This window comes from Hyalangium versicolor (assembly GCF_020103695.1).
Lineage (GTDB): Bacteria > Myxococcota > Myxococcia > Myxococcales > Myxococcaceae > Hyalangium > Hyalangium versicolor.
The window spans coordinates 1-57068 of record NZ_JAHXBF010000029.1 but is presented as its reverse complement, the minus strand read 5'-3'; the positions used below and the strand labels follow the sequence as shown (position 1 = coordinate 57068).

The 57068-nt window shown below is 67.6% G+C and carries 49 protein-coding genes (1 of these 49 running past the window's edge); 23 read left to right on the top strand and 26 right to left on the bottom strand.

The genetic code is table 11. The annotated features are described in order from the left end of the window. The 3 genes from KY501_RS42840 to KY501_RS42830 all read right to left on the bottom strand — a co-directional run. A protein-coding gene (locus tag KY501_RS42840) for a clostripain-related cysteine peptidase (protein ID WP_224370006.1) crosses the window boundary here: on the bottom strand, nt 1–241 show its beginning. 1160 nt of this gene lie to the left of the window's left edge; the window shows 241 of its 1401 coding nt (coding positions 1–241); the start codon lies at nt 239–241; its stop codon lies beyond the left edge, outside the window. Nucleotides 242–352: 111 nt separating this feature from the next. Next, nucleotides 353–1876, bottom strand: a complete 1524-nt coding sequence (locus KY501_RS42835; RefSeq protein WP_224370004.1) for an Hsp70 family protein — start codon at nt 1874–1876, stop codon at nt 353–355. 48 nt (nt 1877–1924) lie between these two features. Next, the gene (locus KY501_RS42830) at nt 1925–4528 is read right to left on the bottom strand and encodes an Ig-like domain-containing protein (RefSeq protein ID WP_224370002.1); all 2604 of its coding nucleotides are present in this window, start codon (nt 4526–4528) and stop codon (nt 1925–1927) included. Nucleotides 4529–4759: 231 nt separating this feature from the next. Here KY501_RS42830 and KY501_RS42825 point away from each other — a divergent pair, with 231 nt between their 5' ends. The 4 genes from KY501_RS42825 to msrA all read left to right on the top strand — a co-directional run bounded on the left by KY501_RS42825 (nt 4760) and on the right by msrA (nt 10107). Next, nucleotides 4760–7009: a PrkA family serine protein kinase gene (locus tag KY501_RS42825; RefSeq protein ID WP_224370000.1), complete on the top strand. Its 2250-nt coding sequence runs from the start codon at nt 4760–4762 to the stop codon at nt 7007–7009. A 117-nt stretch (nt 7010–7126) separates the two neighbouring features. Beyond that, nucleotides 7127–8002 (top strand): S1 family peptidase, encoded by an 876-nt coding sequence (locus tag KY501_RS42820; protein WP_224369998.1) that lies wholly within the window; start codon nt 7127–7129, stop codon nt 8000–8002. A 212-nt stretch (nt 8003–8214) separates the two neighbouring features. Beyond that, nucleotides 8215–9375 carry a Kelch repeat-containing protein gene (locus KY501_RS42815; RefSeq protein WP_224369996.1) on the top strand — a complete coding sequence of 387 codons (1161 nt, stop codon included), beginning with the start codon at nt 8215–8217 and terminating at the stop codon, nt 9373–9375. A gap of 78 nt (nt 9376–9453) precedes the next feature. Further along, complete coding sequence (gene msrA, locus KY501_RS42810) at nt 9454–10107, top strand: peptide-methionine (S)-S-oxide reductase MsrA (protein WP_224369994.1); 654 nt, start codon at nt 9454–9456, stop codon at nt 10105–10107. Nucleotides 10108–10226: 119 nt separating this feature from the next. Here the strand turns inward: msrA and KY501_RS42805 are convergent, their stop codons facing one another. The 3 genes from KY501_RS42805 to KY501_RS42795 all read right to left on the bottom strand — a co-directional run bounded on the left by KY501_RS42805 (nt 10227) and on the right by KY501_RS42795 (nt 12446). After that, nucleotides 10227–10820, bottom strand: a complete 594-nt coding sequence (locus tag KY501_RS42805) for a nuclear transport factor 2 family protein (protein ID WP_224369992.1) — start codon at nt 10818–10820, stop codon at nt 10227–10229. 101 nt (nt 10821–10921) lie between these two features. Continuing rightward, complete coding sequence (locus KY501_RS42800; protein ID WP_224370128.1) at nt 10922–12067, bottom strand: glycosyltransferase family 4 protein; 1146 nt, start codon at nt 12065–12067, stop codon at nt 10922–10924. 61 nt (nt 12068–12128) lie between these two features. Further along, nucleotides 12129–12446 carry a copper-binding protein gene (locus tag KY501_RS42795; protein ID WP_224369990.1) on the bottom strand — a complete coding sequence of 106 codons (318 nt, stop codon included), beginning with the start codon at nt 12444–12446 and terminating at the stop codon, nt 12129–12131. 159 nt (nt 12447–12605) lie between these two features. Here KY501_RS42795 and KY501_RS42790 point away from each other — a divergent pair, with 159 nt between their 5' ends. The 4 genes from KY501_RS42790 to KY501_RS42775 all read left to right on the top strand — a co-directional run bounded on the left by KY501_RS42790 (nt 12606) and on the right by KY501_RS42775 (nt 17751). Next, a complete protein-coding gene (locus KY501_RS42790; RefSeq protein ID WP_224369988.1) occupies nt 12606–13058 on the top strand; it encodes a deoxycytidylate deaminase in 453 nt (150 codons plus the stop codon). A gap of 250 nt (nt 13059–13308) precedes the next feature. Beyond that, entirely contained in the window at nt 13309–13986 is a 678-nt protein-coding gene (locus KY501_RS42785) for a sensor histidine kinase (RefSeq protein ID WP_224369986.1), read from the top strand. Nucleotides 13987–14067: 81 nt separating this feature from the next. Continuing rightward, nucleotides 14068–15507, top strand: coding sequence for an enhancer binding protein Nla6 (gene nla6 / locus KY501_RS42780; RefSeq protein ID WP_224369985.1), 1440 nt, complete (start codon nt 14068–14070; stop codon nt 15505–15507). Nucleotides 15508–15795: 288 nt separating this feature from the next. Next, a complete protein-coding gene (locus tag KY501_RS42775; protein ID WP_224369983.1) occupies nt 15796–17751 on the top strand; it encodes an ArsA family ATPase in 1956 nt (651 codons plus the stop codon). Nucleotides 17752–17820: 69 nt separating this feature from the next. On the opposite strand, the gene KY501_RS42770 is transcribed toward KY501_RS42775, so the two are convergent. Further along, nucleotides 17821–18558, bottom strand: a complete 738-nt coding sequence (locus KY501_RS42770; protein WP_309243040.1) for a tetratricopeptide repeat protein — start codon at nt 18556–18558, stop codon at nt 17821–17823. A gap of 83 nt (nt 18559–18641) precedes the next feature. Here KY501_RS42770 and KY501_RS42765 point away from each other — a divergent pair, with 83 nt between their 5' ends. Continuing rightward, on the top strand, nt 18642–19610 hold the full coding sequence (locus tag KY501_RS42765; protein ID WP_224369981.1) for an acetyl-CoA carboxylase carboxyltransferase subunit alpha: 969 nt from the start codon (nt 18642–18644) through the stop codon (nt 19608–19610). 14 nt (nt 19611–19624) lie between these two features. Further along, on the top strand, nt 19625–20314 hold the full coding sequence (gene cmk / locus KY501_RS42760) for a (d)CMP kinase (protein ID WP_224369979.1): 690 nt from the start codon (nt 19625–19627) through the stop codon (nt 20312–20314). A gap of 140 nt (nt 20315–20454) precedes the next feature. On the opposite strand, the gene KY501_RS42755 is transcribed toward cmk, so the two are convergent. Then, on the bottom strand, nt 20455–22590 hold the full coding sequence (locus KY501_RS42755; protein WP_224369977.1) for a lytic transglycosylase domain-containing protein: 2136 nt from the start codon (nt 22588–22590) through the stop codon (nt 20455–20457). 365 nt (nt 22591–22955) lie between these two features. Between KY501_RS42755 and KY501_RS42750 the strand changes: the two genes are divergently transcribed. After that, nucleotides 22956–23189, top strand: coding sequence for a hypothetical protein (locus tag KY501_RS42750; RefSeq protein ID WP_224369975.1), 234 nt, complete (start codon nt 22956–22958; stop codon nt 23187–23189). A gap of 90 nt (nt 23190–23279) precedes the next feature. Here KY501_RS42750 and KY501_RS42745 read toward each other — a convergent pair whose 3' ends face one another. Both KY501_RS42745 and KY501_RS42740 read right to left on the bottom strand, forming a co-directional pair. Then, nucleotides 23280–24791, bottom strand: coding sequence for a CAP domain-containing protein (locus KY501_RS42745; RefSeq protein ID WP_224369973.1), 1512 nt, complete (start codon nt 24789–24791; stop codon nt 23280–23282). After that, nucleotides 24788–25084 (bottom strand): DciA family protein, encoded by a 297-nt coding sequence (locus KY501_RS42740; RefSeq protein WP_224369972.1) that lies wholly within the window; start codon nt 25082–25084, stop codon nt 24788–24790. Before KY501_RS42740 ends, KY501_RS42745 begins: the two co-directional genes overlap by 4 nt. 156 nt (nt 25085–25240) lie before the next feature. Between KY501_RS42740 and KY501_RS42735 the strand changes: the two genes are divergently transcribed. From KY501_RS42735 to KY501_RS42720, 4 genes are all read left to right on the top strand, one after another. Next, nucleotides 25241–27847: a dickkopf-related protein gene (locus KY501_RS42735; RefSeq protein WP_224369971.1), complete on the top strand. Its 2607-nt coding sequence runs from the start codon at nt 25241–25243 to the stop codon at nt 27845–27847. Between the two features lie 106 nt (nt 27848–27953). Next, nucleotides 27954–28832 carry a GGDEF domain-containing protein gene (locus KY501_RS42730; RefSeq protein ID WP_224369969.1) on the top strand — a complete coding sequence of 293 codons (879 nt, stop codon included), beginning with the start codon at nt 27954–27956 and terminating at the stop codon, nt 28830–28832. Nucleotides 28833–28852: 20 nt separating this feature from the next. Then, entirely contained in the window at nt 28853–29380 is a 528-nt protein-coding gene (locus KY501_RS42725) for a GNAT family N-acetyltransferase (protein ID WP_224369967.1), read from the top strand. A 97-nt stretch (nt 29381–29477) separates the two neighbouring features. Then, nucleotides 29478–31421, top strand: coding sequence for a hybrid sensor histidine kinase/response regulator (locus tag KY501_RS42720; protein ID WP_224369965.1), 1944 nt, complete (start codon nt 29478–29480; stop codon nt 31419–31421). 20 nt (nt 31422–31441) lie between these two features. On the opposite strand, the gene KY501_RS42715 is transcribed toward KY501_RS42720, so the two are convergent. Then, nucleotides 31442–33274 (bottom strand): lysophospholipid acyltransferase family protein, encoded by a 1833-nt coding sequence (locus KY501_RS42715; RefSeq protein WP_224369963.1) that lies wholly within the window; start codon nt 33272–33274, stop codon nt 31442–31444. Between the two features lie 3 nt (nt 33275–33277). After that, nucleotides 33278–34240 carry an SDR family oxidoreductase gene (locus tag KY501_RS42710; protein WP_224369961.1) on the bottom strand — a complete coding sequence of 321 codons (963 nt, stop codon included), beginning with the start codon at nt 34238–34240 and terminating at the stop codon, nt 33278–33280. Between the two features lie 119 nt (nt 34241–34359). Here KY501_RS42710 and mutL point away from each other — a divergent pair, with 119 nt between their 5' ends. The 3 genes from mutL to KY501_RS42695 all read left to right on the top strand — a co-directional run bounded on the left by mutL (nt 34360) and on the right by KY501_RS42695 (nt 38142). Beyond that, on the top strand, nt 34360–36174 hold the full coding sequence (gene mutL / locus KY501_RS42705) for a DNA mismatch repair endonuclease MutL (RefSeq protein ID WP_224369959.1): 1815 nt from the start codon (nt 34360–34362) through the stop codon (nt 36172–36174). A 78-nt stretch (nt 36175–36252) separates the two neighbouring features. After that, nucleotides 36253–36930 (top strand): hypothetical protein, encoded by a 678-nt coding sequence (locus KY501_RS42700; protein ID WP_224369956.1) that lies wholly within the window; start codon nt 36253–36255, stop codon nt 36928–36930. Between the two features lie 162 nt (nt 36931–37092). Further along, on the top strand, nt 37093–38142 hold the full coding sequence (locus KY501_RS42695; RefSeq protein ID WP_224369954.1) for a tetratricopeptide repeat protein: 1050 nt from the start codon (nt 37093–37095) through the stop codon (nt 38140–38142). Nucleotides 38143–38225: 83 nt separating this feature from the next. Here KY501_RS42695 and KY501_RS42690 read toward each other — a convergent pair whose 3' ends face one another. From KY501_RS42690 to KY501_RS42680, 3 genes are all read right to left on the bottom strand, one after another. After that, on the bottom strand, nt 38226–38792 hold the full coding sequence (locus KY501_RS42690) for a hypothetical protein (RefSeq protein ID WP_224369953.1): 567 nt from the start codon (nt 38790–38792) through the stop codon (nt 38226–38228). A 76-nt stretch (nt 38793–38868) separates the two neighbouring features. After that, entirely contained in the window at nt 38869–39237 is a 369-nt protein-coding gene (locus tag KY501_RS42685) for a MazG nucleotide pyrophosphohydrolase domain-containing protein (protein WP_224369951.1), read from the bottom strand. A gap of 135 nt (nt 39238–39372) precedes the next feature. Next, nucleotides 39373–40272 (bottom strand): hypothetical protein, encoded by a 900-nt coding sequence (locus KY501_RS42680; RefSeq protein WP_224369949.1) that lies wholly within the window; start codon nt 40270–40272, stop codon nt 39373–39375. Between the two features lie 105 nt (nt 40273–40377). Here KY501_RS42680 and KY501_RS42675 point away from each other — a divergent pair, with 105 nt between their 5' ends. The 3 genes from KY501_RS42675 to KY501_RS42665 all read left to right on the top strand — a co-directional run bounded on the left by KY501_RS42675 (nt 40378) and on the right by KY501_RS42665 (nt 42061). Continuing rightward, on the top strand, nt 40378–40884 hold the full coding sequence (locus KY501_RS42675) for a hypothetical protein (RefSeq protein WP_224369947.1): 507 nt from the start codon (nt 40378–40380) through the stop codon (nt 40882–40884). Nucleotides 40885–41156: 272 nt separating this feature from the next. Continuing rightward, nucleotides 41157–41669: an ester cyclase gene (locus KY501_RS42670; RefSeq protein WP_224369945.1), complete on the top strand. Its 513-nt coding sequence runs from the start codon at nt 41157–41159 to the stop codon at nt 41667–41669. A gap of 95 nt (nt 41670–41764) precedes the next feature. Further along, entirely contained in the window at nt 41765–42061 is a 297-nt protein-coding gene (locus KY501_RS42665; protein WP_224369943.1) for a putative quinol monooxygenase, read from the top strand. Nucleotides 42062–42126: 65 nt separating this feature from the next. Here KY501_RS42665 and KY501_RS42660 read toward each other — a convergent pair whose 3' ends face one another. From KY501_RS42660 to KY501_RS42630, 7 genes are all read right to left on the bottom strand, one after another. After that, the gene (locus KY501_RS42660; protein WP_224369941.1) at nt 42127–43734 is read right to left on the bottom strand and encodes a carboxypeptidase-like regulatory domain-containing protein; all 1608 of its coding nucleotides are present in this window, start codon (nt 43732–43734) and stop codon (nt 42127–42129) included. After that, nucleotides 43731–44222, bottom strand: coding sequence for a hypothetical protein (locus KY501_RS42655; protein ID WP_224369939.1), 492 nt, complete (start codon nt 44220–44222; stop codon nt 43731–43733). The genes KY501_RS42660 and KY501_RS42655 overlap by 4 nt, the downstream gene beginning before the upstream one ends. A 176-nt stretch (nt 44223–44398) precedes the next feature. After that, entirely contained in the window at nt 44399–46285 is a 1887-nt protein-coding gene (locus KY501_RS42650) for a sigma 54-interacting transcriptional regulator (protein ID WP_224369937.1), read from the bottom strand. Between the two features lie 25 nt (nt 46286–46310). Continuing rightward, a complete protein-coding gene (locus tag KY501_RS42645; protein ID WP_224369935.1) occupies nt 46311–47300 on the bottom strand; it encodes a hypothetical protein in 990 nt (329 codons plus the stop codon). After that, nucleotides 47297–49183, bottom strand: a complete 1887-nt coding sequence (locus KY501_RS42640; protein ID WP_224370124.1) for a serine/threonine-protein kinase — start codon at nt 49181–49183, stop codon at nt 47297–47299. Before KY501_RS42640 ends, KY501_RS42645 begins: the two co-directional genes overlap by 4 nt. Nucleotides 49184–49205: 22 nt before the next feature. Beyond that, nucleotides 49206–50303: a 6-phosphofructokinase gene (locus KY501_RS42635; RefSeq protein ID WP_224369933.1), complete on the bottom strand. Its 1098-nt coding sequence runs from the start codon at nt 50301–50303 to the stop codon at nt 49206–49208. A gap of 164 nt (nt 50304–50467) precedes the next feature. Continuing rightward, on the bottom strand, nt 50468–50950 hold the full coding sequence (locus KY501_RS42630) for a tetratricopeptide repeat protein (protein WP_224369931.1): 483 nt from the start codon (nt 50948–50950) through the stop codon (nt 50468–50470). 61 nt (nt 50951–51011) lie between these two features. Between KY501_RS42630 and KY501_RS42625 the strand changes: the two genes are divergently transcribed. Further along, nucleotides 51012–51656 (top strand): hypothetical protein, encoded by a 645-nt coding sequence (locus KY501_RS42625; RefSeq protein WP_224369928.1) that lies wholly within the window; start codon nt 51012–51014, stop codon nt 51654–51656. A gap of 10 nt (nt 51657–51666) precedes the next feature. Here KY501_RS42625 and KY501_RS42620 read toward each other — a convergent pair whose 3' ends face one another. Continuing rightward, a complete protein-coding gene (locus KY501_RS42620) occupies nt 51667–52965 on the bottom strand; it encodes a hypothetical protein (protein ID WP_224369926.1) in 1299 nt (432 codons plus the stop codon). A 328-nt stretch (nt 52966–53293) separates the two neighbouring features. Continuing rightward, nucleotides 53294–53710, bottom strand: coding sequence for a hypothetical protein (locus tag KY501_RS42615; RefSeq protein WP_224369924.1), 417 nt, complete (start codon nt 53708–53710; stop codon nt 53294–53296). An 884-nt stretch (nt 53711–54594) separates the two neighbouring features. Here KY501_RS42615 and KY501_RS42610 point away from each other — a divergent pair. Continuing rightward, a complete protein-coding gene (locus tag KY501_RS42610; protein ID WP_224369922.1) occupies nt 54595–54918 on the top strand; it encodes a hypothetical protein in 324 nt (107 codons plus the stop codon). Nucleotides 54919–54930: 12 nt separating this feature from the next. Here KY501_RS42610 and KY501_RS42605 read toward each other — a convergent pair whose 3' ends face one another. Then, on the bottom strand, nt 54931–55800 hold the full coding sequence (locus tag KY501_RS42605; RefSeq protein WP_224369920.1) for an alpha/beta fold hydrolase: 870 nt from the start codon (nt 55798–55800) through the stop codon (nt 54931–54933). Between the two features lie 551 nt (nt 55801–56351). Beyond that, nucleotides 56352–56954: a DUF2381 family protein gene (locus KY501_RS42595; RefSeq protein ID WP_224370122.1), complete on the bottom strand. Its 603-nt coding sequence runs from the start codon at nt 56952–56954 to the stop codon at nt 56352–56354. Nucleotides 56955–57068 lie beyond the last annotated feature (114 nt).

Here is a 57068-nt window from a genome sequence, read left to right as displayed (position 1 = left end):
GGCTGAGCTTGTCGGTGCTCGCCGGAGTCGTCGGGGCAGGAGAGGGCGTCGTCGTCGGCCGGGCCCGCGAGGTCTGCTCACCGGTCAGCAGCGTCGGCTGGGCGAAGCGATTCTTGGACTCGAACCCATCCGCGGGGCGCTGCGAGGCCACCTGATTGCCCCGGCTGGGCGGGAGCGCCTTCGTGCTCGGGCTGGAAGAGGTGGAACGAAGAGAAGTGGTCGAAGGGTTCTGAACTTTCATGTACTCATTGTCGAGGGTGAGCACATGGAGTTGCGTGTAGGTCTATTTTCTACTCTCCACCACAGAGTGGTGAAAAGAAGGCTGGCCTGATTCCAGGAGGTTACACAGGCCTCAGCTCTGGGTGACGCGGACGGTGGTCCGCATCTCGCGGCCCGTGGCCGGATCGCGGGCGCGCATGGTGAGGATGCCTTCCACGCTCACGTCGAAGGTGATCTCCACCTGGACCATGCCCCGCTTGTCCGCGCGGATCCCCGAGAAGGTGAACTCACCCAGCAGATCGTTCTGCGCCACCATCTCGTGGTCGCCCTGGTAGATGCGCATGGCCAGCTCGGTCTGGTTGTCCATGCTCGTGGTGGCCAGGAGCTGCTTGGCGTTCGGGATGGGCGCGTTGCGCGGGAACACCGTGTGGAACATGCCCCCGGCCTTCTCCAGGCCGATCGCCATGGGGATCACGTCCAACAGTTGGATGCGCAGGTTCGTGTCGTCCTGCAGCGAGTGCGCGTAGAGCGCGGCGCCGATGGCCACCGCCTCGTCCGGGTGCACGCCCTTGCTCGGGGGCTTGCCAAAGAACTTCGTGAGCCGATCCTGGACGATGGGCATGCGCGTCTGCCCACCCACCAGCATCACCTCGTCCACTTCCTTCGTGGACAGCCCCGCGTCCACCAGCACCCGCGCCACGATCTGCAGCGACTTGTCGATCAGGTGGCTGGTCAGCATCTCCAGGATCTTCCGCGTGAACTTCATCTCGATGTTCAGCGGCTGTCCCTGCGCCGTCATCGTGATGAACGGGATGTTGAAGGGCACCTCCTCGCGCGCGGAGAGATCGATCTTCGTGCGCTCGGCCAGATCCTTGATGCGCTGCATGGCCACCGGATCCGTGGCCAGGTCGATGCCCGTCTTCGACGCGAAGTCCTTCAGCACGTGGTGGATGATCGCGTTGTCGAAGTCGATGCCGCCCAGGAAGATGTCGCCGCCGGTGGCCTTCACCTCGAAGACGCGGTCACGGATCTCGATGATGGACACGTCGAACGTGCCACCGCCCAGATCGTAGATGACCACCTTCTCGTTGAGCCCCTTGCCCACGCCGTAGGCCAGTGCCGCAGCGGTGGGCTCGTTGATGATGCGCACCACCTCGAGATCGATCAGCTTGCCCGCGTCCTTCACCGACTGGCGCTGCCGATCGTTGAAGTACGCCGGCACCGTCACCACCGCGCGCTTGATGGGCGTCTTCAGGTAGTTCGAGGCGACGTCCCGGATCTTGTTCAGCAGCTTGGCGCTGATCTCCTGGAGCGAGAACTCCTTCTTGCCCACGTCCAGGACGACTTCGTTCTTCTTGCCGGGGCGCATCTGGTACGCCACGACCTTCTTCATCGAGTCGACGATGTCGCTCTTGAATCCGCGGCCCACCAAACGCTTGGCGCCGTAGATGGTGTTGCGAGGGTTGAGCTGCCACTGGCGCTTGGCCTCGTAGCCGATGAGCTCGTTGCCCTTGTCGTCAATCGCGAAGATGGAGGGGATCGTGTAGTCACCGCCCTTGTACGGGATGAGCTTCACGTTCCCACTGTCCTCGACATACGCCGCGCACGAGTTCGTCGTGCCGAGGTCGATGCCGATGATGGGCTCCTTCTTTTGCATCGGGCGGGGACTCCAGGGTGGGCCGCGAGAGGTCTGACAGACGCTATTTCACCAGGAACGCGCCCGCGAGTAAGCATCCAGGTAGATCGTCAGGCCCAGCAGGTTCGCACCCGGCAGGTCCAGGATGTCCTCTTGGGCAGTAGGGACCGAAAGATCCATGGCTACTATCTCGCCTGTCGCAGATTCCTGATTGAACGGGTCTTCCATGGAAGGCAGGGGTGAGTCCGGGAGGCGGCGCGGCAGGTAGCCCTCGGGGATCGAGAGCAGGATCACGTGCCGGCTCCGAGCTCCCGTAACGGTGATGCGAGCCAGCTCGGCTCCAGCTCGGGAGAGCGCGGTCCAGGACTCGGCGGAGGGCGTGAGGAGCCGCTGGGCCGCGCTGTAGGTCGCGGCGGGCAGGGGCAGGAAGGCAGGGAGCACCACTCGGGTGGGGAGCGAGGAGGCGCGGACGAGCCGTGCGGTGGTGTCGCCGCGCGACTCGGCGATGCGGGTGGCGAACACCCAGATCCCGGGAGTGGCTGACTCGACACCTCCATAGGGAGCACCGCTGCGGAGGATGACGGGATCGAGGGGCCGGGTTCCATCCGGAGCGGGCGCGCCCCCCGTGCGCGAGGAGAACCCGAGCGGCACGAGCCCGGCTTCGGCGGAGAGCTCCACCGCGCTGGCTATCGCCGTGTCGAGTCCGGCTGGCAGGCGCGGAAACACCACCTCCGTTCGACGGAGCTGCTCGCGGCGTGGGCGGTGGGAGAAGCCGGGCAGGGCGAAGTAGTCCGGTACATCCTCGGAGCCCAGGGAACAGCGGGCGGAGTCCGAGCAGCGTCCGTCTCCGTCCAGGTCGGTGGTGTCGGGGATGCGCGGTTTCAGCGGGACGGGAGCGAATGCCTGGAGCGCGTAGTCCATCGCCCCGGTGTACGCCAGCAGCTCCGTCGAGCCGAGGTTGGCGGCCGTGGCGAGGTCGGTCCTTCCGGCGAAGGCCACGGCGGCGCGGCGTCCCGGCTGCCCGAGCCCAAACGAGCGTCCCTTGAGCTCCACGGGCGAGCCGAGGCCCGAGGAGGCATAGGCCACGGTGCTGCCCGGAAGGGGCACAGGCTGGGGCAGGCCGGGCACCGTGCTGAAGAACGTCTCTCCCAGCAGCGTGGAGAGGTCCAGGTCCGGCACGTCTCCCGCGGAGAGCAGCGAGAAGCCGAGCCAGGCCGAGCCTGTCGAGTGGACCTCGGCGAACTGGATGCCGGCGTTGAAGCCAGCGGCGCCGTGTACCGGGTTCTCGCTGAGGGGCAGGAGCACATCGCGAGCGCTCGTCGCCGCCACCGAGACACGGTCGTAGCGGGGGTAGCCATCCGAGCGGAGTTCGGGCGAGGCGACGGAGAAGCTGGCGGTGGCGCTCGTGAAGGTGGGGAAGAGCGCGGTGCCGCTGGCATCGGTCGTTACCGTGAAGGGAGCGGGGCAGGGCGCTGTGGTGGGCGGCGAGTCACACCCGAGCACTGAGACTCCACTCAGCGGCAGGCCCGTGGCCGCTTCGACCACGGTGACCCGGCGGCCCTCGGTCAGGGCAGGCAGTACCGTCAGGGATGCCTCCACGGGAGTCACTCCCGAGTTGGCCACGCTTGCCCGGATGCGCACCGTGCCGGGCTTCACCGCCGTCAGCTCGCCGGAGGGCGTCACCGTGGCCGCGTCGCTCGACGCCCCGTTGGCGTCCACGACCGAGTAGTTGCCAGCAATGAACGGGAAGCTGTCCCCCGTGAAGGTGAAGGCGACGAGCGAGAGCTTCAGCTTCCCTCCTACGACGAGCACCGCCGCCCGAGGGCTGAGGGCAATGCTGGAGATCTCCAGCGCTGCGGGAGCGGAGCGGCAGGCGCCATCCGTGCACGCCTGGCCCGCGGGACAATCGGCGTGGCCCCGGCATCCGCCCGGCACGCACCGCTCGGCCACGCAGAGTTGACCCGTTGGACATGGACCTCCAGAGGGACATGCAGTGGAGGGTTGGCAGTACCCCTGCTGACAGAAGGCCGGAGCCGTGCAGTTCGCATCGATCAGGCAGCGAGGCAGTTCCTGGCAGATCTTCAGCGCGCAGTCGAAGCCCGGAGGACAACTGCCCGAACCGAAGGCCTGGCAGTCCGTGTTCTCGGGGCACTCGGCGCGGGACTGGCACGTGCGGTACTCCTGGCAGCGGCCCGCAGTGGCGCTGGTGCAGTACTGGCCCTCCGGACAGTCCGAGAGCGTGGCGCAGTCCGCTCGTTCGCACAGGTTCGCCTCGCAGATAAGACCCTGGCCCCCACACGAGACATCATTGATGCACCGACGCACACAGGTGCCGCCCTGGCACACGAAGAGCAGGTTGGCCACCGTGGGATCCACATTCGGGGCGCAGCTCGCGGCACTGTCACAGGCGGGCAGACAGGCCCCTTGTGTCACCTCGCAGTGCTCACCGGTCGGGCAGGCGGCATCATCCGTGCACCGGGCGCGATCCTCACACCGGCCCTGGCGGCAGACCTGGTTGGAGGCACACGCCGCATCCGAGCCGCACAGGCACTGGCCCTCTGAGCAACTGAAGCCCTGCGCACAGTCCTCGGAGGAGGCGCACTCGGGGCGGGCGGCACATGTCCCTCCGAAGCAGGCCTGGCCTGCGGGACAATCGGGGTCATCCAGACACATCGGCCCACACCCACCAAAGCGGCAGCGGCCGTCCGGGCACTCGGAGTCCGTGACGCAGGGGGCCGAGGAGGCGGGCGGGCACCCGGAGAGCGCGGCCATCAACAGAAGTGCAAGCAGGGCCCTGGACATCTGTCGTACCGGGGGGAAAGTTCCTGTGTTCCACTGAGCAATGGCGGTGGCTCGGTGGCATGGATAGATAGGGCCACGACTCAAGCACACAGGAGAGACGACGTGGAAGCCAAGCGCTACCTGCAGGACATCGGGTCTCAGGTGTCCGCGGACTTCGTCAAGAACAGGTCCATCCTGTCCTTCGAGGAGTACGTCACCCTCTTCTTCAACGATCCGAGGGGCCAGTCACGCAACGCGGCGCAGTACGTGCACGACGTGATGGACCACTACGGCACCGAGCAGGTGCCGCACCCCACGGGCACCATCCGGCGCTTCAAGGTCTTCGATGTGCCGTCGAGCGATCGCGACGGGCGGGTGGCCGGCCAGGAGGAGATCCAGAACTCCATCTACCGGCTGCTGGGTAACTACGTGCGCGCCGGCCGGATCAACAAGCTCATCCTCCTGCACGGGCCCAACGGCAGCGCGAAGTCCACGCTCGTCAACGCGCTCAAGGCGGGCATGGAGGACTACTCGCACCAGCCGCAGGGCGCGCTGTACCGGCTGGGCTGGGTGTTCCCTTCGGAGAAGCTCATCAAGGGCTCGATTGGCTTCGGCGAGCGCGTGCCAGCGAGCACGGGGGACGTGTCCTCGTTCGCGCACCTGGATGCGGAGGCCATTGATGTCCGCATGCCGTGCGAGCTGAACGATCACCCGCTCTTCGTCGTCCCGCCGCCCGAGCGCCGGAAGATGTTGGAGTCGGCCCTGAAGAAGAAGGGCCTGGGCAGCGGGGACGGGGAGAGCGGGGACTTCATCCTCTCGGACTACATCCGGGACGGGGAGATGTGCCACAAGTGCCGGCGCATCTACACGGCGCTGCTCGCCTCGTACGGGGGCGACTACCTGAAGGTGCTGCGCCACGTGCAGATCGAGCGCTTCTATATCTCCCGGCGCTACCAGGTGGGCACGGTGACGGTGGAGCCGCAGATGAGCGTGGACGCCATCGCCCAGCAGATCACCGCGGACCGTACGCAGCTCAACCTGCCGGCCGCGCTGCACGGCGTGGTGCTCTACGAGCAGCACGGCCCGCTGGTGCACGCCAACCGCGGGATGATCGAGTACGCGGATCTGCTCAAACGTCCGCTGGAGGCCTTCAAGTACCTGCTGGGCTTCAGCGAGACGGCGCAGGTGCCGCTCGAGCCTTTCGTGCTGCAATTGGACGAGGTGCTGCTCGCCTCGGCGAACGAGAAGCACCTGGGGGCCTTCAAGGAGCTGCCGGACTTCGCCTCGTTCAAGGGCCGCATCGAGCTGGTGCGCGTGCCGTACCTGCGCCGCTACAAGCTGGAGCAGCAGGTGTACGACGCGGAGATCACCTCCACGTCGGTGGGCAAGCACGTGGCGCCGCACGCCACCGAGGTGGCCGCCATGTGGGCGGTACTCACGCGCCTGAAGAAGCCCATCCCTGAGCGCTACGCGCAAGAAGTGAAGGAGCTGGTCGACCACGTCTCTCCGGTGGAGAAGATGCACCTCTACGAGGAGGGTCGGGCCCCGGCGCGGCTGAGCCTGGCGAACACCAAGGAGCTCAAGAAGCTGCGCACGGATCTCTACGAGGAGTCGGACGCCTACCCGAACTACGAGGGGCGTTCGGGCGCCAGCGCGCGAGAGATCAAGATGGCGCTCTTCAACGCCGCGCAGAACCCGGACTTCAAGTGCCTGCACGCGCTGGCGGTGTTCGAGGAGCTCCAGGCCATCTGCCAGGACAAGAGCGTCTTCGAGTTCCTGCAGCAGGAGGTGGTGGACGGCTACCACGATCACGAGGCGTTCGTGCGCGCGGTGGAGGGCCAGTACCTGGATCTGGTGGACTCGGAGGTGCGCGACTCGATGGGGCTGGTGTCCGAGGGCCAGTACCGCGAGCTGGTGGAGCGCTACATCCAGAACGTGAGCCACTGGGTGCGCGGCGAGAAGATGCGCAACCGCGTCACCGGGGACATGGAGCGTCCGGACGAGCAGCGCATGGCGGAGCTGGAGGCCATCGTGATGCCGAAGGGCGAGGACGCGGGGGAGTACCGCCGCGGGTTGATCTCGACGATCGGCGCGCACCGATTGGATAACCCGGATGCGGGGATGGACTACTCGGTCATCTTCCCGGACATGTTCAAGCGCCTGCGCGACCACTACTTCGAGGAGCGCAAGCGGGTGCTGCGCAAGAACAAGGAGAACGTCCTCAAGTACCTCTCGGAGGAGCGCGGCACGCTCTCGACGAAGGAGCAGTCGCAGGTGGAGAGCACGCTCAAGACGATGGCGGAGAAGTACGGGTACTGCGAGCACTGCGCGAAGGACGCGATCCTGTTCCTGATGAGGAAGCGCTACGGCTGAGAGCAGCCGGGCAGGGGAGGGCCTGGAGGCCGTGGTGCTTTTGCATCACGGCGAAGCGCGGGAAGATCTGTCTCCAAGAGAGATGTACGCATTCCCGACCCTTCACCCGGAGCGTTGATGAACCGGTTTCTCCTCGGGGCCCCGGCCCTGTTCACCCTGCTGTCCTGCGCCAGTGCAGCCCCCTCGTCGCCTCCCGCCGCCCCCGTCGCCGAGTCTCCGCGCCTGTCGGTGCCGGTCGAGCGCGCGGTAGCGGTCGCCGCGGCGAGGCCGTCTCGCAAGCAGGTCGTGCAGGGGATCATCCCGCACGCGGTGCGCCTGGTGGTGGAGGAGGGCGGCAAGGCCCGTCGCACGGCCTCGGGAGTGGTGATTGGCACCGAGCGCACGGCGCAGGGGGTGGCCAGCTACGTCGTCACCAACGCGCACGCGGTGGACGTGGAGGATCTGAAGGATCCGAAGATGGTCATCACCCAGGAGCAGCAGGCGGAGCTGGTCGAGTATCCGGTGGAGGTGGTGGCCACGGGCCACGTGCCGGAGATGGATCTGGCGCTGCTGCGCGTGCCGGGGCATGAGCTGAGCGCGGCGGAGCTGGCGACGGACACGGAGCTGGAGCTGGGCGAGAACGTGGTGGTGGCGGCGTGCCCGTTCGGCAAGTCGCTGTCGCTGTCGGGCGGGATGCTCTCTCAGGTGGAGTGGGATCACGAGAGCAAGCGCCCGAAGATGGTGAAGACGGACGCGCCGATTGGCTATGGGGCCTCGGGCGGCGGCATCTTCAGCCTGGAGACGGGCAAGCTGCTGGCGATCGTCGAGGGCTACCGGACGGCGAAGGTGGGCTTCGCGGTGGCGGACAAGGACTACAGCTTCGACGTGCCGATGCCGGGCGAGACGTTCGCCGCGCCTACGTCGAAGGTGCGCCGGTTCCTCGAGTCCAAGGGCTTCGGCCGGCTGCTGGTGAGCCCCTCCGAGGGTGGCGTGGGGCAGACCGCGCAGCGGTAGCGAGCAGGGCCAGGCACCTCACTCCTCGGGCTCAACGAGCCGTAGCGGCTTCGTGGCCATGCTCCTGGAGGAGTACAGGCGTGTCTCCGCTCTCCGCGTACCTTGATCCGCGCATCGAGGGCCGCCCTACACCGCGGGGGAACCGCGGAAGATTCGAACCTGAGCTGAGCCGCACCTGTTGGGCTCTGTGAGCGGTCCTCTTCGGAGGACGCATGCGACGCTGGTGGCTCATTGGTGGGGTGTCCGGCTTCATCGCGGCTTGCGGCGCGCTCTCCCAGGAGGGAGATGAACCCTGGGATGACAGCGGGAACTCCGCGAAGCTTCGGGTCTTCGTGAGCGATGCGGATGGAACTCCGGGGGCCCTCGATCGAGTCGGGTGGTCCCTGGCGAGCGATATGAGCGTGGCCCGCCATGATCACACGGCCACCGTGCTTCCCTCGGGGCAGGTACTGGTGGCTGGCCGCTATACGGGCGACACCGTCCAGAGCGCGGAAGAGTACGGCCCCTTCACGCGGAGCTGGTCGAGGACGGGGGAGATGGGTGCGGTCCGCAGGGGCCACACGGCCAGCTTGCTGCACTCGGGCAAGGTCCTGGTCTCCGGGGGCTTCAACCTTCGAGAGGGCATCCTCGCCAGCGCCGAGGAGTACGATTCCAGCACGGATCGCTGGTCCCGGGTGGGACCCATGGCCGCACTGCGCACGGTGCACACCGCGACGGTCCTTCCCTCGGGGAAGGTGTTGATCGCGGGTGGCTTCGGAGTGGGAGGCGCGCTCTCGGAGGCCGAGCTTTATGACCCGGCTACTCGCACGTTCTCGACGACTCGCCGCATGAACCTTGCTCGCTACGGTCACTCAGCCGTGTTGCTGTCCACGGGCAAGGTCCTGGTGGTGGGGGGGCTCGGGGCCGAGGGGGAACTCAGCAGCGCGGAGGTGTACGACCCGAAAGCACAGACCTGGTCCGAGATTCCATCCATGGCCCGGCCTCGGGCCTGGCTCACGGCGACACGGCTCCTCTCGGGCGAAGTCCTCGTGGCAGGAGGAGGAGACCGTTCCGTGGAGGTCTACGAGCCCGGCGCGGATGCCTGGAAGGAGGTGGGCTCGATGAGCACGGCTCGGGCTCACCACACGGCGACGCTGTTGCCCTCAGGGCAGGTGCTGGTGGTCGGAGGAATCGACACCACCGCCCTGGCGAGCACGGAGCTGTATGACCCGCTCAAGGAACAGTGGTCGCACGCAGGGGAACTGGCCATGGCTCGCTCGCACCACACGGCCAGCTTGTTGCCCTCGGGAAGCATCCTCGTGGCAGGCGGTCACACGAGCAGTGGTCCGCTGGCTGGCACCGAGGTCTATGTCCCACCTGCTCCGGGCCCGTGAGCTGTTCCCTTCCGGGCGAGCAGGCATGTAACGGGCAGAGAGGCCCGTGCGTATTGGCAGGGGAAGGAAAGGACTGCCATGACCTCTCGTGCCATTCGCCTCGTCTTGCTCGCCGTCGCCTCCTCACTGGTGGGAATTGCCGCGCTCGCTGCCGGCCCTGCGGCTCCCGATTCCACGAAGAAGAAGGAGGAGCCGAAGCTGGCCACCGCGACCTTCGCTGGCGGCTGCTTCTGGTCCATGGAGGGCGTCTTCGATCCCCTACCAGGGGTCGTCTCGGCGACCTCGGGCTATATGGGCGGGACGAAGGCCAACCCCTCCTATGAGGAGGTCTCTGAAGGCACCACCGGCCACGCCGAGTCCGTCCGCGTCGTCTATGACCCGAGCAAGGTGAGCTATTCCCAATTGCTCGATGCCTACTGGCACAACATCGATCCCCTGACCCCCAACGCTCAGTTCTGCGATCATGGGACCCAGTACCGCTCCGTCATCTTCTTCGAGGATGCGGAGCAGCAGCGGCTCGCCGAGGAGTACAAGCGGCGACTCGAGGCTTCAGGCCGCTTCAAGAGGCCTGTCGTGACCCAGATCGTCGCGGCCTCGGCCTTCTACCCGGCCGAGGACTACCACCAGGACTACGTGCGGAAGAATCCCTTGCACTATCGCGCCTACCGCATCGGCTGCGGCCGCGACGCGCGCATCCAGGAACTCTGGGGCGAGGACGCTCCCAAGCACTGAGTGCCTGGAGGGGCCACCCCGCGGGCGGCGGCAATGAGCCGAACCTGTAGGACTAGCAGACAGGTTGGCCCAGGCCGCGCCCGGAGGGGCTCTCCTTCGCGATCGGAGTTGGGTGCGAGCTACTTCTTGCCCTCGGGGGACACGGGCTGGCCGCTGCCACCGGTGCCCTTCGGGGGCTCCATGCCACCCCAGCCGGCCGAGACCATCGTCTTCCACTTCCACTGCCCGTCACGCTTCACCAGCAGGCCCGCGTCGCGGCCGGTGACCTTCTGCTTGCCCATCGTCATCGTGTAGTCGTCGACCACGGTCGCTAGCGAGTCCGAGAGCACGGTGATCGTCGGCTTGTGCGTCGTCTTCATGTCCTTGGGCATGTTCTCGTGGAAGGGCTTCATCATCGCGACGTACTCCTCGCGGTTGTACTCCTTCGCCTCGGGCATGCCCTTCATGTCGTCGGTCGCCATGTAGACGGGGAAGTCCACCATCGCCGTCAGGGTGTCCGTGTCACCCTTCTGGGAGGCGGCCTCCATCTTCTTGAAGAAGTCATCGATCTCCTTCTTCGTCTGCTTCTCGTTGGTGGGCTTGCGCGCGGGCGGGCCCATCTTCGAAAGGTCCATCGCGGGAGCGCCTTGCGCCGGAGCTGGAGCCTTGTCCTGAGCCCACGCGGAACCAGCGAACACAACGGCGGCGGTACAGATCAGGATTGCACGATTCATCAGTGACCCCTCCTCAGTGGTCCGCGGCGGCGTATGGCAATGCGCCGCCTGGAGTCAAAACGGAGGAGTCCTATGCCAGACACTGCCCGGTGCGAGTGTTCTCAATAGCGAAGACGCTCGCCCCGCAGTCGCTCGCAGAAGAGTTCCGTGTCCTTGGCTGTCTCGTTCCACGTGCGCTGGCGGGCGCGCTCCTGGGCGCTGCGCCGGATCTCCGCCACGCGCTCGGGGTTCTGCAGGGCTTCGATCAGCAGGCGCTCCCAGCCCGCCGCATCGCCCGGCTCGCAGAAGAGGGCCTCACGGCCATTCTCGGCGAGATCCCCGAGGCCACCCTCGTCGAAGCCCACCACGCACAGCCCACACGCCATGCCTTCCAGCCATGTCTTCCCGAATCCCTCGAAGAGGGAAGGGAACAGCAGCACTTCGTGCGCGGAGTAGAACTCGCGCAGCTCGGCCCGTGGCATCCAGCGGTGCACGCGCAGCTGCTCTCCGAAGGCCGGGCGGTACAGGCGCTCCACCTCGGAGACGGCCTCGGGCTGCACCACCAGGGACAGTGCGACCCCCGGGAAGCGCTTCGCCACCCGGGGCAGCACCTCCTCCATCAGCCGGGTGCCCTTGCGCGCCAGGTAGTTGCCCACGAACAGCAACCGCGGCTGGCGCACCGTGGGCTCCACTCTGCGCCACTCCAGGAAGTCCGTGTCCAGCCCGTAGCCGATGAAGGCCACCTTGCTCTCGGGCAGATCGTACGTCTCCCGGATGAAGTTCGCGCACTTCGACGATGGAGCGATCAGCCCATGTGCCGCTCGGGCCGTCCGCCAGCACTCCATCACCGTCACCACCGAGCTGGCGCCCGACAGGACGCGGCGCCCCAAAGGCCGCGGAGGCTCGTAGCCCAGGCGCTGCTCGGCCTTCAGCAGCCGGTGCTCCCATCCGTGCGTGCGATTCAGGAACAGCGTGCGAGGGTGCAGCGCGGGCAGCAGCTCGTAGGCCAGGTACGCATACGGCTGGCTCACCACCACCACGTCGTACTGCGCGGCGCTCAGGCGTGAGGCCAGGGCCCGGAGCTGCTGCACGGGCATCTCGAAGTGGCGATGCAGCGCCGAGTGACGCAGCAGCCCCCTGTTGGGCTGGAGCCACTCGTAGTCCACGGTATGACCGCGCGCGGCCAGCGCCTGACCCACGGCCAGCACCGAGCCCGCCGAACCACTGTTCGGATCCGGAAGGAACTGGGCGGCCACCAGGAAGCGCATCACCTCCCTATCTAGGTCACTTGCGCTCTCGATGCGACCGCACTTTTTGCGCAGTGCACCTTCAGGGGCCCATCAGTTCCAGCCACTGTGCCACCGCGCCGCGCTCCCTCGGCTCGTACACTCCGCGTACGCGCTGGCCCACCTTCAGCTCGTCCAACTTCCCGGTGTGCCCTGGCAGGAAGATGGTGGTGTTGCCATCCACTCGCAGGGCGACCTGGCCGCGCTCGTGCTCCAGCGTCAGCGTGCCTGCGTCCACGTCCACTGCCTTGATGGTTCCCTGTACCTCGCGCAGGCTCCGCACCTCGGCGGCCGGCGCCTGCGCCAGCGCGGGCGCGGCTGCGAGCACGGCGCTCCACAGCCCCAGATACCCTCGATTCATGTCCGGCCCTCTCTCCGGTAGGGAAACTGGAGACGCGCTCGCATTGAACCAAGGTCCGCGGCGCCGCTCCGTCCTCCGGCCGACAGGTGCCGGGCATTGGCATCCCCCGCCCATCGCGCTACACCGCCCGCCGGTTTTCATCAGTCAGGAGGAGGCGCCTTGGCCCAGCAGCGCAGCTCGTGGGATCAGTACTTCATGGACATCGCGCGGCAGGTGGCCACGAGGGCCACGTGCGATCGCAAGCATGTGGGTGCCCTGCTCGTGCGGGATCGCACCATCCTCTCCACGGGCTACAACGGCTCCATCCGAGGCCTGCCTCACTGCGACGACGTGGGGCACATGATGGAGAACGGCCACTGCGTGGCCACCGTCCATGCCGAGGCCAACGCCATCATCCAGGCCGCCAAGAATGGAGTGGGCATCGAAGGCGCCACCATCTACACCACGGCGAGCCCGTGCTGGCCGTGCTTCAAGCTGATCGCCAACAGCGGCTGCACCCGCATCGTCTACGGCGAGTTCTACCGGGATCCGCGCATCTTCGAGTACGCCGCCAAGATCGGCCTGGAGCTCACCGGACTCGGTGAAGCAGCCCAGCCGCCCGAGCCGCGCTGATCGTTTCGGAACTTCGAATCACCCTTCGTTCACCGGTCGACACCGTTCGCGAGCGCCAGCATTGGGCGTACCTGGGAACGTTTCCCCCCGGACACTTCAGCACCCCGCCAAGCAGGCGGACTGACAGGGGAATTCTCCGACTTCGGCAAGAATTACCGGCCCAGGGGTTGCCGTTTCTTACAGCACTCCCTAAATCCTCGCACCGGTAGGCGGGGCGCGGCGGATGGTGATAAATCCTTAGGAGTTCCCGGTGGTTACGTCCACGGCAGTGACCAGTGTGCCTGCGGTTCAGGAGGGTTCGGATCCGGTGGTGGGAGCCGCGCGCTACGGCGCCGTTCCCACGCTCATGGACAGCCTCCTGCACGACGTGCGCAACCCGCTCAACGCACTCTCGATCAACCTCGAGGTGCTCTCCGAGAAGCTCAAAGGAGAGGCAGGCGCGGTGCCTCCGTCGCAGGAGAAGAACATCAAGGCCATGCGCGATCAGATCCAGCGTGTGGACGGCATCCTGCGCCAGTTCGCGGACTTTATCGTCCTGCGAGGCGGTTTGTCGGGCGAGGTCGTGCTCTCGGATCTGGCGAAGCGTTCCCTGGATGTGCTCGCGCACGAGAGCCGGCGGCGGCGGCTCAAGCTGCAGCTGGCCATCGAGCCGGACATTCGCGTCCGGTTGCAAGACACCCAGGAGCTGAACTTCTTCCTCATCCAGTCGCTGCTGCGCGCCTTCGCACGCTCGGAGGCGGGCACTGAGGTCGGTATCTCGGTCCGGGCGGAGGGCTCCAACGCGGTGCTCGAGGTGACGGACGCGGGGGGCAGTGGGCCCGAGCAGGTTCCCGACGTGGTGGCCGCGCTGGGGCTGCGCTGCGCGCAGATGGGCGTCGAATTCCAGATCCGCCAAGGCGTCTGCCGCTTCCTCTTCACACGCGTCTGAGCCGGTCCGGTCGGGCAGCATCCTTCATTTTCCGTTGTTGTTTCTTTGCTTGCGATTGAACGCAGTAGGGAGGTCTTCATCTTGGGCAGCGCACGAATTCTGGCCGTAGATGATGAACGCGCGACGTGCGAGGCGCTGGCGGAAATGCTCAGCTCCTGGGGGCACAAGGTCGAGGTCGCGTTCGACGGGCATGATGCCCTGCGCAAGGCCGGAGAGTTCCGGCCGGATGTCGTCCTGTCTGACCTGGCCATGCCAGAGACGGACGGACTGTGGCTGATGCGCCAGCTCCGCGAGGAGTTGCCGGACTGCCCCGTCGTGTTCCTGACGGGCCGAGGCACCATCGACGCCGCCGTGGCGGCGATCAAGGAAGGCGCGTACGACTTCATCGAGAAGCCACTCAACATCGCGCGACTGAAGGTCTGCATCGAGCGGGCGTTGGAGAAGAAGGAGACGCTGCGCGAGGTACAGACGCTGCGCCGGCGCCTGAAGCAACTGGGGCAGCAGGAGCTGATCGCCCAGTCGGGTGCGATGCGCAAGGTGGGCGAGCTGATCGAGAAGGTGGCGCCCTCGAAGGCGAGCGTGGCCATCTCCGGCGAGTCCGGCACGGGCAAGGAGGTGGTGGCGCGCGCCATCCACAACCTGTCCCTGCGGCGCGAGAAGCCCTTCATCGCCATCAACTGCGCCTCCATTCCGGCCACGCTGATCGAGTCCGAGTTCTTCGGCCACGAGCGCGGCGCCTTCACCGGTGCCGACCAGCGCCGCCCGGGCGTGTTCGAGATGGCTCATGGCGGCACGCTCTTCCTGGACGAGCTGGGTGAGATTCCCATCGAGCTGCAGGCCAAGTTGCTGCGCGTGCTCGAGGAGGGCCGCCTGCGCCGCCTGGGTGGCAAGGTGGAAATTGAAGTGGACGTGCGCGTGCTGTGCGCCACGAACCGCGACCTCAAGCAGGAGATCAAGAACCAGCGCTTCCGCGAGGATCTCTACTTCCGCCTCAACGTGTTCCAGGTGCACCTGCCGCCCCTGCGCGAGCGGCGCGAGGACATCCCCATCCTGGTGCAGCACTTCGTGGAGAAGTTCGGCGGGGACTCGGCCAAGCGCGTCACCGGCGTGCACCCGGAGGCCATGGAGGTCCTCAAGGCCCATGACTGGCCGGGCAACATCCGCGAGCTGCGCAACGCGGTGGAGCGCGCCGTCATCCTCTGCGACGGCGAGCTCATCACCCGCGAGCACCTGCCGCCCGACATGGCGGGCAAGAGCCCCGAGCGTCACTCCTTCCGGTTGCCCTACGGCCTGTCGCTGGACGCGGTGGAGCGCGAGTACATCCTCGGCAGCCTCCAGCGGAACGGGAACAACAAGGCCCGCACCGCCGAGATCCTCGGGGTGTCTGAAAAGACCCTCTACAACAAGCTCAACCGGTACGCGGCCGAGGCCCGCCAGCAGGGGCAGTCCGTAACGGGTGGGTTGATCAAGGCGGCGGGAGGAGAGGGTGGGAGCGGATCCGGTGAGGCCGATCTGCGGTAGTCGACCCCTCAGGTAGGAATTCCAGCCCGGATTTCGCGGCTTTGGAGTTCCCTGGCCCCAGGCCATCCAAGCGGCCTGACACATCGCGTTAGCGTGGTGTGCCAGTGCCGCAAAACCCGCGTCACTTCTTGACTTTTACCCTCTCGACGAGGGATTCTCGGGGCCTCTCACACATGGGGTTCCTGTGCAGGCCATGACCTGGCTGGGAACTCCAGCGCCTGATCCGCGGCTGTCTACGGATGGACGATTCTGGAGCCGTCGGGGGGCGTCAAGGAAGGCCACGACGCAATGAGCGATGCGCGAGTTCTTCACTTCTTCGGCGGCAAAGGCGGTGTTGGCAAGAGTACGATCGCCGCATCCTTTGCGCTGAATCTTGCCGATGAGGCCCCCAAGGAGAAGGTGCTTCTGGTCTCGCTGGATCCGGCGCGCACGCTGACCGATCTGGTGAAGAAGAAGCTGTCAGCCAAGCCCACCAAGCTGGTGGCTGGCAAGGGCGAAGGAGGCCTGTACGCGGCGGAGTTCGAGCCCGCGACCCTGCTCAAGCCCTTCGCCGCGAAGTACGTGCCCGCGCTGGAGAAGGCCGCCGCGAAGGGCTCGGTGCTATCGGATGAGGATCTCGGCAAGCTCTTCGCCCAGGAGGTTGTGGGGCTCGAGGAGCTGGTGAACCTCTTCCAGGTGCTGGAGCTTCTGGAGTCCAAGGAGTTCGACCGGATTGTCGTGGACACCTCGCCCACGAGCCACACGCTGCGACTATTCGACATGCCCCAGGGGCTGCGCAAGTTCCTGGGCATCGTGAAGGCCGGGGCGGAGAAGCCGGCCTCGGGTGGCAAGGGCAAGAAGGAGCAGGCCCCCGTCGAGCCCAGCTTCCTGGATGAGGTGGGCGGCAAGGCGGAGCGGCTGCTGGCGCTCATCAAGGACGGGGCGCGATCGGCGTTCCACCTGGTGGCCCTGGCCGAGCCGGTGCCCGAGGCGCAGACGCGCATGTACTTCGCGCAGCTTCGCGAGCGCGGAATTCCGGTGAACGAGATCCTCGTCAACCAGGTGGAGGACAAGGGCGGCTGTCCCGCGTGTCAGGGCCGCCGCGGCCTGCAAGCTCCTCACGTTCGCAAGTTCCAGGGGCTGGACAAGACGGTACCGGTGCAGCTCGTGGGCAAGCGGGAGCTGGCCCCGCGTGGGCTGGATGGGCTCAAGGAGTTCGCCAAGGAGTGGCGGGGCGGCAAGGAGACCAAGGCGCTGGAGTTCTCGGCCGCCGAGGGCCCGCCGGCCCTGGTCCGCGCTCCGTCCATGCCGCCGATCGCGGCGCCGCCGCTGCCTCCCACGCGGCTGATCTTCTTCGTGGGGCAGGGCGGGGTGGGCAAGAGCTCCTGTGCCGCGGCCGCCGCGGTGACGCTGACGGAGAAGGAGGGGCCGGTGCTCCTCATCTCCACGGATCCGGCGCATTCGCTGTCGGACGTGCTGCAGAGCCGGCTCACGGACACCGAGACGCAGGTGAAGGGCACCAAGGGCCTCTACGCCCGCGAGCTGGACGTGAATGGCTGGTTCAACGCCCTGCGCAAGCGCCTGAAGGAGAAGGCGGAGAAGGCCTTCGAGGGCGCTCCGAAGACGGGCGATGTGCCCGCGGATCTGGTGGCGCTGCGCAACCTGCTGGAGTGCGCGCCGCCATGCATCGACGAGTTCGCGGCGCTCTCGTGCCTCACGGACGCGCTGGTTCAGGAGCGGTTCAAGCGCATCGTCGTGGATCCCTCGCCCATGGTCACCTCCATGCGCGTGGTGGAGCTGGCGGATGCGGCCAAGACGTGGCTGGGCGCGCTGCACGGCATCGTTTCCAAGTACAAGGCCAAGGGCCTGGGCGATCTGGCCGATGACATCGCGGCCATGCTCAAGCACGTGAAGCGCTTCGAGGAGGCGCTGGCCTCGCCCACCGAGTCTCGCTTCGTGGTCGTCACGCGCGGCGAGGATCTGGCGGCCTCGCGCACCGAGCGGCTGGTGGAGTATCTGAAGGAGAAGAAGCTCCAGGTGGAGCGGGTGCTCGTCAACCGCGTGGGCCCGAAGTCCACGTGCCCCAAGTGCGAGAACCGCCGCAAGCTGGAGCTGAACGCGGCCAAGGCCATCGAGAAGAAGATCGGCCTGCCGGTGACGATGGCTCCGGCGCTCGGTCGTCACCCAGCGGGTCTGCGCGAGTTGAAGGCGTTCCGGACGGCCTGGTACGCCCTGTCCGCCCCGGTGAAGATCAAGGCGGCCTGAACAGGCTGAGAGTGGCGTCTGGCGCCCTCGTTCCGACGCTCCTGGGAGCGGGGACGGGGGCGTCGCCGTTCAGGCGTCGCACTCGGACGGCGAGTCGGTGAAGTTGCCCAGCCCCTTGAAGGTCAGCAGGCCACTGTCGCTGAGCGTTCCCGCGTCTGGCTTCTGGCCGGGGAAGCGCACCTGGACCTTGTTGCCCTTCACGGTGTAGGTGCCCGTGAGGGTCTCCGGCTTCGGGGGTCCCTCGTCCTGGACCACCTTGCGCACCAGCGTCACCTTGCCACGGTCCTCGAAGCGCAGGGTTACCAGCGTCCCGTAGACGCCGATTCCCGGGCCGTACCAGCTCACCTTGCGGAGGATCACCGGTACATCCGCCGCGCGCGTCGGCGAGAGGCCCAGCAGCATCTGCCACCCCACGGTGTCCCGGATGGGGTCCAGGTCTGCATCCTCCTTGGCTCGGGTGAGGCGCCTCGAGTCCAGCTTCACCGAGGCCTGGAGGGCGATGAGAATGTCCTCCTTGTAGGCGTTGTAGTCGCAGACGAGACCCTGCTTTCGGAGCACTCCGAGGGTGGCCGCCACGTTGTACTGGGCCAGGGCGTGCTTGGGGTCTGCCTGGACGGCCGCCCGGAACTTCTCCAGGGCCTCGGGGTACTTGCCCTCCTGGTAGAGGCGGAAGCCGGACGTGTTGAGTTCCTTGGCGGACAGCGCGGGCGGGCCGGAGGGTGCAGGCTGGCCGGGGGAGGGGGCGGGCTGACCGGCGGCCGGCAGGGCCAGGAGCAGGGCGAGCAGCGGCAGGAGCAGGCGCATCATATCTCTCCGGACGGGAGGCTCAGGGTGCGCATTCTACGCAGCGCGCCGTTGAAGCCCATGGCCGCTGATGCTAGGTCGGCCCCATGGCGACCGGTACTGGCTACGCGCTCGACTTCGAACGCCCCCTCATCGAGCTGGAGAAGAAGATCGAGGAGCTCAAGGCCCTCTCTACAAGCGGCTCCGTGGATTTCTCATCGGAGATCGCCAAGCTGGAGAAGAAGGCCAAGAAGCTCCAGACGGAGATCTTCAGCGATCTGTCCCGCTGGCAGGTGGTGCAGCTGTCCCGTCACAGCGCTCGGCCCTACTTCCTGGACTACGTGCAGCTGTTGTTCACCGACTTCTTCGAGATGTGTGGCGATCGCCGCTTCGGCGAGGATCCCTCCATCGTCGGAGGCTTTGCTCGGCTGGACGGCAAGCCGGTGATGCTCATCGGCCACCAGAAGGGGCGCAGCACCAAGGAGAACATGGCGCGCAACTTCGGCATGCCGCGCCCCGAGGGCTACCGCAAGGCGCTGCGGCTGATGGAGCTGGCCGAGCGCTTCGAGAAGCCCATCCTCACCTTCGTGGACACCTCCGGCGCCTACCCGGGCATTGGCGCCGAGGAGCGCGGCCAGGCCGAGGCCATCGCCGTGAACCTGGAGGTCATGAGCCGACTGAAGGTGCCCATCATCTCCACGGTGATTGGCGAGGGTGGCTCGGGTGGCGCGCTGGCCATCGGCGTGGGCAACCGGGTGCTGATGCTGCAGAACAGCGTCTATTCGGTCATCTCGCCCGAGGGCTGCGCTTCGATTCTCTTCCGGGACTCCTCCCAGGCGGAGAAGGCCGCGGATGCACTCAAGCTGACGGCCAAGGACCTGCTGGGCCTCAAGGTCATCGACGAGGTGGTCCCCGAGCCTGCGGGTGGCGCGCACCGGGATGCGGCCAAGACGGCTGAGAACCTGGGCAAGGTGCTGCGCAAGCACCTGGGCGAGCTGGCGGAGCTCACGCCGGACGAGCTGGTGAAGGACCGCTACGACAAGTTCCGCGCGCTCGGCGTGTTCTCCGGGCGATGAGGGAGAGTGCGCGCGTGAGACCATTCATCGTCGCCATCGATGGGCCCGCCGGAGCCGGCAAGTCCACCGTGTCCAAGCTGCTGGCGCGGAGGCTGGGGTTCGATCTGGTGGATACGGGCGCCATCTACCGCTGTGTGGCGTTGATGGCTCGGCGCGAGAGCATCGCGTTCGATGACGATGGGAAGCTGGGCGTGCTGCTGGGCCGCATCCGCATCCACTTCGAGGTGGTGGGCGAGGAGAACCACGTCTTCCTGGATCAGGAGGATGTGTCTGGGGAGATCCGCACGCCGGAGAACTCCATGGCGGCCTCGCAGGTCTCCAGCCGCCCGGTGGTTCGCTCGGGGCTGCTGGCGTTGCAGAGGCGGTTGGCGCTGGAGGCCAAGAAGGGCGCGATCCTCGAGGGCCGTGACATCGGCACGGTGGTGTTTCCGGATGCGGACGCCAAGTTCTTCCTGGAGGCCTCGCCCGAGGTGCGTGCCCGGCGTCGCTTCGAGGAGCTGTTCCAGAAGGGTGTGGAGAGCTCGCTCGATGACGTGCTGGCGGACCAGACCAAGCGGGATCGGGACGACTCTGCCCGGGCCGTGGCGCCGCTGAAGGCTGCCGAGGACGCAGTCCGCTTGGACTCCAGCTCCATGCCCCTGTCCGAGGTCGTGCACAAGATGGAGGCGGAGATCCTTCGCCGCCTCGTGCAGCGCGGGGGCTGAGCTCTTTCCCGAAGCCCCTCAGGCCTGAGCCTCGCGAGGAGCGTGGAGGGTGTCCCCTGTCCGCCGAGTGCTGAGAAACCTGTCCAACTAGCAGACAGGTTGGTCCCGAGCGCGCCCGACAGGGGGATTGGGGCGGTCTCTTAGAAGTTCACGCCTTCCACCGAGGGCGTGGGCACGGTCAGTGCCAGCGGGGGCTGCGAGGTGCCGCTGCCATAGAACGTGCGGTAGAGGTAGAGGTCTGCCACCACCTGCTTCACGTAGCCTCGCGTCTCGCGGAAGGGGATCTCCTCGACGAAGAGGTCCAGCGGCAGCGAGCCCTTCTCCTGCGCCCACTTCGCCGTGGCCTTCGGACCCGCGTTGTATGCCGCAGCCGCCAGCACCGGGTGTGCGAAGCGCTTCATCAACTGCGACAGGTACCAGGACCCGTACCGGATGTTGAGATCTGGTGCGAAGAGGTCCGCCGGGTTCGGACGCGGCTCGGCGAGCTTCTCCGCGATCGCCGTCCCCGTGGGCGGGATGATCTGCATCAACCCTCGAGCATCCGCGGCGCTCGCCACCTCCGGCCGGAACGCGCTCTCGCGGCGCATGATGGCCCAGACGAGATACGGCTCGACCTCATTGCGCGTGGCCGCTGACTCCACCGCCGAGGCGAAGGCTCGCGGGTAGAAGGCCGCCAACGCTTCGGGAGCCCGCTCGCCAAAGGCTCGGCCCCATAGCAGCCTCGCCGCTACCGCGTGCGCGTACCCGTACTCGCCCATCGACAGCAGCGCGTGTACGAAGGGCAGGGCTTTCTCGGAGGAGCGGATGCGTGAGGCTTGCGACTCCACCTCCTCGGCTGCGTCCGGGAAGAGGCCCGCCTCGGTCAGCGCCACCGCCAGCTCCAGCTCCGGTGGGCGCGGGACGGTCAGCTGCTTCGGCGGCTCCGGGAACACCGGCGGCGGTGTGCGACCCAGTGCCCGCAACCTCTCGTTGGCCAGCAGCGAGTAGAAGGACGCCGGAGCGATGTTCAGTACGGCCTCGTACGCAGGCACCGTGACGTCCACGGGCAATCCGGCCAGCTCCTGGCTCCGCGCCATCCAGTAGCGCGCCTGAGGCACCAGGTTGCTTCGCGGGAATGCGTCCACCAGCCGGCCCAGTGCCTCGCGCGCCTCGGGGTACTTCTCCAGCCTCAGCAGCGAGAGCGATCGGAACCACATGCCCTCGTCACGGCGCCGAGAGCGTGGGTAGCGCTGCTCGAAGCGAGTGAACGCCTTCACCGCGTCCTCGTAGCGCCCGCCCTGCAGGTCCAGCCAGCCCGCGAAGAATGCACCCTCATCGCCTGCCGCCTGCTTCGGCCAGGCCTTGTCCAGGGCCGCCATCAACTCTCGGGCCTTCTCGTTCTCGTTGGCTCGCAGCGCTCGGCGCGCCGTCACTAGCGCCGCATCGGCAGCCACTGACGGCGGACCTTTGCGCGCCTCGGTCAGCGCCTTCTCCGCCTCCTCCAACTGCTTCGTGGCGAACAGCGCCTGCGCCCGCACCAGCGACACCTCCGCCTGCACCGCCGCGCCCTTCACCAGCTTTTGAGCTTTTGCCGCCTCCAACTCCTCCAGCGCTCGAGCGCCCAGCCCCGCATCCAGCAGTGCCCTCGCCCGTCGCAGGTGCTCCGGAAGCGTCAGCCGCACCGGAGGGGTGAGCGCCTCCAGCTTCGCGAGCGCCTCATCCGCGTACGGGTGCGTGGGGTACCTCAGGGCCACCGTGCGCAGGTCCTCCCGGGCCCCCGCGGCATTGCCCGCGGCACTCCGAGCCTGCGCGCGCTCGTAGAACAGCTCCGCGCTCGGCGTCTGGTTCGCCGCCGTCTCCAGGATCGGAGCCGCCTTCGCTGCCTTCCCAGCCGTCAGCAGCGCCTCGCCCAGCCGCGCCCGAGCCCGAGGCTCCAACGAGGGTGGAGCCTTTTGCACTGCCAGCGAAAAGGCCGTGGCCGCTCCCGCCGCATCCCCCGAGTAGAAGAGCGCCTGTCCCCGGTAATACGCGTGGAACGCCTCCAGGGCAGGTGGGGCAGGGTGGGACTCGAAGATCTCCCGAGCCTCGGCCGCCTCACCCTCGGAGAGCACCAACGTGCCCGCCAGCAACGCCAAGCGCGCGGAATCCGGGCACTTCCGGGCGTCACACGCCTTCAGTTCCTCCCGGACGAGCGACGCCGCCTCCGGCCGATGGAGCCGTACGGCCTCCAGCGTCGCCGGCGCCTGGGCCAGCGCCGCCCCCGACAAGAGCCCCGCCACCAATCCACTCCACTTCATGGGTCATGCCTCTCCGGTCGCACCCTGAGCGCACTTTAACGCAGAGCGTTTCCAACCCATTCCTCCGAGCGGCTGTTCCGGGGGTCGTTTGACAGCCGCCCCAACAAGTCCTAGATCGGCGCGCCCAAGAGGACCTGGTGAGTGTTCACCCGTTGCCACTGGGGGAATACGTCACCGCTCAGAGTGTCATGTAGGGAGACATATGGCCTCGACCCATTGCGTCACCGCGAGGTCCTCATTAGGTTGCGCCGCCGCATGAGGTTGCCCGCTACCGCTGGTAGGGGCCGCCGCTGTAGTCCGTAGCACCGTTTCACTGTTTCACCAGGGCTCGGGGGGGAATTGCTTACCGTGGGAGGGCTCCACCTATGAAGCCGTGTCCGTCTGATCTGCCGCAGACCATCAACCCCGAGGCCGGTCCCAAGCGCGCTGGCGTCGAGAGCCATCGCAACCTCAACTGCCACCACTACGACAACTGCCTGGACGAGGCCGTGCGACGTGGGTGGCAGTCGTTCTCGTGCATGAAGTGTCCGCTGAACCAGCAGGTGGCTCCGCCCCAAATGGGCATCGAGGCCTACGCCACCCAGCGCCGCCCCGTCTAAGGGCGCGCTCCGAAGCGCCTCTGAAGCTTCTTCGAAGCCTCTATGTCCCGGAGAGGCTCCCCACGAGGGGAGCCCACCGGCGAGCGAGCTTCACCGCGGAGTCGTATAGATGACCACCACCCAGTACCGGTCCTTGCCGAAGGTGCGTGAGTCTCCGCGGATGATGCCCACGCCTACCTGGTTGTTGCGGGCGTCGAGCAGGCTCTTGGACTCCGGAGCCGCCGTGGGATCCTCCGCGACGTAGATGTCCACGGCCGCGCTGCGTGCGTTCTCCACCACGCGGAACACGCGCTCGTGCACGTTCGAGTCCGAGAGCTTCGCCTTCGGCGTGTCCTGCTGCAGCGCCCGCTTCACGTGGTCGAGGGCAATCTCCTCGAGCGCCTGGCTGCGCTTGAGCGCCGGCAGTTTGTACTGCTTCCGGATGGCGTCGAGCGCCTTGTACGTCTCCACCACCGGATCGGCCGTGGCGCTCAACTGCACGGGCGCGGAGAACACCTCCGTGACGATGGCCTGCGGGCGCCCATCCACCGGCTGGAACGTCACCCCGATGCCCGCGTGCGTGAACTGCGAGGACAGCAGGTTCTTGCGGTGGCCCGGGCTGTGCTCGATGCCGAAGTGCGCCGCCAGCGGGCCGGACGCCGTGCCCAGGTTCTCCCCCGCGCTCCGGTATGCCGGGCCCATCGCCGCCATGCGCCCCCGCAGGTCCATCCCGTCAGGGGCCACATGGCCGAAGAAGCCCTCGCGCGCCATGCGGTCGCTGTAGGCCTGCGCCACCGTGTCCAGTGCCGGATCCGGCGTCAGCTCGTTGAGGCCGTACGCGTGGCGCAGGCTGTTGATGCGCCGGAGGATGGACTGTCGCGCCTCCTCCACGGTGGTGGGCTCGGTGACGGGCTCCTCCTCGTTGCGCTGGCTGGGGCCTCCCACGTCCACCAGGAAGAGCGCCACCACCTCCGGCCCCTTTGTCGAGCGCCCAAGCACCTCCACGGTGTACCCGCCCACCTTCGGGAACTTCAGCTGCGCGCAGAACTTCGAGCCCGCGTTGCGCGTGAGCGGCACCCGCTCCACGTTGCCATCCGGCAGCGTGACGTACACGTCCGCGGCCGTCAGCGGCGGCACCATCTCTCCGCACATCACCTGGGCGGCTCCCGGGCGCTGGAAGTTGCGAGGGAAGCGCTGGAGTTCCGCCTTGCGGTCCACCATCAACAGGAACAGGGCCGCGCGCTCGCCTGCCGTCACCACCCCCACGCCGAAGTGGCTCGCAGGCGACGTGTTGAAGTCCTTGCGCGCCAGGAAGGTCTCGATGGCATGCGCGTGCGCCCAGGCTCGGATGACGAAGTGGAAGGGGCTCGGATCCGTGGCCCCCGAATCGCTGACTGCCAGCGTCAGCGAGTGCAGATCCGGCACTCCCGAGGGATTGCGCGTGCTCAGCGCCTCGCGGGCCAGCCGGCGCGCCGCCTCCGTGAGCGCCGGATCCTGCACCGGTGCACGGCGGCCCACGCGCTCGAACTCACGCAGAACGTGCTGCGCGGCCTGCTGCTCCATGGACTCCGGCGTCAACGGCGCGGCCGCCAGCAACGCGGTGAGGGCAACAGCCAGCATCATCCCCCCAGCCGGAACGACAGCGCCTTCACCGTTCCCGCTCCCAGCCGGGCGTTCAGCCGCTCACACAGAGAGGCCTCCTCCAGCGACAACGTGCGTGCCCACTCGGCGCTCGCCACCGTCACCACCAACGTGCCGGCCTGCAGGGTGTAAGGGGAGGTGTGCCTGGCAATCTGGGGGCCCACGGCGGCGGCCCAGATGGGGGCCAGGGCGTGCCCCTTGCCTGATTCCTCGGCCAGCCGGGCGAGGACACGAGGCAGGAGGGATTCCAGGGACTTGGGCTCTTGGCGCGCCATGGGACGAATCATCAACCGGCGCGGCGGGAAATCCAATGCCGGGCCATCAGGGCAGGCAAGCCTGGAGCACCTGGGGGCGGGGTCCGGGGCGTCGCGCGTCGGTTCCCCTGCCTGTAAGGTCCGGGAGAGGCTACCCCCCAGAAAACGGAGTCCCGGATGAACCTGCTCACCCGCCTGGTGCCGCTGTTGGCGCTGCTCTGCGCAGGCCCCCTGTTGAACGGCTGTGCGTCGGATGACTCGGACATGCCGGATCCTTACGGGGATGCGGGCGCGCCTCCGTCCTGTACCGTGGATCAGGACTGCCCGGATCCGTCGCTGTTCTTCTGCAACACGGCGGTGTCCCGGTGCGAGGCGGCCTGCCGCACCCGGGAGGACTGCAGCGTGGGGAAGCGGGGGCCCTATGCCTTGCCCGAGTGCGACAACAATCCGCTGGGCTGCCAGTGCGACATGGGCAAGTGCGCGGTGTCCCTGTGCGCTCGGGATGCGGATTGCCCGCAGGGGCTGGTGTGCCGGGATGGAAGGTGTGGGGCGGCTCCCGCCGCGTCGCTCGCCGCGAGCTGCCAGGTGACGCCGGACTTCGTCATCGGCCGCACAGGGACGCAGGTGCGCTTCGATGTGACGGTGCGCGATGCCACGGGCAAGCCCCTGGTGCCGACAGAGGGCATCTCCTGGGCCGCGATCGGGACCTCGGCGACGGGGAGCGGCGCGGGCACGAGCGCCACCTTCACACTGGCGACCCCCACCGAGTCCACGGAGGCGATCGAAGTCCAGGTGGGGACGGCCATGTGCCGTGCACAGGTGACGGTGCTGGCTCCGGATGTGGCTGCCGGTCACGTGCGCGTGGTGGTGACCGATGCGCTGTCGGGGCGGCCGCTGAGGGGGGCGCGTGTGGTGATCTCCGATGCGGAGGGCAGCATCACTGGCTCGGCCGACACGGACGCGCAAGGCGCGGCGAGCGTCCCGGCCCAGGCCGTGGTCGACATCACCGTCTTCCACGAGGAGTACGGCTACCTCACCTTGGCTCGCTACAACACGGCGACGGGCTCGAGGGACCTCGTGTTGCCGCTGCTGCGCAACCCGCTGGAGCGCTACGGCGGCGCCAAGGGCACCTTCCGCAACCTGCCGGCCACGACGAACCTGCACCTGGGCTTCGCGGGGCTGTCCACGCCAGGGTTCGCGCTGGAGCTGGCTCGCGAGCAGCTCATGGGGCCCTCGACGGCGACGTCCTTGAACCTGGGCGGCACGCAGCGCGAGCTGGTGCTACCGGCGAGCGCGTACATGGCGCTGCCCTCCAACCCGGTGCAGGCGGAGTACTCGGCGCCCGGTGTGGCGGGTGTGTGTGACGCCAGCCTCGCGGGTGTCTCCAACGTGGAGACCGCCATCCGCGAGGGATCATGTGGCACGCGCACCGCGTGGGCGTTCTCGGGCGATGTGCCGCTCACGGAGATTCCTCCCAGCCTTTTCGGCTCCTCCATCGACCCGAGCCAGGTGCTCGCGCAGAGCATTCCGTTGCTGCGGCGCTTGCAGTCGTCCGTTGTCCGCGATGTGCAGTTCCGGCTCCTGCCCACGCCCGGGGCCGACAGCGGCACGCCGGACTTCGAAGAGACGTCACATTTCGCCTCCGTGGACCACGACTTCCAGCAGCTTCCGCTGGCCTTCCCGTTCGCGCTCCGGGTCCCCTCGCTGCCGCGCTACCGCGGCGCCTTCCTGGACGGGGCTGTCGTCCTGGGCGCGGCGAGCGTGCCCGGGCAGGGCCTGGTACCCCTGGGTCTGGGCCTTGCGGTGAACACGGCTCCCGCGGACCCCAACACGGACGTGCAGGCCGGCCTCCCGGCACCGGGGCTCGTCAGCGTCCGCATGGCCCCCGCGCACCACGGCTTGGAGGGGAGCAGTTACCGCATGCTCGTTGTGGCGACGTCCAACGCGGACCTCACGGATGTGTCCGCGGGCCTGGCCAGCAGTGCGCTCGTGGAGCCCGTGTCCGGACCGATCTTCGATCCGAAGGGCACCACGCCCATCGCGATGTCCGGGACCTTCCTGCCCATTCCCGAGGGGGCTCGCTACAACTTCGATCCCACGCCCTACCGGGGCCTGGAGGGCCGGCAGTTTCGCTTCGTCACCGATCCGGGGCTGAGTGGGACCTCGCTGCTGCGGATCCTCTTCACCAACCGAGCGGGCCATCGCTGGACGGTGCTCCTGGATTCGTCGCAGGCCCTCTCGGGCGTCCGCCTGCCGGTGCCTCCCGTGTCCTTCGAGGACCGGACCTATTTCGGAGATCTCACGGGCACGCGGTCGCTGATGCTCGTGCAGGCACTTTCAGCCCGCACGCCGGAAGGGGACAGACTGGGCCCGGCGCGACTGGCCGAGGCGGATGACCTGAACCTCGATCGGCTCGGGGCCTTCACCCGAGCGTGGTCCGTGCTCGACTACCAGCGCCCGGAGGTCTCCTGGCTCTCGCCGGACGAAGAGGGCAAGACGCTCTCGCGCGGGTCCACCGTTCGCGTCCAGGTCACCGGCTTCCGGATCGGCAGCGGTCCCACCGACGATGGCTATGTCCAGCTCTCCTTCACGGGCGGGCTCGGCTGCGAGGGCCAACTCGTTCGCGGAGACGTGGACGCCTCACAGGGGCTGGGAGAGGTGGAGGTGCATCTGCCTTCGGGGTGCTCCGGACAGGGAGTGTCCGTCACGGCCTCGCTGGTCGATCCCCAGGGCGCGACCCTGCACCCGCCCGTTTCCAGTACGCGGTCGATCCACATCCAATAAATCCACATTCAATAAATAGATGGATCAGGCCCACCTCTGTGAACCCACATCGTCGCCTTTACTCTGACTCGTTTCTGGATTTGCTGGGTGTTAGAGTTGGCCGGTTATGGCTCAGAATGAGACCGTCGTCACAGCCATCTCGAAGATCTCGGATCGCCCGCTCAACCTGGATGCGGCGCTGGTGGTCATCTACGGCCTGGATCTGGGTCGCAAGCACGACTTGAAGCAACCCGAGGTCACCATCGGGCGCTCGTCCAAGGCGGACATCTGCGTGGACCAGGAGGCGGTGAGCCGCAACCACGCGCAGATCACCAACTCGAAGAAGGGCGTGCGCATCAAGGATCTGGGCTCCACCAACGGCACCTTCGTCAACGACGAGCTGGTGGAGGGCGAGCGGCACCTGCGCAACGGCGATCTGGTGAAGATCGGCCGGACGATCTTCAAGTACATCGCGGGCGGCAACATCGAGGCGGCGTACCACGACGAGATCTACCGCCTCACGACGATGGACGGGCTGACGCAGGTCCACAACCGTCGCTACTTCGACGAGCAGATCGATCGGGAGCTGTCTCGCAGCCGGCGCTACGAGCGGGTGCTGTCGCTGGTGATGATGGACATCGACTACTTCAAGCAGATCAACGACGAGCACGGGCACCTCGCGGGGGACTACGTGCTCAAGCAGCTGGCCTCCACGGTGCGCACGAAGATCCGGCGCGAGGACGTGTTCGCTCGCTACGGTGGCGAGGAGTTCGCCATCATCCTCCCGGAGATCGACCTGAAGGGCGCGAAGCTGCTCTCGGAGAAGGTGCGCCAGCTGATCGCGAAGCAGCACTTCAGCTTCGACAAGAACCACATCCCGGTGACGGTGTCCGTGGGCGTGGCCACGCTCCAGCCGCAGCACCGCGAGGCCGCGGATCTGGTGCGCGCGGCGGACGCGAAGCTCTACGATGCAAAGACGGGCGGTCGCAACCGCGTCTGCTGCTGATACCCCATGATGCTCCTGACATGAGTCTTCCCCCTGTCGTGAGGATCCGGCTCGCGAGGCTGGCGGACGCGGCGACCTTGACGGAGCTCGGTGCTCGCACGTTCCGAGACTCCTTCGCGGCCGAAAACACTCCCGAGGACATGGAGGCGTTCCTCGCCTCGCACTACCGGCCGGAGATCCAGGAGGCGGAACTCCGGGACTCGAGCCTCCAGTACCTGCTGGCCGAGATCTCCGGCGCGCCCGCGGGTTTCGCCCTGATGCGTGACGGGGCCCGTGAGCAGGGGGTGCGAGCAGAGCGCCCCCTGAATCTCTTGCGGCTGTACGTGGACCGCCCCTTCCTCGGAGCCAAGGTGGGAGCCGCGCTGATGCTCCGGTGCATCGAGGAGGGCCGCACTCGGGGACATGATGTGCTGTGGCTCGGAGTGTGGGAGCACAATACCCGGGCTCGGGCCTTCTACAGGCGCTGGGGCTTCACCGAAGTGGGGGAGATGCACTTCAAGCTGGGGAGCGACCTGCAGCGCGATCTCGTGCTTGCCTTGACGCTCTGAGCCGTACGGCTTCTCGGGCAGGGGAGCGGCGTGGGAGAGGCTCCCCCTCCCGGCGGCTGCGGAGTCTTCGCTGCGTGCTGTGTTAGATAGGAGGGGAATGATCGACGCGCTCCAGCCGTGGCGCATGAGCGATGACCTCTCCCTGGGGCTCTACCTGGTGGATGTCCGCTCCGGCCGGGTGCTCTACGCCAACCGGCAGTTCTTCCAGCTCTGGCACATCGAGCCGCTGGAGCTGCGCGTCCGGCATGGCGAGGCCCTGCACCTCGAGGTGATCGAGCACTGTCTGCCCGCGGTGGCCGACCGGGACAGCTTCCTGCGGCTGTACGCCCCTTCTGGCAAGGAAGCTCCACAGGAGCCGGCGGAGGACCGGACGCTGCTGGCGGATGGGCGGACCCTCCAGCGCTTCTCCGCGCCTGTGAGAGACGCGCGAGGGGAGCGGAGCTTCTGGGTGTCCGTCTTCAAGGACATCACCGAGCGCAAGCGCACCGAGGAGTCCCTGCGCCGCTCGGAGATCAGCTTCCGCAAGCTGATCGAGAGCGCGCCCGAGAGCATCTGTGTCCACCGGGATCGGCGGCTGGTCTACGTCAACCCCGCGATGCTCTCGGCGCTGCGCTACGAGAAGCTCGAGGATCTGCTCGGCCGGCCTGTGCTGGACGTGGTCCACCCGGATGATCGGCCGATGATCATCCAACGCATGCAGTCCATCGTAGCGACGGGCGTGCCCGCTCCTCCCCAGGAGATGCGCTCGCTTCGGAGCGACGGCACCTCGCAAGAGGTGGAGACGTTGGCTCTGGCCATCGACTTCGACGGGGCTCCGTCCGTGCTGGTGATGGGGCGTGACATCACCGAGCGCAAGCAGATGCAGGCCCAGCTGCTGCAGAACGATCGCATGGTGGTGATGGGGACGCTCGCCGCCGGGGTCGGGCACGAGATCAACAACCCGCTCACGTTCGTGCTGAGCAACCTGTCCCTGGCTGGGCAGGAGGTGGAGCAGCTCGCCCGGGAGTGCGAGGAAGGCGCGCTCACTCCCGAGAGTCAGCGGAACCTGGGCACCCGCCTGGCGGATCTCCAGGAGATGCTCAAGGAGGCGCACGCGGGGGCTGAGCGGGTGCGCACCATCGTGAAGGATCTGAAGATCTTCTCACGCCAGGAGGAAGAGCAGCGCACGGCTGTGGATGTGCGGGAGGTGATCGAGCTGGCCATCAAGATGGCCCTCCCGGAGCTGCGCTCCCGCGCCCGTCTCGTGAGGCACTTCGAGGCCGTGCCGCCCGTGATGGCGGATGGCTCGCGGCTGGGGCAGGTGTTCCTCAACCTGCTGGTGAACGCCGCTCACGCCATTCCCGAGGGCAATGCGCTGGGCAGTGAGATTTCCGTGCGGGCGCGCATGGACGCCTCGGGCCGGGTCTCCGTGGAGGTGAGTGATACGGGGGTGGGGATCCGCGCGGATCTGTTGCCGCGCATCTTCGAGCCCTTCTTCACGACCAAGTCGGTGGGTTCGGGGACGGGGTTGGGGCTTTCGATCTGCCACGGCATCGTCCAGAGCCTGGGGGGAGAGATCTCCGTGCGCAGCGAGGAGGGGCGGGGCACCACGTTCACGGTGCTGCTCCCGGTGGCTCCTGCGGTGGCTCCCGCCGCCGAAGCCGTACCGGTTCCCGTGAAGGACCAGTCCAGCCAGGTGCTCATCATCGACGACGAGCCCGGAGTGGGGCGTGCCCTGGCCCGGATGGTCGGCAGCAAGCATCGGGTGACGGTCGTCGACAGTGGCCAGGAGGCGCTCGAGCAGCTGCTGTCCGGAATTCCGCTCGACGTGATCTTCTGCGATCTGATGATGTCCGATCTGACGGGGATGGATCTGTACGAGCGCGTGCAGGCGCTGAGGCCAGAACTGGCCGGGCGCTTCATCTTCATGACGGGCGGTGCGTTCACGCCCCGCGCGCGTCAGTTCCTGGAGAAGGTCCCCAACGGTTGGCTCGAGAAGCCGTTCGAGGTGGAGCAGATCCGCCGGCTGATGGGACAGGTGCTGCGCGAGCACCACGGCTGATCCGAGGCGCCCTCCCTCCCTCAGCCGGCGAAGACGGAGCGGCGCTCGCGCAGCAGCGCCTGGAGCATGCCCTGGATCGACTCGCGGGTGCGCTCGGTCAGGCGCTGCACCTCGGCCAGATCGTCCGCGGCCTCCGGACCCAGGCCCTCCACGCCCACCGGCTCGCCGAAGCGCAGGGTCCACCGGGCCGGCAGTGGCACGGGGCTCGTGAGCGGCACGTACGGCACGCCCAGGAAGCTGGCCGGGATGCGACCCAGCAGCGGCGAGGTCTCCTCCGAGCCCACGATGGCCACCGGGATGATCGGCGCTCCCGTGCGCAGCGCCAGCTTCACGAAGCCGCCGCGCCCGAACCGCTTGAGCTGGTAGCGCTGCGCGAACGGCTTGCTCAGCCCCTGATAGCCCTCGGGGAACACCAGCACCGGCCGCTGCTCGTCCAGCAGCCGCACCCCGTTCTCAGGGCAGGCCCGTACCGCGCCCAGCCGGTTGAAGAGAGTGCCCAGCATCGGCGCGTGGAAGATCTGATCCTCCACCAGCCAGCGCGGCTCGCGCAGCTCCGGACGCTCGCGCATGATCGCCAGCGAGGCCACCAGCCCATCGTAGGGCAGAGCCCCCGAGTGGTTCGCCACGAGGATCGCACTGCCCGTGGGTATCTGATCCGCACCCTGGACCGAGACGCGCCAGTAGCGCTCGTACAGGAAGTCCAGCAGCGGCTGGAGCTCGCCCACCAGCTCCGAGTCGCGCCCGTACTCGTCCAGCGACGTGCTGCCGCTGGTGCCCAGACTCGCGCGGAGCACGTCCAGCAGCCCGTGCGCCGTGCCGAGCGCCTTGCCCACCGACGCGCTCGCCAGCGCCTGGATGGCGATCTCCTTCGCCAGCGCGAACATCCCCACCGAGCGTGGCTCCGCGGACGTCTCTCCCCGGACCTGATCGGTGAAGAATGGCTCCTTGGCGGGCTCGTCGTTCGAGATCGGCGGCACCAGGGAGATGGGCGCCTTGCGCTCGGGCGGATATTCATCCCGAGCCATATCCGGCAGCTCCTCCTCGGGCTCGGCCTGGGCCTCGGCTTCCGGAGACCCATCGGAGTACTCCTCATCGATGACCGTGACCTCGGCCATGAGGGTGCGGGAGATCTCCTGATCTTCGTTGGCCTCTTCCTCCGAGTCCTCCCCGAAGGCGGCGGCAATCGTCGTCCGCTCCTCGAAGCTCCGGGCCTCGTTCACGGCTCCCGGAGAGGAGGAGATTCCCGCCGAGAGCGCCGCGTCCAGCACGGCCTCGGCGGCGGCCTCGGCGGCCTCGGTGACGACGGCCGTGGCCAGCTCCCGATTCCACGCTTCGTCCAGAGAGCCCCGGGGGGCTCCCGCAGTCCCCGACTGCTGGGCCTGGAGTGACAGGAGCGTATCCACCGCGACCTCGGCGGCGACCTCGGCGGCGGCCTCGGTGGCCTCGATGGCGACGGCCGTGGCCAGCACCCGGTCCACCTCCTGCTCCGCCTGGGTCTGGGGCAGGGACTCCTCGGACGCCTCCGCGATCACGGGGGCCCGGGCCGCAGACCGCTTGCGCGGCGTCACGGGCGCCGCGGGCTCCCTCAGTCGGTGTGCCTCCTCGGAGCTGGGGCCTGGGGTCCGAGCCTGCTTGCGGCCCTTCGCTGCCTTCGAGGGCTTCGACGCCTTCGGTGCCGCAGCCTGCTCCGACTTCTTCGCGGCCTTGCCACCCTTGGCGCCTGCGGGCTTCGCCTCCTTGGGAGCCGGAGCCTCGGCGGGCTCACGGCTCGGGGTGGGAGGGGATTCAGTGGGGCGCTGCGCGGCACCGCGCTGGAACGGATCGTTCCCCAGCACACCCTTGGCCTTCGCCATGACTCAGCTCCTCCTCAGCGCCGCGGCGGCTTCCCGCGCGTGATGGATGGGAATGAAACCGAGCGCGTTCTCGGCCCTCTCGCCGTCCGCAACCCAGCTGTAATGGATGTAGTCGAGCAGCGCGACCGGCAATCCCGCCGCGCCCACCGTCCCCAGCGCATGCAGCGCCGCGCGGTACAGCGGGCCGGGCAGGGGGAAGGAGCGGGCACCCGCCTGCCGGATGAGACCGGACAGCGGCAGGACGCCCTGGCCCACGATGTTGAACTCGCCCGAGGCGTCCGCTGTGAGCGCCCTGTGCAGGGCCCGGGCGGCGTCCTCCTCGTGGACGGCCTGCCAGAGCGGATCGTAGCCCAGCAGCGTGGGCACCAGCGTGCGCTTGAGCATGCGCGTGGCCGGGTTGTCCACCGAAGGACCGAGCACGGGGGCAAAGCGCAGCACGAGCACGCGGGTGTCCGGGTGGCGCTCGCGGAAGGCGCGCACCTGGCCCTCCACATGGACCTTGTCGGTGATGAAGCGGCTGTGGGGACAGCCCAGCAGGGGCGTCTCCTCGCGGAGCACGGCCGGGTGCTGGCCCCGAGCCCCATACACGGCGGTGAGCGAGGGCACCACCAGCCGAGGCAGCCGCGAGCGCCCCACGGCGGCCAGCACATTGATGGTGCCGGCCACCTCCAACTCGTGCGCCACCGAGCCGTTGCGCATCGGCCCCAGCGGGAAGGCCAGGTGGTAGAAGGCGTGCACGGGGCGCTCGGAGAGGGCTTCGGTCAGCTCGCTCTCGGCGTCGTGGCGCGTGAGGTCCACGCGGTGGTACTCCACCTTGTCACCCTCGGGCCGGGCCACGTCCAGGACCAGGACGCTCTCCACGGCGGGATCCTTCTCGAGCAGCGGCAACAGCAGCTTGCCGAAATCACCGCTGGCGCCGGTGACGGCGACGCGCAGCCCCCTCTTGCCTGCATGGGTCGCATCCATACGCGGGACGGGCGTGTTACTGAAGAACCGGGGGAAAGTCAGCCTTTAGCGTAGGAAACACGAGAGGACGTGCCAGGTGTTGCGTCCTGTGCACTACCTTGAGAGGCTGAAACCCGTCTATGGCTCGCATTGCCCGACTCCGTGATGACCTCATCAACAAGATCGCCGCCGGCGAGGTGGTGGAGCGCCCGGCCTCCGTGGTGAAGGAGCTGGTGGAGAACTCGCTGGACGCGGGCTCGCACACCGTGCAGGTGGCGCTCGAGGGTGGGGGACTGCAGCGCATCGTCATCTCCGATGATGGCCACGGTATGGGACGCGAGGACTCGGTGCTCTGTCTGGAGCGCCATGCCACCAGCAAGCTTCGAGAACTGGACGATCTGCACAACCTGGTGAGCAAGGGCTTCCGGGGTGAGGCGCTGCCAGCGATTGCCTCCGTGTCGCACTTTACCCTGCACACCGCCGAGCCGAATGCCGAGGTGGGTACGCGGGTGACAGTGGACGGAGGAGGGCCGGCGCAAGTGGAGGACGCGCCGCCGCGGGTGGGCACGGTGATGACGGTGGAGGACCTCTTCTACAACACGCCGGCGCGGCTCAAGTTCATGCGGCGTGGGGAGACGGAGCTCAAGCACGTGGAGGAGGCGGTCATCCGCATCGCCCTGGCGCACCCGGAGGTGTCCTTTCTCGTGGAGCATGGAGGGTTGCCGCTGTTCACCAGCCCGGCCTGCCCGGACGATCCCACCGAGCGGATCGCCGCGGCGCTGGGCGCGGACGTGCACCCGCACCTGTTCCCGGTGGAGGAGCGGCGGCTGGGGGTGACGGTGACAGGCTTTGTCGCCTCGCCCGAATACACCCTGCCCACCGCGCGCGGCATCTACACCTTCGTCAACCGCCGCTATGTGAGGGACCGAGGGCTCATCTCGTCCATCCAGCGCGCCTATCAGGAGTACCTGCCTTCTGGACGCCAGCCCCTGGTGGTCCTCTTCCTCGATGTGGATCCCCATGCGGTGGACGTGAACGTGCACCCGCAGAAGCTCGAGGTGCGCTTCTCCGACTCGCGCGGGGTGTATGACGCGGTGCTGGCCGCCATCGTGCGCACGCTCCGGGCGGCACCCTGGCTCGGTCCTTCTTCTCCGATGGAGGTCGATCCCAAGCGCCAGGCGGCCCACTACGCCCAGGCCGTGGAGCGCTTCCTCACCCGGGCACAGGAGTCCTCCTGGGGTGCTCCGTTGCCCCTGCCCACGGCGGCGGATGCTCCGGCCTCGTCTCCGGGAGTCGCGCCTGCGGCTCCCGTGCCCATGGGAGGACGGGCTCCGGCCTTCGGGCAGGCCCTGCCGATGCTCAACGAGGCCCCTCCGCCCGGCTACTTCGCCGCGCTGCGGCCGATGGGGGTGCTCGGCGATCGCTTCCAGGTGTGCGAGGGGTCGGGCGGCACGCTCGTGGTGCTCGATCGGCACGCGGCGCTGGAGCGGGCCCGGTTGATGGACTTCCACCACCTGCTGGAGGAGGGCAAGGGCCCGGCGCCTTCGCTCTTCGGCACCACGGTGGAGTTGCCGCTGCCGGTGGCCAAGGCGCTCATGGGGGGGCGCGAGGCGCTGGCACGGCTGGGGCTCGACGTGGAGCCCTTTGGCGGGACGAGCTTCGCGCTCAAGTCAGTACCCCCTGGCCTGGAGGGCGTCGATCCCCGCGTGTTGCTGGAGGCCTTGTCCCAGGCACTGCCGCCTCCGGGAACGGCGCTGGACGCGGTGGGGCTGGCCGAGGCGCTCCGGGTGATGGCCTGCCATTCCGCCCAGGTGTCAGCCGACAAGCTCACGGACGCGCAACTCCGAGCGCTGCTGGGCGAGCTGGACGCGGCGGACTTCCACCCCACGTGCCGTCACGGCACCGTCGTGGTGCTGGAGATGCCATTGCTGGAGTTGGAGCGGCGGGCGCGCTGAGCAGGCGGAAAATTGACGGATCGAGGGTCGCTGTTACGGTGCGCCACACCCCTGTAGCACCGGTTGGAAGTGCCCGAGATGCGCCCGAGCCCTCTGCTCATCCTCATCGTTACGCTCGTCGCCGCTACCGCGTCCGCCCAGGACGACGCTCCATCGCTCGATGGCGTGGGCCGTATCTCCATCCAGGGCGGCTGGAAGCTTGTTTCCAACTCCACCTTCTATGACCACTACTACTCGCTGCCCGGCAACGCGGGGTTGGAGCGCGCGGGCAAATCGCCCGGTGGGCCTCTGGCAGTGGGTACGTTCGCCTACGGCATCTCGGACCTGGTGGAGCTGGGCATCGATCTGTTCGCCCAGGGCGAGCGGCTCCAGCTCACGAACAAGCCTCGGCTGACGACGGTGGGATACGGCGCACTGGTTGGCCTCCGGTTCCGGGGATGGTTGAACATCGGCCCGGAGGGGACGGTGCCGTACCTGGGCATCCTCACGGGGCCCCTGCTGGCCACGTCGCTCTTCGAGGGGGGAACGGCGCGGGAGACCCTCTCCCAGGCGTGGGCGGGGACGGCGGGAGCGACCCTGCGCCTGAACGCCACCTGGGGCATCAGCCTCGAGTACCGCCTCGTCTTCGCCCGAGGGGCGGTGGGGCAGGCCAGTGAGAACCTCGGCTCCTTCAACGCGGGGGGCAACTGGTTCTCGGTGGGGGTGAACTACACGTTCCCGAAGGATCCTGGCCCCGCGTCGAAAATAGGCTTCTAGTGCGCGGGCGCTCGTTTCCCTGGCTGCTCCCGGAAGCCGGTCGGAAATGAGAGGGGACGTGGACCCTGTTCCCGGTGCCGAAAGTCGATCGAACCGTCCAGGGGAAACTTTACGATGCGCGAGCCGGCCGAAGTCCTTTCCGGGCCTACCAGGAAGATGTCCATGGCAGCAGCCGAAACCACCAAGCCAGAAATCGATAAGGAGCTGACGGAGATCCGCAAGGAGGTGATCGAGGCACGCAACCTCGTCATCAAGACGGACAATCTCCTGAAGAACCTGCACGCCGAGGTGAAGGCCGTTGGCAAGCGCCATGAGGACTTCCAGCGCCGGCAGTGGATCTCCTCGGGTGTGGCCTATGCCCTGTTCGCCATCCTGGCCGTGGGCGGCGCGGTGATGGTGACGCGCACCAGCACTTCCACCGCGGACGCCGAGCGCGAGCGGCTGGAGAAGTCGGTGGCGGACCTCACGCAGCAGCTCGAGAAGCAGCGCGCGGAGGTGGCCTCGAACCAGAACGCCCAGCGCTCCGCCGCGGAGGTGTACAAGTTGATGACCACGCTGCCGGGTGACGAGCGGCTCAAGGGCATCGACGCGCTGGTGAAGTTGGACACCACGCGCCTGTCGGGGCTGGAGCGCCAGGCGCTCACGGATCGCGCCGCGCTGCTGCGCAAGGAGATTGGCGACACGGCGCTCGAGCGTGGCAAGGCCGCCTTCCGGCGCAACGAGATGAAGGCCGCCGCGGATGATCTGGCGCGCTTCATGGCCATGAACCCGAGCGAGGCGGATGCGCTGGATGCGTCTTTCTTCCTGGGCGCGGCGTACAACGCCACCAACCAGCACGACAAGGCGGCGCCGTTGCTGGCCCGCTTCGTGGATGGGGACAAGAAGTCCAAGATGCGTGACTACGCCATGGTGCTGCTGGCGCAGTCGTACCAGGAGACCAACCAGTTGGATAAGGCGCTGGCGACCATTCGCGACGCGCTGGCCAACTACCCCAACACCCAGTACCTGGGGGCGATGAAGGCGCGGTTGAACTCGGCCAAGCGTCAGCAGGGTGGCGGGGATGCGGCGGCTCCGGCGGTGCCCGCTCCGGCGCCTGTTCAGGTGTCTCCGGTGGGTGCGGCGCCCGCCACGGCGGCTCCTGCGGCGGCGGCTCCTGCTCCGGCCCCGGCGGCTCCGGCCCCGGCCACCGCGACGCCTGCTCCGGCCCACTGAGCCAGAGCTTGATGCTCCATGAGGGAGGCGCTGAGGCACCTGGATGCCGAGGCGCCTCTTCTCATTTGGGAGATGGGGCAGGATCAGCGTGAGATCATCATCATGAGCAGGGCCAGGCCCAGCACGGCGGTTCCGCTGAGGAGCACGATGGCCACTCCGAAGCGGGCGAAGTGTGCCCCTGTCGAACCAGCCCCGAGCCAGGGCCAGCCGACCAGCAGCGATCGGTAGAGCCCTGAGAACGCGATCATCAGCCCGATGATGGCGGGCAGCATGAAGTACTTCTGGAAGGACGGGTAGTGCGAGTTGTTGGGGGACATGCTGCCCCACGCTTTCTGCTCGGCGTCGGTCAGCCACGAGCCCAGCAGGAGGCCGGGCAGCCCCAGGGCCGCGCCGATCACCAGAGCCAGAATGCAGAACGGGAGAATGTCTCCGCGCTCGGGGCGGGCCTCGAAGTCGAGGGGCTTGAAGACCAGACCGAGCACGCGTTGGCGCCGGTTGGGCGGGGCTTCGTACAGCTCGTCGTCATCGAGGTCCGAGTCGATGTCGTAGGCCGCTGCGCGAGCCGCCGCGGACTTCGGGATATAGGCCCTGCACTGAGGGCAGGCCGTGCCGGGCTGCGCCTGAGGGGCGCCGCAGGTGGGGCATTTCATGGAACTTCCACTTCTCCAACAGGCGCCCTGTCGGGCCGGCCACGTGCGAACTGGACTGCTTGTAGTACCAGTTGGGTCAAGGCTTCTCCTGGGGGCGTGGCTCGGGAGCGCCTGAGGCGGCAGGAGCCGGTGCCCAGGTCCTGCGCGAGTTGATCTCCTCCTTCTGCCGGAACGCCTCTTCGAGCTGGATGCCGAAGCGGTTCGCGATCGCGCAGAGGTAGATCAGGATATCCGCCAGCTCTTCGCTGACATGGCCCACCTTCGATTGAGGATCGATCGAGATCCCCTGACTCTTGCGCAGGGCCTTGAAGAGTTCGCCCACCTCCTCGCCCAGCAGCAGTGCCTTCTGCACGACGTCCTGTGCTTGGAAGCCGCGCTCCACTTCCAGCTCGGCCACGTAGCGCTGCAGGTCCGCGAGGGTCGGTCTCGGATCAAGGTGGGGCATGGTGTCGTTCCCTGGGGCACGCCGCATTTTGCCGAGCAGGGAGGTGGCTCCGCTCCGTCGGCGCATCGGACCAGCTGGTATGACAAGCATACCAGTTCGTGCTGGTCGCGCCCGGCAGGGCTCTGGGAACGCTCCCTAACGCGTCGGGAGAATGACGGGCTCGAGCTGGTAGGTCACCGTGGAGACGGGGACCTCAGGGGGCGTCTCGCCCTCCCGCTGGGGTGGAAACTCGAGTGAGTGCTCCACGGGAGCCTGGGGATTGAACCGCACGCGCACCTCCTGCCCGCTCACGAACGAGCCGAGGGTCAGCTCGTACCGCCGCGCCTCCGCCAGGTGCGCCCGGCGCTCCTTCCGGGAAGTCCATGGCGCGTGATCGAGCGGCGTCATCTTCCGGATCGCGGGCTTCATCGCGAACACGTGCTCGATGTCGCCCACCGCGAAGCGATAGTGCACATAGCGGGCGCTCTCGCTCCCCACCACACCGCCAAACCGGGCCGTGGCGGGCGTCCAGTCCTTGACCTGGGGCGAGCTCGCAGACTCCACGTAGCTGCCACGCCGCAGGTACCTGAGCCGCTCTCCCCACGAGTCGATGTCTCGGAGGACCTCCTCCGCTTGCGCGGTGAACGGGTTGCGGATCGCGGGGCGCGTCCCGAGCCGTCGCAAGGGCCGGTCCATCATCTCCTTCAAGAGCGGGTCGAGGATCTCGTGCTGCGCGGGGCTCGCGATGCTGTAACGCACCCGGAAGGCACGAGGCATCTCGAGTCCGTCGTACCACTCGGCGGGCTTGCCACCGTTGTAGGCCCGGTGCAGCTCATCCCACGGTGTATCGTAGAGGAAGCAGTGCTCGAGCGACTCGGCGTCGTAGCCATAGAGGAACAGTGTCTCGTCGGCAAAGCCCGTCTGGCCGTACAGGATCGCGTCACACTCTCTCGTGGGGCCGACGAGCGGTGCCACACGGTGGATCGGCAGATCCGAGTACGTATCGCGGATATTCGCCAGCAGCGTTCCAACGTCCGAGACGGCGACAGAGGTCATGGGTGGGGTGTCGAGTCGGGTGGGGGACGAATTCCCCCTCTCATCCTACCCCCCACATCAGTCCGTCGTTGCCTCTGGGGAGCCTCGGTCGTAAGAGGAGAGTCCGTGCCCGACGTCGATCCCAGGAAAGACCCTCGCTTCCGCTCGTTCCGAGCCGCCGCCTACGGGATCCACGTCCTCGTCTCAACCATCTTCTCCCTGTGGCTCATCGTCAACGTGAGCCTCTCCGTGGGGGCGCTGACGCCCGAGAAGCTCCCGCACGCCACCGGCGATCAGGTCCTCTCCTTCCGGGCCTGCGTGGACGGCGCTCAGAAGCTGTGGACCGATCTCGAGAACCAGCGCGAGACGCTCGTCCACAACGCCCCCGCTCGCAGCGTGGACCAACAGTGGATGCGCTTCCGCACCGGCTGGCTCGCGCGCCTGCGCGAACACGAGAGCCGCTGCCCCGAGCGCCCCGAACTGCGCACGCTCGTCCAGCGCCTCGAGCAGGTGCAGGACCTCTACACCATCCACGCCGTGCAGTACGCCGGCGAGGTGGGCGGCGCCGTGGACGCGCTCCAGGACGCGTTTGACGCCGCGCGACGCAGCGCGGACTCCGCGACCGGTCCCTGATCCACGCAAGGTCCTTCTGGCCTAGAAGACTTGTCGGGTGCTGGAGGCGCGTGTGCGGATCAGCTCAAGCTGCGCGGCAATCTTTCGTCCCTGCCGGACGGCTTCGGGCTGATCTCAGGATGACTGGTTGAGCGAGAAGGGAGGTTGCTAACCTTTCACTTGGAACCGGCTGGCGTCCTCCCCCCGCTCGTCGCAGGTTCTGAGAAGCACATTCCAACAACTTGAGAAAGGTGTCACTCATGAGTAACTCCGTGGAGGCTACGGATAAGGCGATGACTGGTCTCTGGGACAAGCACCTGGAGGCGGAGTTCGCCCACAAGAGTCCCGCCGAGGCGCTGGCCACGATGACGAGCAACCCGCGCGTCACGATCGTGCCGACGATGATCGGGGGGCGGGGGACGGAGGAGCTTCACACCTTCTACGCCAAGCACTTCCTCAACCAGCTGCCGCCGGACATCGAGGTGGTGCCTGTCTCGCGCACCGTGGGCCAGGGGCGGGTGGTGGACGAGCTCGTCATCAAGTTCACCCACACCGTGCAGATGGACTGGGTGCTGCCCAGCGTGCCGCCCACCGGCAAGCGCATCGAGTTCGCCATGGTGGTGATCGTCTACACCGAGGGGGATCGGATCTCGGCCGAGAACCTCTACTGGGACAGCGCGACGATCCTGCGCCAGGCGGGGCTGCTGCCGGATCCGAAGCTGCCGGTGCTGGGGGCCGAGAGCGCGCGCAACATGCTCAGCCACACCGCGCCGCTCAATGAGCTGATCCGGCGCACGCAGCGCTGAGGCAGGGGGGATCGGAGTCGGGGAGGGGGCCGAGAATCCGAGTGCTTTCAGGCCCCTCCTGGTAGACTGGCCCTACTCGATGGGGAGGGTCATGCATGAGTGACATCATCTACGTGGTGGCGAAGCTACAGGCACAGACTGGCAAGGAATCGGCGCTGAAGGGACTGCTCGAGCCTCTCACCGAGCCGACCCGGCGCGAGAAGGGCTGCCTCCGGTACATCATGTTGGAAGACCGGCAGAACCCGTCGGTGATCATCCTGCTGGAGGAGTGGGAGAACGAAGCGGATCTCAACGCGCACCTGGGGCTGCCGCACCTCCAGAAGCTCTTCGGCCAGCTGCCCGCGGTGCTCGCGGCTCCGCCGGAGGTCATCCGGTACAAGAAGATCGCCTGAGTCCACCCGTTCGAGCGGCTCACCCTCCGAGGGATGAAGCCGCCCGCGGGCACTCCGCCGCCGGCTCAGCGCGTGGGAAGGCTGGCGGCGTAGTTGCCGGTGCTGTCGGACACCGTCTGGGCCAGCAGCACCGAAGTGGGTTTGCCCTCCACGTTCACCACGCGGAAGAAGCGGATGGAGGCGTAGGGGACCCCGGGCGTGGGGCTGTCCTCATTGGGCTCACTGAGCGCCACCAGCCCGTTGATGCGGCGGCCCTTGGAGAGCGTGAAGGGCGCCAGCTCCAGGCTCGTCGAGGGCTGCACCGTGACGAAGCGGCTCACGCGCGGCAGGTTCTCCGACGGGACGAAGTCGAAGCGGTACTCGCCCGGATCCAGTTGCAGGTGGTAGCTGCCGTTCTCGTCCGTGGGGGAGGCCGCCTCCGTGCCCACGGCGGGCCGAGGCCAGCCGGGCACCTCGCCTACGGGCTCGGCGATCACGCGCACGCCGGCCGCGGAATCTCCCTCGGGACGCAGCAGCGTGCCCTGGACGGAGATCTTGTCCGGGCACGTGACGTCATTCAACGCGGTGCCCTTCCGGGAGATGTTCGTGGTCAAGAGGATGAGGCCGGCGGCCGCTTCGGGTGGCGGCACGGCATAGAGCGTCAGCGGCGAGTCCGGGGCGCTCGGCAGGGAGAGCAGCTCGAAGCTCCCATCGGTGCCGGTGCTGACGGTGCCGCTGCGGAACTGGCCGCCGCCGGTCACCTTGCCCTGGAGGTACACGGAGGCCTTCGCCACGGGCTGGCCCTGCAGGTTCACCACGCGGCCCTTCACCGTCACCGGCTCGCCGTAGTCACCCATCTCCAGCGGCGGGGTGAGGCCAGGGCGCGGGTCCACGGTGAATGTCTTCTGCGGCACGAGCGGCTCGGCACGCGGCGCCGTCACCTGCACCAGCACATGCTCGAGCTTCGCGGCGGACGGAGGCAGCACGAGCAGGAACTTGCCCGTGGCGCGGGATACGGGGACGCGCTGGGACAGGGGGCGCAGCGTGTCGTCCAGCGCCTGGACCTCCAGCTCCGCGTCCACCAGCGTGCTGCCCTGGCGCACCACCTGGCCGCTGAGGCGGGTGAGGGAGCTGGACGCGGGCAGGAGGAAATCGAGCGCCACATCGCCGCCGGGGTTCACCACGCGGGTCTCCGTCACGGGCGGCACCTCGGTGTCCGCGGCGAGCAGGGTGATGGTGTAGCTGCCCGAGCCCACCTGCAGCTCGTACTCGCCGTTGTTGGGCACGAGCGTGCTCTCGTAGCGGCGCGTCACTCCGGGGATGAGCAGGCTCTCGCCGGTGACGCGCAGGGATATGGGGCTCGAGTAGGCCGTGGTGCTGGGGACGGACACCAGCGTCTCGCGGCGCACCTCACCTTCGATCCGGGCCGGCCCGTAGAGCTCCAGGTTCTGCTGGGGACGCAGGTTCTCCACCGCGAAGTCCTGCGCGTGCAGGCCCGCCTTCGGGTTGGGCGTCACCTCCACGACGATGTGCTGGCCTGGATCGCCGCAGCCATCCAGGAAGCACACCTGGCCCGCGGCGCACTCGGAGTCATTGCGGCAGACGAGCTCGCTCGCCTTGGGCTCGTCCGGCAGGTAGGCGCACCCGGCTCCCGCCAGGACCAGCGCCAACAGCGCCAGGCTCATGCTTCTCATAGGCAGTCTCCGCGCACCGTGGTCACGAACCACGCATGCGTCACCACGTATCCCGGGTTGACGATGACGGTGCCCCCGTCCAGCACGATAGTTCCCACCGGCACGGGCTCGCGGCCCACCAGGCGCGTGTCGCTCACCACCGCTTCCACCAGGTGCACTCCGGGATCGCTCAGCGGGCTGTTGGCCGCGCGCAGGTTGATGCTCAACGTGGCCCTGTCTCCGCGCTGCGGCTCGCCGTTGTTGGCCAGCGGGATCTCGCGATAGGCGCCCATGGGGTTCTGGTCGTCGTAGTCCAGGTACCAACGGACGGTGAGGAGATCGTCCACATCCGGGTCCTCGACGACGACGGAGAAGTCCAGCGCGCACAAGTCTCCGGTGCCGAAGTCCTGGATGATGGGGTTGGGCGGCTGCACCTGCGTCTCCACGATGCGAGGGGGGCGATTGCGGCGTTGAGGGATGCTCTCCAGGAGCGTGTCGTCTTGAGGCACGAGGCACCCACCTGCCATCCACGCCACCCAGGCCAGCCCCAGCCACCGGGGGAGAAGGGCAAGCAATCCCTTGGCCAGGGGAGGAGAAATGGGTTCCATAGAGAGGATGGGGAGTTAGCAAGTGGGAGAGTGCACACGGGTCCGCGGACCGTGACAGCCGCGTCGCGGCGGGCAGGCTACATCAGCTCTTCCTCCTCGGGAGGCAAGGGCTTGCCTGTCTTCTCGGCCTCCAGCTTCTCCAGGTGGCGGAAGATGGTGCGCGGGTCGACACCCAGATCCTTGGCCGTCTTGGTGCGGTTGCCGTTGTTCCGGGCGAGCACCTCGTTGATGTAGCGCTTCTGGAACTCTTCCTTGGCCTGGAGCAGGGGCATGATGGGCTCCAGGTTCTCGGGCTTGAGGTCCAGATCGTCCGAGCCGAGCAACGGCTTGTCGGCCAGCACCACGGCCTTCTTCAGACGGTTCTCCAGCTCGCGGATGTTGCCCGGCCACGAGTACTTCTTCATGGCCACGGTGGCCGCGGGGGTGAAGCCCTTCACCTTGGAGCCGAACTCCTTGGAGTACTTCTGGAGGAAGAACTTGCCCAGGACGATGACGTCCTCGCCGCGCTCGCGCAGCGGGGGCAGCTTCAGGGTGACGACGTTGAGCCGGTAGTAGAGATCCTCGCGGAAGGTGTTCTTCTTCACCTCCTCCTCGAGGATCTTGTTGGTGGCGGCCACCACGCGGATGTCCACGGCCTCGCCGCGGTTGTCGCCGACCTTGTAGACGACCTTCTCCTGGAGCGCGCGCAAGAGCTTCACCTGGAGCTGGAGCGGCATCTCGCCGATCTCGTCCAGGAAGAGCGTGCCGCCGATGGCCGCCTGGAACTTGCCGGGCCGGGTGGCCACCGCGCCGGTGAAGGCGCCCTTCACGTGGCCGAACAGCTCGCTCTCCAGGAGGTTCTCGGGGATGGCGCCGCAGTTGATGGTGATGAAGGGGCCCTTGGTGCGCGGCGAGTGCCGGTGGATCTCCCGGGCGATGAGCTCCTTGCCGGTGCCCGTCTCGCCGGTGATGAGGACCGAGATATCCGTGAGCGCGATCTTGTCGATGCGCTTGTACACGTCCCTCATGCCCTGGCAGGCGCCGACGATGTCTCCGTAGCGCTGGTCCTCCAGCTTCTTGCGCAGCTCGGTGTTGTCCAGCTTCAGCTCGTTCACCAGCAGGGCGTTGTGCAGGATGAGCGAGGCCTGCGCGGCGAAGATGGTGAGCATGTCCAGGCTCTTGGGTTCGAAGCGGTTCACCAGCCTGTCATTGCCCACGTAGATGAGGCCGAACAGCTCGCCCTTGTGCGTCAGTGGCACGCACATGACGGAGTGGACCTTGAGGTTCACCACCGACTCGCTGGCCTTGAACTCCGGCGCGTCGATGGCGTCCGCGATGATGAGGGGCTTCTGGTCCTTGACGACCTTGGAGATGATCGAGTCCGACAGCTTCTCCACCGCGTCCTCGATGTTCTCCCGCGAGATGTTGCGCGCCACCTTCACCCGGGGCTCGTTGCTCTCCATGAGGATGAGGAAGCCCTTGTCCGCGCGCGTCACCTCGATCACTTCGTCCATGAGGCTCTCGAGGAGCTTCTCCAGATCGTAGCTGCCCAGCAGCCGCTCGCTGAAGGTGGTGAGCCGGCGCAGCATCACCAACTCGCGGCCGGGCAAGCCGGGGATCTCGGCGGTGTGGGACTCGTCCGAGGTGGGCATGTCCGGCGTGGGGGTGAGCGCGGACAGCGGAGGGGGGCGCGCGGCGGACGCGTCCTCGCGGGAGAACGTCAGCTCGGAGCTGCCCACGCGGATGATGTCCTGCGAGGCCAGCACGTGAGAGTCCCGCTTCTTGCCGTTGATCTGGAACGTGGCCCCCAGGCTTCCCACCTGGTAGCGGCTGCCGTCGAAGAGCACGTGGATCGCGCTGTCTGGAACGGCCGGATCGTCGAGCTGCACGTCATTGTCCGTCCCGCGCCCGATGCTGGTGATGCGCTTGAGCAGGGGGACCGATCGGACCTTTCCATCAGGAGTGCGGACGCTGAGGCTGGCCATAGGTGCGAGGCTCCTGGGGGCGGAGCTAGAAGTGGAGGGTGAGGCCGGCGCCGAGCCCGCCGGAGGTGGGGAAGAGGCGAAGGTGGGCCGAGGGGCTGCTGTCCCGCTTGGGAGCAGGAGGCGCGGGAGGCGCGGGGCGCTCCTCGATGGTGGTCGTCACCACCTGGTCCTCGTGATGGTAGAGGGCATCGGACACTCCCAGCGCATACACCGTATAGAAGCCCGCAGCCGAGCCGATCTTGAGCAGCCGCCAGGCATCCGCCTGGGTGGCGCGGTTGGTGGGGATGTAGCGCACGGTGATCGTGGCCTTGCCCGTCTCGGTGAGCACGTCGTCGATCTCGACGGTGTCCGTCTCGAAGAGGGCCTCGTAGGCGAAGTAGGCGATGACGCTCGTCACCGCGAGAGCTCCCTCGGAGGCGGCGAAGACGACGCCCAAGCTGGTGCGGCCCTGCTGGAACTGACCCGCGCCGAAGGGGACGAAGTTCACCAGGAAGTTGCGCTTCTCCACCGTGCGGACGGTCACCTGGCGGGCGAGTGCCTCGGTGCGGCGGCGCTGCTCCTCGGCGGTCAGGCGCTCGCGCTCACGGCGTTCGGCCTCCACGCGGACGCGCTCCTGGCGCAGGCGGCGCTCCTGACGCAGGAAGTCGAGCTCCGAGTCCATGCGCTGCTTGAGCTTGTCGAAGTACGCCACCGCGGGGGGCGGCACGACGAAGGGATCCAGGCTGTGGTCCGGGTCCAGCCGGAGCAGAGCACTGAAATGACGCTCCGCGTCGCCGATGCGCTGGAGGTTGAAGGCGGCCAGGCCCGCCAGCTCGTGCAGATCCACCAGCTGCTCGTCGCTCAGGTTGCCGCGATCGATCCGCGTCCCGGAGCGCTCGAGCACCTCGGCATACTTGCCATACTCGAAGGCGGCTCGGATGCCGGCCAGCTCCGTGTCAGCCTCCTGCGCGCGCGCGTCCACCGGAGCCAGCAGCGCTGACAGCAGGCAGAGCAGGAGCGACAGGGCTCGGCTCATTCGGCGACGAGACTCCCTCGGAGGGTGATGGGTTTGCCGGGCTCGACGAGCACCACGCGCTTCTCTGTCCGATAGCCGGGCGAGGAGATCTCATACTCCACGCGGTGCTGGAAGCTGGCGGGCCCACGGGGAGAGGTGATGTCGAACGGGTGCTCCACGCTCTCTCGAGCGGTCCGCTGCTCCTTGCCCACGCGGATCTGGGCGTCGGCGGGCGTGTAGTCGAAGGAGAGCTTCGAGGGCTTGAGCTGGGCACGCAGCCGGAAGACGTTCTCCATGTCCTCGACCACTTCGATGGGCTCCACCGCATCCTCACACCACTCGCACCTCACGGTGACGATATGGCGCCCCGGGGGCAGTTGGAGATCGTGCTGTGCCAGCGGCTGAGGGCTGGGGGCTCCATCGTCGACCTGGATGGCGCCGTAGGGGCGCACGAGGATCGATACGTGCACCTTCGCCGGGCGCGACGTCTCGGGCCGGGACGGCTCGGGACGTGTGGGGGGCTTCTTCGCGGTGGGGGGCTCCTCCGTTGCGTGCTCGCCGGAGGCTGCATGCGTCTCCTCCGGAGACATGGGCAGCGGCGTGGCTGGCTGGAGGGAAGGGGTCGTCGCGGGATCCACCGCCTGCGGCTTCGTGGACGACTCGGGTGGTGTCGAGGGCTCGGGCGTCGAGGGGGGCTGGGTGCCAGTACCCGTCGCCTCCGGCGTGCTCGTGCCGGGAGGAGCCACCGTGGAGCGCGAGTGGAGCACGAAGTAGCCGCCCGTGCCGAGCACCGCGAGGACCACGAGCGCCACACCCGCCTGGGCGCCGCGCTTCAACCACAGCCGGCGACGCTTCGCGCGGTTGAGCCCGTCGAGCATCGCCAGGGCGCGGGCGTTCTGCCCATCCAGGGCGAGCACCTGGTTGAGGCTGGCCAGGGCGCGCGGGGTGCGCTTCTCGGCCAGGAAGTGCTCGCTGCGCTCCAGCAGCGTGGCGACGATGCGCTGGCGCGCCATCTTCTTATAGGTGACCGAGTCCGCGAAGAAGGAGGCCAGCTCCTCGTTCACGCGGGGAAAGCCCAGGCCGGTGAGGTAGTCGGCGAGCGCGTCGCGCAGGCCGCCCGCGTTCGGGTAGCGCAGGTGCCGGTCGCGTTGAAGACACCGGGTGATGATCTCCGCCAGCTCGTCCGAGAGCGCGCCCACGCGCCGGCGAGGATCCTCATACGAGCCGTCGAGGATGCGCTTGAGGGTGGCCGTCGTGTTCGGCGCGGTGAAGGGCAGCCGGCCGGTGACGAAGGCGTAGAGCATGATGCCCAGCGAGAAGACGTCGGCCTCGGGGCCGGCCTCCAGGCCCTCGATGATCTCGGGGGCCATGTGGGCGGGCGAGCCCACCAGCGCGCCGGTGAGGGTCATCCGCTCCTCGGTCTCCAGGAGCTTGGCGATCCCAAAGTCCATCAGCTTGAGCACGCCGTCCTCGCGGACCATGACGTTCTCGGGCTTGAGGTCGCGGTGGATGACACCTTCCTCGTGCGCGTGGGCGAGCGCCGCGGCGAGCTCGTGGATGATCATCGCGGCGATCTCGGGCGGATCGATGCCGCCCTCGTCCAGGTACTGCCGCAGCGTGCTGCCGCGGATGTACTCGGTGACGATGTACGCGTTCTGCGAGTCGGCCGCGGAGAAGTCGAAGACCTCGAGGATGTTGGGGTGGTGGAGGCGGGCCACGGCCTTGGCCTCGCGAGCGAGGCGGCGGCGGGACTCGTCCTTGCCGGCCAGGTGCGGGTGGAGCACCTTGACGGCCACCTCGCGATCCAGCGCGGTGTCGAGCCCCTTGTACACGACGCTCATGCCCCCCGAGCCGAGCTGCTCGAGGATGCGGTAACGACCGATCTGGCGGCCAATGAGCGTCATCGTGTGCAAGGCTCCCCCATCCTCAATCCCCGAAACTGATGCCCATGCTCTTGGCGAAGCGTACCGGTTCGCCATCCGGATCGACCCGGCGCTCCTTGCGGGACTCGCTCAGTGGCGCGGTGACGATCCGGCCGTCGCGCAGCGCGACCATGGAGTCCCACTGTCCGTCTCGCACCAGGTCGAGCACCTTGCAACCGTACATGGTGGCCAGCAGGCGATCGGACGCCGTGGGCGATCCCCCGCGCTGCAGGTGGCCGAGCACGGTGACGCGGATCTCGGCCGCGACGTGTCCGGCGAGCAGGTCCGCGCAGACCTTGCCCGCGCCGCCCAGGCGCACCACGCCTCGGCCGCGGATGTCTCCGGCCTTGTCGAGCACGGCCAGGGTGCCACCGGCGGGGTAGGCGCCCTCGGCGATGGCGATGATGGAGAAGCTGCGCTTGCGGCGGCCCCGGCGCCGGATCTTCTCGACGATGGACTCGACGCTGTAGGGGATCTCGGGGATGAGGATGACGTCCGCGCCCCCGGCGATGCCACTGTCCAGCGTGAGGAAGCCGGCGTGCCGGCCCATGATCTCCACGACCATGACGCGGTCATGGGACTCGGCGGTGGAGTGCAGCCTGTCGATGGCCTCGGTGCAGATGGCGCGCGCGGTGTCGAAGCCGAAGGTCTGGTCCGTGCCGGACAGATCGTTGTCGATCGTCTTCGGGCAGCCCACCACGTGCAGCCCCTTCTGGCTGAGCTGGTGGCCGATCGTCAGCGTGCCGTCTCCGCCGATGGCGATGATCCCATCGAGCTTCAGCTCCGCGGCGCGACGCAGGACGAGGTCGGACAGATCGCGGTCCACCCAGGCGCCGTTCTCCTGGACTGGGTACTGGAAGGGGTTGGCCTTGTTGGAGGTGCCGAGGATGGTGCCGCCCTTGGGGAGGATGCCGCGGGTGTCCTCTTCGGTGAGGGGGCGGGTGAGCTCGGGCTCGACGAGGCCCATGTAGCCATTCTCGATGCCCACGAACTCATGCCCGAACTCATGGACGCCACGCTTGACCAGCCCTCGGATGAGGGCGTTGAGGCCGGGGCAGTCACCGCCGCCGGTGAGGACTCCGAGTCGCAGGAATTGGGGCATAAAAGTCGGACGCGGGTGTCAGGGAGCAGCGTGGCGCCTATGACAGCAGCGTCCGGGCGGGATTGTAGGACCCACCTCCTGGGGGTGCAACGCGCGATTCGCGCGCTGCGTCGCTGGGGGGACTTGACTTCTCCTCTTGATACGGAGCGGGGCGACCGGACAGGTCAGTCGCGTTTGAGTCGGCGCCGGGCGGCCAGGCGGTCGAGCAAGGCCTGGAGGCGGTCCTCGGGCTCCTTGGGGAGGGCCTTGTCGGTGGGGGAGTAGCGGGGAGCGCTGGTGGCCAGGCGGTAGAGTTCGACGAGGCGCTCCTGGATGAGCTCGTTGTGGGGGTGGTCCTGCAGGGCGCGGCGGTAGGCGGCGGCGGCGGCGGCATAGTCGCCGAGGGCGAACAGGCGTTCGCCTTCCTGGACGGGGGAGGAGGGACCCTGGTGGAGGGGCTCGTCGCGAGCCGGGGGGCGGGCTTTGGGGGACTGAAGCTCCATGGGCTGGAGGGACTCGCGGAGGAGAGCGAGTTTCTGGGCGAGGGCCTCGTCGTGGGGGAACTGCTGGACGAGGGTCTCGTAGAGGCCGACGGCTTCGGCCAGTTCTCCGCGTCGCAGTGCACGTTCGGCGCGAGCCTGCATTTCGGCCCGGGCTTCAAGGGTCATTGGAGCGGCAGGTTAACCTGAGGGGCCGGTGGGGCGCACGGGGTTATCCTCGGGCAGGCCCATGCTTCTCTCCTCGCTCACACTCAGCCTGATGTTGGTCCAGGGCGCGCTCGGCTCCGAGCTGCGCAAGGACGGGTACAGCTTCCGTCCGCCTGCGGGGTTCCGGATGGTGCGTCTGGAGCCCTACGCGGGGACTCGGGCGGGAGCGGTGGCGCTGGACCCGGGGGCGCAGCGGAGCCTGTCGGCTGCACTGTCTGAGGGTGAGGGGGCGGAGGCGGCGACCCTGCTGGTCGCGGTGGTGGAGGGGACTTTCTCGGCGAGTCCTTCCGAGCGGGACGACTTCGGCGCGGCAGTGGTGCGGCACTTCGAGAAGGAGTTGGGGATGACGCTGGCACCGGAGCGGGTGGAGCGGATCCTCGGGCCGGTCCCGCGGGTGGAGGTGTTGGGGACGTTGAGAGAGGCGGGGCAGGTGAGGACGGTGCTGGTCGCGGGATTGGCGTCCGAGGGTCGGCACGCGGTGGTGATGGTGAGCGCGCCAGCGGTGCGGTGGGAGGCGCTGGTGCCGCAGATCGAGGCCTCGCTGGAGACGTTCCGGATGGAGGCGCCGACTCACGGAGGCCTGTCACGGCGGGCGGCGGGCGCGTTGGCGGGAGCCCTGGCCGGAGCGCTGGTGGCCTCCTATGCGGCGTGGCGCCGGAGACGCTGATGGCAGAGCATCATGGGGACACTCCTATTCTGGAGGCGGTGCGGAAGAACTGGGAGCAGGAGAAGTCCAGAGGGGACTCCTGGTTCTGGAGCGCGTGGCGGGCGCGCAGGAAGGGCAGCCAGGCCCTGTCGCCCAGGAGGACGGCGGTCTCTTCCAGCTTCTTGCGCGGCAGCCATCGGCCCCCGAGGACTTCCACAAGAAAGCGGCCGAGGAAGGCGCCCAGAGCAGGGACCAGCGTTTCGCGCTGCTCGTGGGATAGCCGCCTGCCCCAGCCGGCATGCCACAGGTACCAGTCGAGGTGCGGCAGCGCCTCCACGCTCCCCTGCATGAGTTGAGGCACGTCTGAGTGGAACAGGGCGATGAGCTGCTCGGAGTAGAGGTTCTCGTAGGTGGTGATGGCGGCCTGCACATCGTCCACATCGGGTACTGGAGCCTGGGATGCCGGGATCCACTCGGAAACAGCAGGAGGGTGATAGCGGTTGAAGCGCTCGACAAGCTTGCGCTTGCCGCCGGTCACACCGTGGAAGTCGGCCTCCATGCGAAGAATATCAGCCACGTCCGGATCGAACTCCATGGGCAGGGGAGAGAGCTCAAGGGATCGTTGGCGCAGCGTGGTCAGGACAGAATCCAGAGAAAGCTCCGGACGGAGGTGAACGAGCGCGCGGGCCTGGGCGAGGCGGGCCTGCTCGGAGTCGAAGTCCGCGGGGGTGGGCCGGGTGAGCCAGAGGACGGCGCCGCCGGGCAATTCCTCCATGAGGGTAGCCGGGGTGGACAGCAGGCGCTCACGGCCCACCGCCTGCACCATGGCCGGGCCGTACACGTTGAACCAGAAGACCTCTGGGATGGGCATGGCCACGCTCGTTCCCTGCCCGCGCGGATCGGTGCCCAGACAGAGATCCGTGAAGCTGTGGCCCAGGCCAAACGAGACGGGAAGACGAGAGGCCAGGGTCCGCACGAAGGCGAGGAGGTGCTCAGCGAGTCTCTCGGCGTGTCCCGGCTCGCGGACGAAAGAGAAGGGGCTGATCTTCAACTCGATGCCACACCCGGGGTGCTGTCCTCCCCAGGTGTTGAACCACAAGCTGACGAGGGGTGGCCGACTGCGGGTGAGGTTGATGCTGTAGCCATCGACCGTGAAGGCCCCGGAAAGCCGCTTGCGGAGCGTCTGGCGCGAGTACTGGAGACGCCGCTTCGTCAGATACATGCTGTCCGGGCGCAGCTCCGGGTCGAGCGCCTCGATGATGTCCAGCACTGGCTCCAGTCCCTCGAAGCCTTGCGCCAGAGGCCTGGCAGGAGAGGAGACGAAGAGCATGAAATCATCCTGCTTGTTCCAGGCATCAGGGGTCATGGAAGTGGAGGGCGGTCCCGCGAGAGCGTGCATACCCGGAGAGCGCATTTCGGATGGGGAGCGGCACGAGCGTCCCGTCATAGACCACATGAGCCTGGGAGATCTCTACCCTCTGCTGGAAGAGTGGATGGCCGGGTCGGCGCACCTCCACGATGCCACTGTACTTGGCGTGAACCTCCTGGAGGTCCGCCCTGTAGTGTTTGATGGCTTCATCAGCGTTCATGGCCGTGAAGTTGCGTTGCTTGTTGCTGAAGGTGTGGACAGAGGGCCGGAGCCCGGGGCCCAGAGTGGCCTAGGCCACGTAGCTGACCCAACGTGGGTGATCGGCCTCCACGCCTGAGGGTGGCTGGGTGGAAGAGGGGCGGTGGCGCGCGAGCGCATCGAGGCGTTGGGGGTGGCGTGCGGCCGTCGCGAGGGCCTCCTCTTCAGCGAGGCGAACCTCCAGCGCGGCGAGCTCCTCCGCGGGCAGACGCGCTTCCAAGCCCGCCACCACCAGCCTTCCGGCTTCTACCGGGGCGACTGTGGCTTCGGCCGCCGCTGTCCTGGCTTCCGTTGCTGCCGCCTCGGCCTCCGCTGCGCCTGCTCCAACTGTTTTGAGGACAGTGCCCACCAGTAGCACATCGAGCATGGCTGCCACTGCGGTGTTGCTCACATGCTGGAGCTTTGCCGCACGCGAGAAGCTGTCTGCCATCACTTGGCGCAGGCGCATGCCCCCCTCTCCGCGTGAGGGCATGAATTCCTCTAACTTGTGCCACTGCACCACGCAGGCTGGCAGGGAGTGACAGGCAATTCCCTGGGACTTCGTGGCCAATTGCGTGCCCGTGAGACGTACAGTGTTCTCCAACTGGCCGAAGAGAGCCTGCGCGCGAGGGTTACCTGCCACGGAGTCTGCGTAGACGCGCTCGAGGTGCGCAGCGCGGTAGACGAGGAGCACGGCAGCGCGGTCTCCCACCAGGGTGCCGGCTTCGTTGCAGTACAGGGAGTATGCGAAGGGAGGAGCAACGTCCTTTCGCAACTCCTCAAGTGGGACAGGCGCGGGCTCAGAGCAGGTGCCGCCCACCAGTGCGGAGGAGAGCAGGAGCAGGAGCGTCAGTGAAAGCGGGCGTGGCATGGAGACGAGCCTGTCATCGCCCACAGGCGAGTAGAAAGGACCTCCCAGGCAGGGCCTGGGCGCTTCCAACCCGCATCGAGGGTAGTGCCTCGTGCCTTCCTTCAAGCCCGTCTCGGAAGTGGATGCGGCGTGAATCGAGCCACAGCATCCTTGGCGGCTTCCTCACGAGCCACGATCACGATAGCGGCGCGGTGGTAGAGATCCTTCACCTCGGATGCTCGGTGCCGAAGCCGTGAGAGCTGACGCGGTGGTTCCGTCGGAATGCTGGCCCGGTAGACGCCCACGATGATGGCGGCCCCGCAGCCCTTGGCGTTCAGCGCCCCGGCAGAAGTAAGGCGACCAACCGCGCCAGTACCTTGATCCTCGGACTGTTCAGGCGAGCGAGGCGGCGCAATAGGCGGCGCTTCTCGGGCGTGTCACTCGCTGCTTGATCAGGATCAGAACCAGACCCGGTGGTGCGGCACTTCGAGAAGGAGTTGGGGATGACGCTGGCACCGGAGCGGGTGGAGCGGATCCTCGGGCCGGTGCCGCGGGTGGAGGTGTTGGGGACGTTGAGGGAGGCGGGGCAGGTGAGGACGGTGCTGGTGACGGGGCTGGCGTCCGAGGGCCGGCACGCGGTGGTGATGGTGAGCGCGCCAGCGGTGCGATGGGAGGCGCTGGTGCCGCAGATCGAGGCCTCACTGGAGACGTTTCGGATGGAGGCGCCGACACATGGAGGCCTGTCACGGCGGGCCGCGGGAGCACTGGCGGGAGCACTGGCGGGAGCGCTTGTGGCCTCCTATGCGGCGTGGCGCCGGAGGCGCTGATGGGAGGAGGTTTCACATCCTTCCGTACGCGTCGAGCAGGGGCAGCGTCTTTGCGAGAACCTCCTGAGGAGCCTCGCGGTGGATGAAGTGGCCCGATTTCTGGACGTACACGAACTCGAACGGCCCCGTGTAGTAGTTCTGGGCGGGCTCGAAGAGGGCCGTCGGGACAGGGCCGCTGCATCCGGCGAAGAGCAGAGAGGGGACGGCGACCTTTTGACGCAGCAGCTTGCGCAGCCTCTTCCCCTGCTCTCCGCGCTGATCCTCGCGGAAGCACCAGTAATAGCCCAGCGCCGCCTCCACCGTGCCGGGCTGCGCGAAGCTGCGCTTGACCGCGGCAAGCTCCCCGGCCGGCACGTTCCAGGTGGGGGACCAGCGCCTGTAGAGCTGATCGACTGCCTGGAAGTTGTCGCGAGTCATCCAGCGAACCGCGCGCTCGCGAAACTGGAAGACGACGAAGTGGCGCAACGCCCAGAGGACTTGGAGGCTGGGACGGAAGGCTCCAGAGTGCGGGATGTCCAGCGTGACCGCGCAACTCACGCGCTTCGGGTCCTGCGCGATCGCCGAGTACACCGCCGAGGCTCCCCAGTCGTGTCCGATCAGCGCGGCCTTCTCGGAGCCGAGCGCCTGGATGAGGGCGAGCACATCCTGCCCGAGTTCGAGCACCCCGAAGCGCTGGTCGCTGGGAATGGAGGTTGGGGCATAGCCGCGCATGTACGGCGCGACCACGCGGAAGCCGGCCTTCGCCACGGCTGGCGCGATGTCGTGGAGCCAGGTGTCCGCCGTGTCGGGGAACCCGTGCAGGCAGAGCACCAGCGGACCTTCGCCGAGCTCGTGGTAGGCGAACGTCAGTCCGTTGGCTTGAATCGTCCGCAGCGTGAACATGGTGGCCTCCGGGCAGCTGAGATAGCGCAGAGGTACACCGGGGGCGATTTATCGGAACGAGTCAACGACAAAGACCCCCGCGGTCGAGAATTCGAGGATCGCGGTTCCCGGCTTGGACTCCGGTCGCTTCTTCATCTGGCCGCGTGCGAGACGGGCCATCGCGCAGATCGGAATCGTGTCCCGGTCAGGTGGGTGGGCCTCGTAGTATCGGATGACGACCTGCGGCCCCCCGGTCCATACACGCCCATAGAGCCGTGTGGCAGGAGGAAGTGGACCGAGGGAGGTGTTCAGATCGCTCTCAATGGGTCCATCGTAGAGTGTAATCGGGCTATCATCGGCCTGATTCACGTCCAGCTCCACACTTGCCCCGTCGCTTACGCGCAAGCCGAGTATTCGCATCGCCTGGAGGGCCTCTGCTGAGCACGCCTCAGGTCCCGGGCTTCCATCGGGGCGGAGGGAGACGCCACCAGGAGTCGTGCAGCCTACAGCGGCGCTGAGCAAGAGAACAAAGCAGAGACGGGGTACTTTGATGGTGGTCATGGTCAGCGGATTTACTTCCGCATGGGCATCTCTTCCAGCGTGACGGCAGCAACCATCAGACCGTCAGCCCGGAAGAGTTGGAGGACGAGTTTTTCGGCGCCCTTCTTGAAGTCGAAAGCGCTCAAGTCCGCTACTACCGCAATCGTGCCCGTGGAACCGGGGGCAATCTCCGCGTTATCTGTGCGCAGTGCAAATGGCCATTCTGCGCCCGTGGATGCGGTCACCAGGCGTGCTTCCATGAGTTTCCAAAGCTTGTCGCGGTCCTGATTCGTTACCCGGAATACGAGTGCCGTCTTGTTCGGGCTGGTGTAATCACTGACTTCAATCAGTGTGCCCTCGCAAGGAAGCCTCCAGGTACGTTGATGGATAAACGGCGTCATCTTGACGGCGCCTCTCACCATGAGCGCGGCAAGAGCATGGTCAATCGAGATTTCCTCTTTGTGGTAACGCTCGTTTTCCTCCCGAAGTATCCGCTCCCTTGAGTGGGAATCAGCGAGGCGGGAGCGCACTGCATCCTGGGACTCGCGGTCGGGAAACACGTTGACCTGCTGATCGACCCGCCCATTCTCCCGCGCCGTCACAGTGAAGGGTAGTTCCGTTCCGTCCGCTAGCACCAAACGCGCTCCGTGCTCCCCGAGGGATCGGATGATGGTTCCCCGCTCTGGGAGGGCGGAACTTCGAGGGAGTAGAGGACGAGACGATCGTCCAGCCAGGGGAGGCGCAGTTTC

Coding starts and splice junctions, on each gene's coding strand:
- KY501_RS42835 (WP_224370004.1), bottom strand. CDS start 1,876: ATGCAAAAGAAGGAGCCCATCATCGGCATCGACCTCGGCACGACGAAC.
- KY501_RS42830 (WP_224370002.1), bottom strand. CDS start 4,528: ATGTGTCTGGATGACCCCGATTGTCCCGCAGGCCAGGCCTGCTTCGGA.
- KY501_RS42820 (WP_224369998.1), top strand. CDS start 7,127: ATGAACCGGTTTCTCCTCGGGGCCCCGGCCCTGTTCACCCTGCTGTCC.
- KY501_RS42815 (WP_224369996.1), top strand. CDS start 8,215: ATGCGACGCTGGTGGCTCATTGGTGGGGTGTCCGGCTTCATCGCGGCT.
- msrA (WP_224369994.1), top strand. CDS start 9,454: ATGACCTCTCGTGCCATTCGCCTCGTCTTGCTCGCCGTCGCCTCCTCA.
- KY501_RS42805 (WP_224369992.1), bottom strand. CDS start 10,820: ATGAATCGTGCAATCCTGATCTGTACCGCCGCCGTTGTGTTCGCTGGT.
- KY501_RS42800 (WP_224370128.1), bottom strand. CDS start 12,067: ATGCGCTTCCTGGTGGCCGCCCAGTTCCTTCCGGATCCGAACAGTGGT.
- KY501_RS42795 (WP_224369990.1), bottom strand. CDS start 12,446: ATGAATCGAGGGTATCTGGGGCTGTGGAGCGCCGTGCTCGCAGCCGCG.
- KY501_RS42775 (WP_224369983.1), top strand. CDS start 15,796: ATGAGCGATGCGCGAGTTCTTCACTTCTTCGGCGGCAAAGGCGGTGTT.
- KY501_RS42770 (WP_309243040.1), bottom strand. CDS start 18,558: ATGATGCGCCTGCTCCTGCCGCTGCTCGCCCTGCTCCTGGCCCTGCCG.
- KY501_RS42765 (WP_224369981.1), top strand. CDS start 18,642: ATGGCGACCGGTACTGGCTACGCGCTCGACTTCGAACGCCCCCTCATC.
- KY501_RS42755 (WP_224369977.1), bottom strand. CDS start 22,590: ATGAAGTGGAGTGGATTGGTGGCGGGGCTCTTGTCGGGGGCGGCGCTG.
- KY501_RS42750 (WP_224369975.1), top strand. CDS start 22,956: ATGAAGCCGTGTCCGTCTGATCTGCCGCAGACCATCAACCCCGAGGCC.
- KY501_RS42745 (WP_224369973.1), bottom strand. CDS start 24,791: ATGATGCTGGCTGTTGCCCTCACCGCGTTGCTGGCGGCCGCGCCGTTG.
- KY501_RS42740 (WP_224369972.1), bottom strand. CDS start 25,084: ATGGCGCGCCAAGAGCCCAAGTCCCTGGAATCCCTCCTGCCTCGTGTC.
- KY501_RS42735 (WP_224369971.1), top strand. CDS start 25,241: ATGAACCTGCTCACCCGCCTGGTGCCGCTGTTGGCGCTGCTCTGCGCA.
- KY501_RS42730 (WP_224369969.1), top strand. CDS start 27,954: ATGGCTCAGAATGAGACCGTCGTCACAGCCATCTCGAAGATCTCGGAT.
- KY501_RS42725 (WP_224369967.1), top strand. CDS start 28,853: ATGAGTCTTCCCCCTGTCGTGAGGATCCGGCTCGCGAGGCTGGCGGAC.
- KY501_RS42720 (WP_224369965.1), top strand. CDS start 29,478: ATGATCGACGCGCTCCAGCCGTGGCGCATGAGCGATGACCTCTCCCTG.
- KY501_RS42715 (WP_224369963.1), bottom strand. CDS start 33,274: ATGGCGAAGGCCAAGGGTGTGCTGGGGAACGATCCGTTCCAGCGCGGT.
- KY501_RS42710 (WP_224369961.1), bottom strand. CDS start 34,240: ATGGATGCGACCCATGCAGGCAAGAGGGGGCTGCGCGTCGCCGTCACC.
- mutL (WP_224369959.1), top strand. CDS start 34,360: ATGGCTCGCATTGCCCGACTCCGTGATGACCTCATCAACAAGATCGCC.
- KY501_RS42700 (WP_224369956.1), top strand. CDS start 36,253: ATGCGCCCGAGCCCTCTGCTCATCCTCATCGTTACGCTCGTCGCCGCT.
- KY501_RS42695 (WP_224369954.1), top strand. CDS start 37,093: ATGGCAGCAGCCGAAACCACCAAGCCAGAAATCGATAAGGAGCTGACG.
- KY501_RS42690 (WP_224369953.1), bottom strand. CDS start 38,792: ATGAAATGCCCCACCTGCGGCGCCCCTCAGGCGCAGCCCGGCACGGCC.
- KY501_RS42685 (WP_224369951.1), bottom strand. CDS start 39,237: ATGCCCCACCTTGATCCGAGACCGACCCTCGCGGACCTGCAGCGCTAC.
- KY501_RS42680 (WP_224369949.1), bottom strand. CDS start 40,272: ATGACCTCTGTCGCCGTCTCGGACGTTGGAACGCTGCTGGCGAATATC.
- KY501_RS42670 (WP_224369945.1), top strand. CDS start 41,157: ATGACTGGTCTCTGGGACAAGCACCTGGAGGCGGAGTTCGCCCACAAG.
- KY501_RS42665 (WP_224369943.1), top strand. CDS start 41,765: ATGAGTGACATCATCTACGTGGTGGCGAAGCTACAGGCACAGACTGGC.
- KY501_RS42660 (WP_224369941.1), bottom strand. CDS start 43,734: ATGAGAAGCATGAGCCTGGCGCTGTTGGCGCTGGTCCTGGCGGGAGCC.
- KY501_RS42650 (WP_224369937.1), bottom strand. CDS start 46,285: ATGGCCAGCCTCAGCGTCCGCACTCCTGATGGAAAGGTCCGATCGGTC.
- KY501_RS42645 (WP_224369935.1), bottom strand. CDS start 47,300: ATGAGCCGAGCCCTGTCGCTCCTGCTCTGCCTGCTGTCAGCGCTGCTG.
- KY501_RS42640 (WP_224370124.1), bottom strand. CDS start 49,183: ATGACGCTCATTGGCCGCCAGATCGGTCGTTACCGCATCCTCGAGCAG.
- KY501_RS42635 (WP_224369933.1), bottom strand. CDS start 50,303: ATGCCCCAATTCCTGCGACTCGGAGTCCTCACCGGCGGCGGTGACTGC.
- KY501_RS42630 (WP_224369931.1), bottom strand. CDS start 50,950: ATGACCCTTGAAGCCCGGGCCGAAATGCAGGCTCGCGCCGAACGTGCA.
- KY501_RS42625 (WP_224369928.1), top strand. CDS start 51,012: ATGCTTCTCTCCTCGCTCACACTCAGCCTGATGTTGGTCCAGGGCGCG.
- KY501_RS42620 (WP_224369926.1), bottom strand. CDS start 52,965: ATGCTCTTCGTCTCCTCTCCTGCCAGGCCTCTGGCGCAAGGCTTCGAG.
- KY501_RS42615 (WP_224369924.1), bottom strand. CDS start 53,710: ATGCGCCTGCGCCAAGTGATGGCAGACAGCTTCTCGCGTGCGGCAAAG.
- KY501_RS42610 (WP_224369922.1), top strand. CDS start 54,595: ATGACGCTGGCACCGGAGCGGGTGGAGCGGATCCTCGGGCCGGTGCCG.
- KY501_RS42605 (WP_224369920.1), bottom strand. CDS start 55,800: ATGTTCACGCTGCGGACGATTCAAGCCAACGGACTGACGTTCGCCTAC.